General features: G+C 65.4%; 47 protein-coding genes (2 of these 47 only partly in view). 27 read left to right on the top strand and 20 right to left on the bottom strand.

All coding sequences use genetic code 11. The features are described from left to right. Positions 1–973: the 5' portion of a carbohydrate ABC transporter substrate-binding protein gene (locus tag J0H39_15695; GenBank protein MBN9498198.1), read on the bottom strand. It extends 398 nt beyond the left edge of the window; only the first 973 of its 1371 coding nucleotides appear in the window; it begins with the start codon at positions 971–973; its stop codon lies off the left edge, out of view. A 236-nt stretch (positions 974–1209) separates the two neighbouring features. On the opposite strand from J0H39_15695, the gene J0H39_15690 reads away from it, so the two are divergent. Next, a complete protein-coding gene (locus J0H39_15690) occupies positions 1210–1854 on the top strand; it encodes an RraA family protein (GenBank protein MBN9498197.1) in 645 nt (214 codons plus the stop codon). A 60-nt stretch (positions 1855–1914) separates the two neighbouring features. On the opposite strand, the gene J0H39_15685 is transcribed toward J0H39_15690, so the two are convergent. Then, positions 1915–2709 carry an alpha/beta hydrolase gene (locus J0H39_15685; GenBank protein ID MBN9498196.1) on the bottom strand — a complete coding sequence of 265 codons (795 nt, stop codon included), beginning with the start codon at positions 2707–2709 and terminating at the stop codon, positions 1915–1917. 169 nt (positions 2710–2878) lie between these two features. Between J0H39_15685 and J0H39_15680 the strand changes: the two genes are divergently transcribed. Next, the gene (locus J0H39_15680; GenBank protein MBN9498195.1) at positions 2879–3343 is read left to right on the top strand and encodes a MarR family transcriptional regulator; all 465 of its coding nucleotides are present in this window, start codon (positions 2879–2881) and stop codon (positions 3341–3343) included. Positions 3344–3402: 59 nt separating this feature from the next. Here J0H39_15680 and J0H39_15675 read toward each other — a convergent pair whose 3' ends face one another. Both J0H39_15675 and J0H39_15670 read right to left on the bottom strand, forming a co-directional pair. After that, positions 3403–4848 (bottom strand): aldehyde dehydrogenase family protein, encoded by a 1446-nt coding sequence (locus J0H39_15675; GenBank protein MBN9498194.1) that lies wholly within the window; start codon positions 4846–4848, stop codon positions 3403–3405. A 16-nt stretch (positions 4849–4864) separates the two neighbouring features. Beyond that, on the bottom strand, positions 4865–6043 hold the full coding sequence (locus J0H39_15670; protein MBN9498193.1) for a fumarylacetoacetate hydrolase family protein: 1179 nt from the start codon (positions 6041–6043) through the stop codon (positions 4865–4867). A gap of 178 nt (positions 6044–6221) precedes the next feature. Between J0H39_15670 and J0H39_15665 the strand changes: the two genes are divergently transcribed. Continuing rightward, the gene (locus J0H39_15665) at positions 6222–6905 is read left to right on the top strand and encodes a DUF1194 domain-containing protein (GenBank protein MBN9498192.1); all 684 of its coding nucleotides are present in this window, start codon (positions 6222–6224) and stop codon (positions 6903–6905) included. Here the strand turns inward: J0H39_15665 and J0H39_15660 are convergent. Together J0H39_15660 and J0H39_15655 are read right to left on the bottom strand one after the other, a co-directional pair. Continuing rightward, a complete protein-coding gene (locus J0H39_15660; GenBank protein MBN9498191.1) occupies positions 6902–8359 on the bottom strand; it encodes a multicopper oxidase domain-containing protein in 1458 nt (485 codons plus the stop codon). The genes J0H39_15665 and J0H39_15660 overlap by 4 nt on opposite strands. 59 nt (positions 8360–8418) lie before the next feature. Next, complete coding sequence (locus J0H39_15655) at positions 8419–9234, bottom strand: NAD(P)-dependent oxidoreductase (GenBank protein ID MBN9498190.1); 816 nt, start codon at positions 9232–9234, stop codon at positions 8419–8421. Positions 9235–9339: 105 nt separating this feature from the next. Here J0H39_15655 and J0H39_15650 point away from each other — a divergent pair, with 105 nt between their 5' ends. The 8 genes from J0H39_15650 to J0H39_15615 all read left to right on the top strand — a co-directional run bounded on the left by J0H39_15650 (position 9340) and on the right by J0H39_15615 (position 22180). Beyond that, the gene (locus tag J0H39_15650; GenBank protein ID MBN9498189.1) at positions 9340–12522 is read left to right on the top strand and encodes a CHAT domain-containing protein; all 3183 of its coding nucleotides are present in this window, start codon (positions 9340–9342) and stop codon (positions 12520–12522) included. A gap of 82 nt (positions 12523–12604) precedes the next feature. Continuing rightward, complete coding sequence (locus tag J0H39_15645; protein ID MBN9498188.1) at positions 12605–13894, top strand: caspase family protein; 1290 nt, start codon at positions 12605–12607, stop codon at positions 13892–13894. Then, complete coding sequence (locus J0H39_15640; protein ID MBN9498187.1) at positions 13891–14553, top strand: hypothetical protein; 663 nt, start codon at positions 13891–13893, stop codon at positions 14551–14553. Before J0H39_15645 ends, J0H39_15640 begins: the two co-directional genes overlap by 4 nt. A gap of 3 nt (positions 14554–14556) precedes the next feature. Next, a complete protein-coding gene (locus J0H39_15635) occupies positions 14557–16641 on the top strand; it encodes an adenylate/guanylate cyclase domain-containing protein (GenBank protein ID MBN9498186.1) in 2085 nt (694 codons plus the stop codon). A 63-nt stretch (positions 16642–16704) separates the two neighbouring features. Then, positions 16705–18027 carry a TAXI family TRAP transporter solute-binding subunit gene (locus tag J0H39_15630; protein MBN9498185.1) on the top strand — a complete coding sequence of 441 codons (1323 nt, stop codon included), beginning with the start codon at positions 16705–16707 and terminating at the stop codon, positions 18025–18027. Between the two features lie 156 nt (positions 18028–18183). After that, positions 18184–20910 (top strand): hybrid sensor histidine kinase/response regulator, encoded by a 2727-nt coding sequence (locus J0H39_15625; protein ID MBN9498184.1) that lies wholly within the window; start codon positions 18184–18186, stop codon positions 20908–20910. Positions 20911–20927: 17 nt separating this feature from the next. Beyond that, on the top strand, positions 20928–21440 hold the full coding sequence (locus J0H39_15620) for a chemotaxis protein CheW (protein ID MBN9498183.1): 513 nt from the start codon (positions 20928–20930) through the stop codon (positions 21438–21440). 47 nt (positions 21441–21487) lie between these two features. Further along, a complete protein-coding gene (locus J0H39_15615; protein MBN9498182.1) occupies positions 21488–22180 on the top strand; it encodes a hypothetical protein in 693 nt (230 codons plus the stop codon). Here the strand turns inward: J0H39_15615 and J0H39_15610 are convergent. Then, the gene (locus tag J0H39_15610; GenBank protein MBN9498181.1) at positions 22177–23301 is read right to left on the bottom strand and encodes a hypothetical protein; all 1125 of its coding nucleotides are present in this window, start codon (positions 23299–23301) and stop codon (positions 22177–22179) included. The two genes, J0H39_15615 and J0H39_15610, sit on opposite strands and share 4 nt — an antisense overlap. An 82-nt stretch (positions 23302–23383) precedes the next feature. Further along, positions 23384–24265: a protein phosphatase CheZ gene (locus J0H39_15605; protein MBN9498180.1), complete on the bottom strand. Its 882-nt coding sequence runs from the start codon at positions 24263–24265 to the stop codon at positions 23384–23386. Between the two features lie 320 nt (positions 24266–24585). Between J0H39_15605 and J0H39_15600 the strand changes: the two genes are divergently transcribed. Further along, positions 24586–25614 carry an ABC transporter substrate-binding protein gene (locus tag J0H39_15600; GenBank protein ID MBN9498179.1) on the top strand — a complete coding sequence of 343 codons (1029 nt, stop codon included), beginning with the start codon at positions 24586–24588 and terminating at the stop codon, positions 25612–25614. Between the two features lie 25 nt (positions 25615–25639). On the opposite strand, the gene iolE is transcribed toward J0H39_15600, so the two are convergent. Together iolE and iolD are read right to left on the bottom strand one after the other, a co-directional pair. Next, positions 25640–26527: a myo-inosose-2 dehydratase gene (gene iolE / locus J0H39_15595; protein MBN9498178.1), complete on the bottom strand. Its 888-nt coding sequence runs from the start codon at positions 26525–26527 to the stop codon at positions 25640–25642. 5 nt (positions 26528–26532) lie between these two features. Then, positions 26533–28368, bottom strand: a complete 1836-nt coding sequence (gene iolD / locus J0H39_15590) for a 3D-(3,5/4)-trihydroxycyclohexane-1,2-dione acylhydrolase (decyclizing) (GenBank protein MBN9498177.1) — start codon at positions 28366–28368, stop codon at positions 26533–26535. Positions 28369–28455: 87 nt separating this feature from the next. Here iolD and iolG point away from each other — a divergent pair, with 87 nt between their 5' ends. The 4 genes from iolG to iolC are packed head-to-tail and all read left to right on the top strand — an operon-like array spanning position 28456 to position 32937. Then, complete coding sequence (gene iolG, locus J0H39_15585) at positions 28456–29448, top strand: inositol 2-dehydrogenase (protein ID MBN9498176.1); 993 nt, start codon at positions 28456–28458, stop codon at positions 29446–29448. Next, complete coding sequence (locus tag J0H39_15580; protein MBN9498175.1) at positions 29445–30224, top strand: SDR family oxidoreductase; 780 nt, start codon at positions 29445–29447, stop codon at positions 30222–30224. The genes iolG and J0H39_15580 overlap by 4 nt, the downstream gene beginning before the upstream one ends. Next, positions 30224–31030 (top strand): 5-deoxy-glucuronate isomerase, encoded by an 807-nt coding sequence (locus tag J0H39_15575; protein ID MBN9498174.1) that lies wholly within the window; start codon positions 30224–30226, stop codon positions 31028–31030. Before J0H39_15580 ends, J0H39_15575 begins: the two co-directional genes overlap by 1 nt. Beyond that, entirely contained in the window at positions 31027–32937 is a 1911-nt protein-coding gene (gene iolC / locus J0H39_15570) for a 5-dehydro-2-deoxygluconokinase (GenBank protein ID MBN9498173.1), read from the top strand. The genes J0H39_15575 and iolC overlap by 4 nt, the downstream gene beginning before the upstream one ends. Here iolC and J0H39_15565 read toward each other — a convergent pair. The 5 genes from J0H39_15565 to J0H39_15545 form a co-directional block, all read right to left on the bottom strand. Further along, a complete protein-coding gene (locus tag J0H39_15565; GenBank protein MBN9498172.1) occupies positions 32934–34079 on the bottom strand; it encodes an iron-containing alcohol dehydrogenase in 1146 nt (381 codons plus the stop codon). The genes iolC and J0H39_15565 overlap by 4 nt on opposite strands. Before the next feature lie 8 nt (positions 34080–34087). Next, a complete protein-coding gene (locus J0H39_15560; GenBank protein MBN9498171.1) occupies positions 34088–35479 on the bottom strand; it encodes an aldehyde dehydrogenase family protein in 1392 nt (463 codons plus the stop codon). A gap of 1 nt (position 35480) precedes the next feature. Continuing rightward, entirely contained in the window at positions 35481–36848 is a 1368-nt protein-coding gene (locus J0H39_15555; protein ID MBN9498170.1) for a glutamine synthetase, read from the bottom strand. 107 nt (positions 36849–36955) lie between these two features. Beyond that, positions 36956–38191 carry a 5-aminolevulinate synthase gene (hemA, locus tag J0H39_15550; GenBank protein MBN9498169.1) on the bottom strand — a complete coding sequence of 412 codons (1236 nt, stop codon included), beginning with the start codon at positions 38189–38191 and terminating at the stop codon, positions 36956–36958. A gap of 85 nt (positions 38192–38276) precedes the next feature. After that, positions 38277–39674: an aspartate aminotransferase family protein gene (locus J0H39_15545; protein ID MBN9498168.1), complete on the bottom strand. Its 1398-nt coding sequence runs from the start codon at positions 39672–39674 to the stop codon at positions 38277–38279. Between the two features lie 325 nt (positions 39675–39999). Here J0H39_15545 and J0H39_15540 point away from each other — a divergent pair, with 325 nt between their 5' ends. The 6 genes from J0H39_15540 (at position 40000) to J0H39_15515 (ending at position 45953) form a co-directional block, all read left to right on the top strand. Next, positions 40000–41583, top strand: a complete 1584-nt coding sequence (locus J0H39_15540) for an ABC transporter substrate-binding protein (protein ID MBN9498167.1) — start codon at positions 40000–40002, stop codon at positions 41581–41583. A 64-nt stretch (positions 41584–41647) separates the two neighbouring features. Next, on the top strand, positions 41648–42643 hold the full coding sequence (locus J0H39_15535) for an ABC transporter permease (GenBank protein MBN9498166.1): 996 nt from the start codon (positions 41648–41650) through the stop codon (positions 42641–42643). Between the two features lie 7 nt (positions 42644–42650). After that, positions 42651–43562 carry an ABC transporter permease gene (locus J0H39_15530; protein MBN9498165.1) on the top strand — a complete coding sequence of 304 codons (912 nt, stop codon included), beginning with the start codon at positions 42651–42653 and terminating at the stop codon, positions 43560–43562. Between the two features lie 4 nt (positions 43563–43566). Further along, positions 43567–44553 carry an ABC transporter ATP-binding protein gene (locus J0H39_15525; GenBank protein MBN9498164.1) on the top strand — a complete coding sequence of 329 codons (987 nt, stop codon included), beginning with the start codon at positions 43567–43569 and terminating at the stop codon, positions 44551–44553. After that, entirely contained in the window at positions 44550–45599 is a 1050-nt protein-coding gene (locus J0H39_15520; protein MBN9498163.1) for an ATP-binding cassette domain-containing protein, read from the top strand. Before J0H39_15525 ends, J0H39_15520 begins: the two co-directional genes overlap by 4 nt. Before the next feature lie 102 nt (positions 45600–45701). Continuing rightward, positions 45702–45953, top strand: coding sequence for a DUF2312 domain-containing protein (locus tag J0H39_15515; GenBank protein MBN9498162.1), 252 nt, complete (start codon positions 45702–45704; stop codon positions 45951–45953). Positions 45954–45963: 10 nt separating this feature from the next. Here the strand turns inward: J0H39_15515 and J0H39_15510 are convergent, their stop codons facing one another. The 4 genes from J0H39_15510 to J0H39_15495 form a co-directional block, all read right to left on the bottom strand. Further along, positions 45964–46668, bottom strand: a complete 705-nt coding sequence (locus tag J0H39_15510; GenBank protein MBN9498161.1) for a DUF429 domain-containing protein — start codon at positions 46666–46668, stop codon at positions 45964–45966. A 2-nt stretch (positions 46669–46670) separates the two neighbouring features. Then, positions 46671–50153, bottom strand: a complete 3483-nt coding sequence (locus J0H39_15505; GenBank protein ID MBN9498160.1) for an indolepyruvate ferredoxin oxidoreductase family protein — start codon at positions 50151–50153, stop codon at positions 46671–46673. A gap of 179 nt (positions 50154–50332) precedes the next feature. After that, positions 50333–52528: an anthranilate synthase component I gene (locus tag J0H39_15500; protein MBN9498159.1), complete on the bottom strand. Its 2196-nt coding sequence runs from the start codon at positions 52526–52528 to the stop codon at positions 50333–50335. A gap of 191 nt (positions 52529–52719) precedes the next feature. After that, positions 52720–53652, bottom strand: a complete 933-nt coding sequence (locus J0H39_15495; GenBank protein ID MBN9498158.1) for a LysR family transcriptional regulator — start codon at positions 53650–53652, stop codon at positions 52720–52722. Between the two features lie 109 nt (positions 53653–53761). Here J0H39_15495 and J0H39_15490 point away from each other — a divergent pair, with 109 nt between their 5' ends. Genes J0H39_15490 through J0H39_15475 form a run of 4 tightly spaced genes read left to right on the top strand, consistent with a single transcriptional unit; the run spans position 53762 to position 56628 of the window. Then, the gene (locus J0H39_15490) at positions 53762–54370 is read left to right on the top strand and encodes a pyridoxamine 5'-phosphate oxidase family protein (protein ID MBN9498157.1); all 609 of its coding nucleotides are present in this window, start codon (positions 53762–53764) and stop codon (positions 54368–54370) included. A gap of 10 nt (positions 54371–54380) precedes the next feature. Further along, positions 54381–55193: a sulfoxide reductase heme-binding subunit YedZ gene (locus tag J0H39_15485; protein ID MBN9498156.1), complete on the top strand. Its 813-nt coding sequence runs from the start codon at positions 54381–54383 to the stop codon at positions 55191–55193. Positions 55194–55204: 11 nt separating this feature from the next. Next, positions 55205–56182, top strand: coding sequence for an NAD-dependent epimerase/dehydratase family protein (locus J0H39_15480; GenBank protein ID MBN9498155.1), 978 nt, complete (start codon positions 55205–55207; stop codon positions 56180–56182). An 8-nt stretch (positions 56183–56190) separates the two neighbouring features. Beyond that, on the top strand, positions 56191–56628 hold the full coding sequence (locus J0H39_15475; protein ID MBN9498154.1) for a carboxymuconolactone decarboxylase family protein: 438 nt from the start codon (positions 56191–56193) through the stop codon (positions 56626–56628). 4 nt (positions 56629–56632) lie between these two features. On the opposite strand, the gene J0H39_15470 is transcribed toward J0H39_15475, so the two are convergent. Then, complete coding sequence (locus tag J0H39_15470; GenBank protein MBN9498153.1) at positions 56633–57151, bottom strand: class I SAM-dependent methyltransferase; 519 nt, start codon at positions 57149–57151, stop codon at positions 56633–56635. Positions 57152–57196: 45 nt separating this feature from the next. Here J0H39_15470 and J0H39_15465 point away from each other — a divergent pair, with 45 nt between their 5' ends. Further along, positions 57197–57671, top strand: partial view of a DUF1178 family protein gene (locus tag J0H39_15465; protein ID MBN9498152.1) — the 5' portion only. It continues 5 nt past the right edge of the window; 475 of the gene's 480 nt are visible here — the first part of the coding sequence; the start codon lies at positions 57197–57199; its stop codon lies off the right edge, out of view.

The raw sequence follows: 57671 nt of genomic DNA, 5'->3' as shown, positions 1-57671 counted from the left end.
GGTTCGGGAATCCGGCCGTGGCGATGTTTTCTTCGTAGTGCTTCTTGGCTTCGGCGCGCTGCTCGGCCGTGAGCGACGCGTTGTTCATGTCGTCGAGCCACTTGGCGGCGATCGAGATGGTCGCGTTATGCGTCATCACGTTCGTGCGGTTGTGGAAGGCGACGTTGTTGTCGGGATCCTTCCAGCTGGTCGCCGACGGCGGCACGCAGCCCTTGGCGTAGGGCGCCGTGTAGTCGGTCAGCGCGCTGATCAGGCCCTGGCGGACATTGGGTTGATCGACCAGCAGCTTCCCGTCGTCGTCGACCAGCTTGACGCCATAAGCGTCCATGAAGGTCAGGAACGAATAGAAGCTGTCGGACGAGTCCACGCCCATCGGCTGGCCGATGGCGAAGCCGCGCGTGCCCGTGGCACGGCGATAGCCGGGCTGCACCTTGTCGCACCAGAACGACCAGTACTCGGCCCAGTTCTTCGGAATGTCGCTTTCCTTGAAGCCGGACTGGGTCAGCAGATCGCGCCAGTATTGGACATGCATCGTCTGCTGCTTCAGCGGGAAGGCGTAATAGGCGCGCTTCTTCGCCGCGTCGTTCCACAGCAAGGTCGTTTCGACCGTGTTGGGCGCGAAGGTGTTCAGCATCGGCGTGATGACGCTGCTGATATCCTCCAGGCGGCCTTCGAAGGCCCATTTGCTGGTGACTTGGAAATCGTAGACGTCCGCATAGGCCACGTCCGGCACCGTGCGCGCATCGAGTGCGGCGACGGTCTTCGGAATCATGTCCTGAATGGCGTATTGCGAAAGCTCGACCTTGACGCCGGTCTTGCCTTCGAATTTGCGGATCGCTTCGAACAACGCGTCGTCTTCGGCCTTGTAGAAGCCCTTCACCCACCAAACTTCGAGTTTTTCCTGCGCCGTCGCCGGCATGGCGGCCGCGGCCAAAATACCCGCCGCAGCGGCGTATGCGAGAATACGCTTCATTCCATTTCCTCCCTGTCGTCCGCGCAAGTCGCGGTCCGGATGCTTGTCCGATACCGTCGATGGATGCGCGACCGCGACGTTATACATTCCGGCGCATCGGCATGTCGATCCAAAGTTTTTGGAATTGCGATCGTCGCGGCGCGGCCTTTAAGCTCGGCTTAAGTAAGCGATAGGGGGAACCGGCCAATGCGGGTGAACGCTCAAAATTCCATCAATTTTATCGCGGGCCTGCCGCGATGAACTTGGCCGATCGACTCCACGCCTGCTTCGCGTCGGTCGTGCACGACGTGATGAAGGATATGGGCCTGCCGATTCGCGTTCTGCCGCGCGGTATCCTCGGTTTGGAGCCCTGGATGAAATGCGCGGGGCCCGTGTTTACGGTGCGCGGCCGGCCCGATCCCACGCTCGACAAGCATACGTCGTTGTACGAATGGGCGGGCGTGTTGTCGAAATCGCCGTCGGGCCATGTCGTCGTCGTTCAACCGCAAGACGATTTGCGCGCTCTGTTTGGTGGATTGTCCGCCGAGGCGCTGAAGAAGAAGGGCGTACGCGGGTATATCGTCGACGGCGGCTGTCGCGACATCCAGGCGATCTGCGACGAACGTTTTCCGGTCTTCGCGCGCTACGCCACGCCGATCGATATCGTCTGCGCGTGGCGGGCCGAGGCGTTCGGCGAACCGATCTCGATCGGTTCGCATCAGGTGCTGCCCGACGACTACATCCTCGCCGATCGCGACGGGATCATTCTGGTGCCGCGCGCGCAGCTGGAGGAAGTCATCGCCGCGTCGGAAAAGAAAATGTCGACCGAGGGCGAGATGGTGAAGGCGATCCGCGCGGGCGAAGATCCGCAAGCGGCCTATCTGCGCTATCGGGTGTTCTGAAAAGAAAAGGCCGGGTCCCTTCACGGAACCCGGCCCGTACTTTTCGCGACCGTCGCCGCCTTAGCGCGCGGGACGGCTCAGCTCGCGCGCCGCATTGTCGATCGCGTTGGCGACCTCGTCGGGCCGCGACAGGAACGGCACGTGCGAGGCTTCGACGTCGACCGTCCGTGCCCCGATGCGCTGGGCCGTCTGGCGTTGCAGGCGCGGATCGATCGCGTTGTCCTTCGTCGCGACGATGAACCAGCTCGGCTTCGCGCGCCACGCAGCCAGCGTGATCTTCGCATCGAACGCGGCCATGGCGATCGGCACCTGGGAGTCGCGCAGGAAGGCGGCGTCGGCGTCGGTCGTGTCGCCGGCGAAGCCGATCTTGAACTTCTCCAGATTCACGAAGCCGAAGCCGTCGGCTTGGGGTTCGATCACGAATTCCGCCGGCGGCGGGATTTCCTTGAACTGACCGCCGGTCGTCTCGCCGGTGTCGGGCGCCAAAGCGGCGACATAGACGAGCCCCGCGACATTCGCGTCGGTGCCGACTTCGGTGATCACCGTGCCGCCATAGGAATGGCCGACCAGCAGGCTGGGGCCTTGCTGGCGCGCCAGCACGCGGCGCGTGGCGGCCACGTCGTCGGCGAGCGAGGTCAGCGGGTTCTGCACGATCGTCACGCGATAGCCGCGCGCGGTCAGGCGATCATAGACGCCGCGCCAGCCCGAACCGTCGGCGAACGCGCCATGGACGAGCACGACATTCTTCACGGCCTGGGTATTCGCGGCCGGTTGGGGCGATTGCGCGCCGGCCGAAGCGGCAACGCCGATCGCGGTGGCGGCGGCGAGCAGGGTGGTGCGGATGTTGGTGGTCATATCGGATCTCCTCTGGCTTGATCGTCGGGTTCGAGTAATTTTGTTGTTGCGATATCAGTTATCGCGATAATCATTATCTCGCATATCGCCTGAACTCTTGTCAATCACTTATTTATCGCGATATATTTTATTGCGGATTAAGCAAGCATTGAACCGCTAGGAGATTGAAATGGCATCGGAAAAAGGCCCGGTCCCGCTCGACGACCAGCTTTGCTTCACCATCTACTCGGCGGAAATCGCGATCCAGCGGGCCTATCGCCCGCTCTTGGAAGGCCTTGGCCTGACCTACCCGCAATACCTCGTGCTCAATGTGCTGTGGGAAGCCGACAAGCAAACCGTCGGCGCGATCGCTGCGCGTTTGACGCTGGAATCGAGCACGCTGACGCCGTTGTTGAAGCGTTTGGAATCGGCCGGGTTCGTGCGGCGGACGCGCAATCCCGCGAACGAGCGTCAGGTCTTCATCGAATTGACGCCGGCAGGGCGCGAACTCAAAGCGCGCGCGGGTTGCTTGGGCGATGCGCTGCTGGCGGCGTCGGGCGAAACGCCGGCCTATTTGGGCGAGCTGAACGGTCTGGTCAAAAAACTGCGCGATGCGGTCCAACGCAGCATGCCCGCGCGCGGGCACGACGCATAAACGAAAAAGGCCGGGTCCCTCGCGGAACCCGGCCCCGTCTTCGCGGAATTCGCGGGCGGTTAGGCCAGCGTGTAGGCGGTCTTCACCGTGGTGAAGAATTCGCGCGCGTAGCTGCCCTGTTCGCGCGAGCCGTAGCTCGAGCCCTTCCGGCCACCGAACGGCACGTGATAGTCGACACCCGCCGTCGGCAGATTGACCATCACCATGCCCGCTTCGCTGTTGCGCTTGAAATGCGTCGCGTGCTTCAGGCTGGTCGTGCAGATGCCGGCCGACAGGCCGAACTCGGTGTCGTTCGCCACCGCCAAAGCTTCGTCGTAGCTCTTGACGCGGATGACGTTGGCGACCGGCCCGAACACTTCCTCGCGCGAAATGCGCATCGCGTTGGTCGTTTCGGTGAACAACGCCGGCTGCAGATAGAAGCCGGGCGTTTCGCGGTTGAGGAGTTCACCGCCCCAAGCCAACTTCGCGCCTTCCTTCTTGGCGATGTCGATGTAATCGAGATCGGTCTTGAGCTGCGAAGCATCGACGACCGGGCCGATATCGGTCCCCGCCTTCAGCGCGTCGTCGACCTTCAACGCTTTCAGGCGTTCGACCACAGCGGCCACGAACTTGTCGTGAATGCCTTCCTGAACGATCAAGCGCGACGAGGCCGTGCAACGCTGACCGGTCGAGAAGAACGCGCCGTTGACCGCGCATTCGACCGCGATGGCCAGATCCGCGTCGTCGAGCACGACCATCGGATTCTTGCCGCCCATTTCGAGCTGCACCTTCTTCATCGGGCGCGAGGCGATGGCCGCCGCCGCGACGTTGCGGCCCGTGCCGACCGAGCCCGTGAAGGTGATCGCCGAGATGCCGGGATGTTCGAGGATGCGCTGACCCACGACCGAGCCGCGGCCCATGACGAGGTTCAGCACGCCGTTGGGCAGGCCCGCGCGTTGCAGAATATCGACCAGCGCCCAGGCGCTGCCGGGCGTGAGGTCGGCGGGCTTGATGACCACGCAATTGCCGTAGGCCAGCGCCGGGGCCATCTTCCACGCCGGAATGGCGATGGGGAAGTTCCACGGCGTGATCATGCCGACGACGCCGACGGGCTCGCGCGTCATTTCCACGCCGATATTCGGGCGGATCGACGGCACGCTCTCGCCGCCGAAGCGCACGGTTTCGCCCGCGAAGAACGCCAGGATTTGGCCCGCGCGCGTCGCTTCGCCGATGCCCTCGGCCTTGGTCTTGCCTTCTTCGCGCGACAGCAGCGTGCCCAGTTCCTCGCGGCGCGCCAACACCTCGTCCGACGCTTTCTTCAGAATCTCGTAGCGAACCTGCGGGTTCGAGCGGCTCCACGCCGGGAACGCGGCCTTGGCGGCGTCGACCGCCGCGTCCACGTCGGCGGCGGCCCCTTGCGCGTAGGTGCCGACGACTTCGTTGGTGTTGGACGGGTTGACGTCCTTGCCTTCGTTCGCGCCGGCTTTCCACTCGCCGCCGATCAGATTCTTGCCGATGAAAGTCATGTCGATATTCTCCTGATTAACCCTTGAACAATCCGCGCGCGGCGAGATTGCGATAAAGGTGACTGATGCCGAAAATCCAAGGCGGCGCCTCGTTCGTCAGCGTCATGCGGTTGATGAGCGAGCCCAGCTTCGGCGTGGCGATCGTGGTCACGTCGCCGACCTTATGGGTGAAGCCCTGGCCCGGCGCGCCGCGATCCTGCGTGGGCGCGAACATCGTGCCCAGGAACAGGACCAAGCCGTCCGGATATTGATGATTGGCGCTGATCGTCTGGCCCGCGATATCGGCGGGGTCGCGGCTGATCAGCTTGATCGACGAATTGCCTTCCATGCGGAAATTGTCCTGGCCCTGCACGACCAGCGACACGTCGCATTGGCGCACGTCGTCGAGCGTGTAATTGGCGTCGAACAACCGCAGGAACGGCCCGATCGAGCAGCTCGCGTTGTTGTCCTTGGCCTTGCCCAGCAGCAGCGCCGAGCGGCCTTCGACATCGCGAAGGTTGACGTCGTTGCCAAGCGTGGCGCCGATGATCTTGCCCGAGGACGCGATCGCCAGCACGATTTCGGGCTCCGGGTTGTTCCAGCGCGACATCGGGTGCAGGCCGGCATAGGCGCCGATCCCGACCGCCGACATCGGCTGCGATTTGGTGAAGACCTCGGCGTCCGGCCCGATGCCGACTTCGAGATACTGGCTCCATGCGTTCTTGGCGACGAGCCAGTCCTTGAGCTTCGCGGCCTCTTCCGAGCCCGGCTTCAAGCGCGCGAGATCGCCGCCGACGAGGGCAAGCACTTCCGCGCGCGCGGCCGCCGCGAGTTCGGGCACGCCGCGCGTGCGTTCTTCGATGACGCGTTCCAGCATCGACGCGACGAAGGTCACGCCGGCCGCCTTGATCGACTGCACGTCGATGGGGGCGAGAAGCCAGGGCTTCTTGGGATCGCGGAAGGCTTCGTCGGAATTCGCCAGCAGATCGGCGACGCTGCCGACCGAACTGCCCTTGGCGGCGCGCAAAGCGGCGGCGGGGTCGGGCGTTTCGCACAAATCGCGCACGGTCGGGTAGGTCGCGGTGATGTCGATCGCCTCGCCGTTTCGAATGGCGACGACGCTGGGCCCGTTTACGGATGGCAGCCAAACGCGGCCGACCAGACTCGCGGTATCGGCGTCGACCGGCAGCGCGGCGCTGAAATTCAATCGATTCATAGCGTTCCCCCAACTCGGCGCGGCGGTTTTACGGCTCCGCCCTCGGCGCCGGGGGCACAAATTGGGTCCCTGAAGCCTGATATGTCAAGCGCCCGGCACGCGATATGAATATCTCGTCTGCTATGCTCGATTTTCCTTGGGAGGCGGGTCGATGGCGTTGACGCGACGGGCTTTCGGAATGGGTGTTTTGGGCGCGGTTTCGGCGCCCGCTTTGGCGCAATCGGCCCGCGCACAATCGAACGACGTCGAATTGCTGCTGGTACTGCTCAATGACGGCTCGGGCTCGATCGATCCGGAGGAATACAAGCTCCAGCGCGAGGGCACCGCCGCCGCCATCGAACATCCGCGTGTCGTGCAATCGATCCTGGGCATGCGGCTGGGCGCGATCGCGGTTGCCTATGGCGAATGGGGATCGCCGGGTGCCCCGAAGCTGATATTGCCGTGGACGCGTATTGCGTCGGCGGCGGACGCCGAGGAATTCGCCGACCGGCTGGTTGCGGCCCCGCGCGAATTCCAATCCTACAACGCGATCGGCGACGCGCTGACGATGGCAACCGATCTGATCCGCGTCGCCCCGTTCCGCGCGCAACGCGCGACGATCGACCTCGCGGGCGACGGGCCCGATATGCGCAGCCACACGCCCGCTTCCGTCGCGCGCGACCGCGCGGTGGCGTTGGGCATCACCATCAACGCGCTGGCGATCCAGGCCGAAGGCTCGGGCCAGGCGATGCGCACCGGGCCATTGCGCGATTTCTACGAAGCCAACGTGATCGGCGGGCCCGGCGCGTTCGTCGCGACGGCGAAAGACCGCCAGGATTTCGCCTACGCGATCTTCAACAAATTGATCCGCGAGATTTCCTAGGATACGGCCACGGCCGTCATCATGCCCGTCGCCATATGATAAAGGTGATGGCAGTGCATGTACCAATCGCCTTGCTTGTCGAATTCGACGGCAACGGCGACGGACACATGCGGCGGCACGATCACCGTATCGCGCATCGGCCCCGATAGGCGCTTGCCCGCGATTTCGACGATTTGGAAATGATGCCCATGCAGATGCATGGGGTGCATCATCGTCGTCGGATTCATGAAGCGGAATTCGATCCGCTCGCCGCGCTTGACCGGAATGGGTGCGGCTTCGCCATGGATGCGGTCGTTGATCGTCCAGCGGTAATTCGCGCCTTCGCCCAGCACCATCGGCAGCACGCGATCGGCCTTCCTGTCGGACAACGGATCTCGCGCGCGCAAGGCCGCGTCGAGCGAAAGATCGGTATGTGCGGCGGCTGTTGCCGCTTCGCCGTCGAGCTTCGCGATCACCGCGCCCGATGTCGCCAACACGATGCCGGTGCGCATCTTCGCGGCCTCGACCTGGGCGAAGATCGGGAAGGCGCCGCCGCCCGCCGGGATTTCGACCAGCAGATCCAAACGCTGACCCTGCGCGATCGGAAAGCGCGTGCCCGCATAAGGCAGACACGGCGTGCCGTCGACGGCGATGCAGCTCGCTTGCAGCGCGCCGGTATCGACGAAGAACGCCGTCGCCGTGCCGCCGTTGATAACGCGCAAGCGCGCGCGGCCCTTTCGTTCGACGCGCACGATCTCCGGATCGTCCAACGTGCGGTCGTTGGCGAGGAACGCGTCGTAGGCGACGTCGTTGGCGTGCGGCGCCATCGACATGCCGCCGCTACCGTGACCCGCATGGCCGCCGCCTATCATACCGCCCATCATGCCGCGCAGCCGCGCCATCATGCCCGGCGCGTTGCCGCCCGTGGCGCCATGCGCGCCGTGACCGCCATGCGCGCCGCCGGTCCCGCCGGTCAGGCCCATCAGGATTTCGTCGGGCGATTTGAAGCTGAAATCGTGCAGCATCACGACCACGTCTTGCACGTCGCCCGCATCCTTCTCGCGCGCGATCATCGGGGCGGCGAGCAGCAATTGCTCGTGCAGCGTGTGCGCGTGCATCCAATGCGAGCCGGGTGTGAGTTCGAAATCGTGACGGTCGATGCCGCCGGGCTGAAGCGCGCCGCCGTCGGGCCGCGCGCGATCTTGCGTCGCGTCCGCCTTGGTCTGGCCGTGCCAATGCAGGATCAAGCCGTCGTCGATGCGGTTCTCGACCGCGACCGTGAAGCGCTCGCCTTCATTGGCGAAGATGCCGGGCTTGCCGTTCGCGTCGGTCAGGCCATAGACGCTGGCCGCGCGCCCGCGCACGTCGATCTGCCGTTTGGCGGCGATCAGGCGGCGCGGGGCTTGCGCGAAAACCGGAAGCGTCGGCAGGGCACCCGCCGCGGCGGTGGCGATCAGGAATTCGCGTCGTTTCATCTTTTCCTCCAGCGACAGGAGGTAGGGTTGCCCGTCGCTGGAAGGTCAAGAGGCCGGCGTTACGGCAGCTCCGCCGGACCCGGCGCTTTGCGCGTGTAGCCTTCCGAGCAGAACGTGCCGCCCTGGAAACGTTCGGCGACCGGGCCGGTATCCGCCATGTCGACATCCTTGGCGTAGATCTCGGAATTGTCCTGCGGCTTGTAGCCGATCGCGTCCCAGTGCTTGGATTTCCACCACGCTTGGGTATTGGCCGAAATGCCCCACACCGCGCGGAACCCCAGATTCTTGGTTTCCAGGCACGCGACGGTCAGGCGCAGCAGATCGGGATAGGACAGCCACAGCGGCAGGTTCCGCTTGTTGAGGGGCTTTGGCAGGCACGAACCGATGCGCAAATGCGCGCTTTCGACGCCGTGCTTGTCGAACATCATGCGGCCCAGCATTTCGCCGTAGCATTTCGACACGCCGTAATAGCCGTCGGGGCGGTGGGGCGCGTCTTCGTCGATGCGCTTGGTGCGTTCGGTGAAGCCCACGGTGTGATTCGAACTCGCGACCACGACGCGCGCGCCCTCGGCCTTCGCGGCTTCGAAGATGTGGTTCGTGCCGCGCAGATTGGCGTGCGCGATATCGTCGAAGCCCTGCTCGGTCGGGATCGCGCCGAAATGCACGATCGCCTTCACGCCCTTGGCGAGGGTCTTGACCTTGTCGAAATCGGCGACGTCGAGCAAATCGAACGACACGCCCTTCGGCAACGCGCCTTTGTAAGCCAGCTTGTCGCTCGCGCGGACTTTATAACCGCGCTCGGTCAGGCCCTGGGTCAGCACTTGGCCCAGAGCGCCGGCCGCACCGGTGATCAAAATAGGACGTTCGTCGGACATATTCGGCACTTCCTCCCCTATGTGACGGCGAACATACACTGACGCGCATTGAATGGGCCATATCTGACGTGTAGATTCTTGGCCAAGCAAACATGGGAGATTCCGATGAAGCGCGTCGCCGCGATCGCCGTCACTTGCGCCGCTTTGCTGGGTTGCCAGCAAGATGGTCAGCGCCCGGTGGTCAGCCTCGATCAGGCGCGCCAGATCACGGCGAATTTCCAGGGCCAAGGTTTCCAGCCGCCGCCGCGCACGATTTCGGATATCGCGGCGGTTCTCGATCAGCAGCGGCCCGATCCCGCGAAGGTCGCGACCTTGGTGGCGCAGGCCGACGCGCAACCGCCATCCGGGGCCAGCGGTTTGGCGCTGGCGGAATTCCTGATGGTTCGCGGCATGGCGGCGGGCGAGTTGGGCCGCAACGCCCAGCGCCTGGCCGATCTGCGCGAGGCGGTTGGCTTGGCCACGCAAAACGGGATGCCGAGCGGGCGCCTGACCCAAATCCAGCAGCAAATGACCTTCGCCGAGATTTTCGGCGGTAACCCGCGTGCCGCGCTGGAGACCGCGCGCCAGCGCATCGCGGGCGCGCCCAATCCGGGCAACCGGATGAGCGCGCTGATGAACGTCGTCAACTGGGCGCCGATGCTGGGCGATCTGGCGGAGGCGCGCACGGCGTTGACGCGGATGGAATCGACTCTCGCAGAGATCCGCGCCAATCCGCGCTCGCCGATCTTCGTGGTGGAGAACAGCCAAGTGCTGCTTGCCCGCGCGCGCGCGTCGCTGGCGATGGAGGAGGGCCGCTTCGCCGACGCGGAGACGCAATTGCGCTTCGCCTTGACCGGTAATGAAAGATTGATCGCGGACGAGCCGCGCATCGCCGCCCAAGGCGGGCCGCCCGCCGGCACCTTCGCCAATCTGCAACAGAATATGCGCGGCGAGTTGGCGCGCGCGTTGATGCGCCAAGGCAGGTTGATGGAGGCCGAGGTCGAAATCCGCCGCGCGCTGCTGTCGCGGCTGGAGCGTTTCGGCCGCTATTCGCCCGAAACGCTGTCCACGCTCGCGGCCTTCGCCGACATTCTGCTGGAACAAGGTCGCGCCGCCGAGGCCGAGCGTTTGGGCCGCGTGGCGCTCGAAAGTTTCGACACGATGAAATTCGATCCGGCTTCGCCGGGGCCGGTGCGCGCCTTGCGCGTCGTTGCGCGCGCGCAAAGCCAGCGCGAGGATTGGCAAGGGGCGGCGCGCAGCTACGCCGAAATCCGCCAGCGTGCAGCGAACAACTCCGATCTGATGCGCGGGACCTTCGATGCCAATCCGAACTGGGCGATGGTCGCGTTGCGCAACGGCGATTCGGCCGAAGCGCGCCGCGTGCTGACCGCAGTGGTCGAACGCCATGCGAGCGTGCTGGGCCCGCGTCATTGGGACACGGGCATGGCGCGCGGCATGCTGGGCGCGGCGATTTTGGCGCAGGGCGACGCGAATGCGGCATTGGCCGAGTTCGACGCGGCGCTGCCGATCCTGCTGCAATCCTCCCGCCAATCCGACGACGAGGAGACCGGCTCCGTCGCGCGCGAAACGCAGATGAAGATGGTGTTCGAAGCGGCGATGGGCGCGCTCGCGCGGTCGGGCCGTGCGGGCGCCGCGGAGGAATCGTTCCGCTTGGCCGACGCGGTGCGCGGGGCGGGCGTGCAGCGCGCCTTGGCGCAATCCTCGGCGCGTGCGGCCGCCGCCGATCCGGCTTTGGCCGATCTGGCGCGCCGCGAACAGGACACGCAAAAGCAGATCGGCGCGCTGCAAGGCTTGCTGACCAACGTGCTGGCCGCCGCCGAGCGCGACGAGAATGCGCTGCGCGCTTTGCGCACGCAGATCGATACGCTGCGTTCCGCGCGCGCGGCGATCCGCCAGGAGATCGAGCGCCGCTTCCCCAGCTACGCGCAATTGATCGATCCGCGCCCCGCGACGATCGAAGATACGCGCAAGGCGTTGCGGCCGGGCGAAGCCCTGATCGCGACCTATGTCGGGCGCCAGCAAAGCTTCGTTTGGGCCGTGCCGGTTTCGGGCGCTCCGGCTTTCGCCGCCGTGGGCAAGGGCCGCGCGCAAATCGCCGAAGCGGTTACGAATCTGCGCAAGGCGCTGGACCCCAACGCCGCGACCTTGGGCGATATTCCGGCCTTCGACGTGGGACTGGCCGCGTCGCTCTATAACGATCTTCTCAAGCCCGTCGAAGCGGGCTTCGCGAACGCCAATTCGCTGCTGGTTGTGCCGCACGACGCGCTGGGGCAATTGCCGTTCGGCGTGCTGGTCACGCAAGCGACGACGCTGGCGCCCGAGCGCGCCAACGACGCGCTGTTCGCCAATTATAGACAAGTGCCGTTCCTGATCCGCAAGGCGGCGATCACGCAATTGCCGTCGGTCGCGTCGCTGGCCACGTTGCGCGGGCTGCCGGTGCCGCCCGCGAACCGCAAGGCGTTCGTCGGGTTCGGCGATCCGTGGTTCAACGCCGACCAGGCGGCGGAAGCCAAGGCCGAACAGGTGACGCAAACCGCACAACTCACGACGCGCGGGCTTCAAACGCGCGGGCTGAAGCTCGTGCGCCGCAACGCGCCCGCCACGCAAGGGGTGGACAGCGCCGAGCTTGGCTTGCTGCCGCGTCTGCCCGACACGGCCGACGAAGTGCGCGGCATCGCGATGGCGCTCAACGCCGACGCGTCCGACGTGATCCTGGGCGCCGCCGCTAACGAAAAGACGGTCAAGGCGATGGATCTATCCGATCGTCGCGTCGTGATGTTCGCGACGCATGGCTTGATCCCCGGCGATTTGAACGGCCTGACGCAGCCCGCCTTGGCGCTGTCCGCGCCCAATGTCGCCGATGCCGACGGCGACGGGCTGCTGACGCTGGACGAAGTGCTCGCCTTGCGTCTCAACGCCGATTGGGTCGTCCTCTCCGCGTGCAACACCGCGACGGGCGACGGGGCGGGGGCGGAAGCCGTGTCGGGCCTGGGCCGCGCCTTTTTCTATGCCGGCACGCGCGCCTTGCTGGTGTCGAACTGGCCGGTCGAAACGACATCGGCGCGGGCCCTGACGACCGATTTGTTCGCCCGCCAGGCGCGCGACGCGAACCTCGCCCGCGCCGAAGCCCTGCGTCAGGCGATGGCCGGATTGATCGACGGGAGGGGGCTGGTCGATCCGGCGTCCAATGCGACCGTTTTCGCCTATGCCCATCCCATTTTTTGGGCGCCCTTCACCCTGGTGGGCGATGGCGGCGGCACGGCGCGCCAGCAAGCGGCGGTCCCGTAACCTGTGACGGCGGTCACTGACTTGTGCGGCCGCCGGACTATGCTACCCTCGACAGCGTAAATTTCTCTTTTGGACGCGAGCCATGAACCGTTTGGCGGGCATCGTTTTGGCGGCGGCTTTGGGCGCCTTGCTGGCGGCGGCCCCGGCATTCGCGTCGAAAAAAGTGGCGCTGGTGATCGGCAATTCGAACTATGCCGACGCGCCGCTGCGCAACCCGGCCAACGACGCGCGGGAAATGGCGAAATCGTTGCGCGCGCGCGGCTTTGACGTTCTGCTGAAGGAGAACGTGACGAAGGCCCAGTTCAGCGACGCGGTCGCCGATTTCGGCGAGAAACTGGCCGAGGGCGATACGGCGCTGTTCTTCTATGCCGGTCACGGGATGCAGGTGCAGGGCCGCAACTATCTGGTTCCCGTCGATGCGCGTATCACGTCCGAGCAGCGCGTGCGCTTGGAAACGCTGGACGTCGAAGCCGTGCTCGATCAGATGGCGGCGGCCAAGGCGCGCGTGTCGATGGTGATTCTGGACGCCTGCCGCAACAATCCGTTCGAGCGGCGCTTCCGGTCGACCGGCGGGGGACTTGCCCAAATCAACGCGCCTGAAGGCACGCTGATCGCCTATGCGACGGCACCGGGCAAAGTGGCGGCGGATGGCGAGGGCAGCAACGGGCTTTATACCCAAGCGCTGCTGCGCGCGTTGAACGAACCCGGCTTGAAGGTCGAGGAAGTCTTCAAGCAGGTGCGTATCGACGTCGCCCGCGCGTCCGGCGGCGCCCAGGTGCCATGGGAAGCATCGTCGTTGACCGGCGATTTCTTCTTCCAGCCGCCGCAGGCCGGTGCGGCGCCGGCGGCCCCGGTGGATCGCGAAACGCTGTTCTGGGACTCGATCAGAACATCGAACAACCCGGCCGAGATGCGCGCCTATCTCGACGCCTATCCGGCCGGCACTTTCGCGTCGATCGCGCGCGAGCGTATGGCGGCGTTGAGCGCCGCGAACGACAGCGCGCCGCGCGGACAGGTCGCGGCCGTGCCGCGGATCGCGCGCTCGATCACGACCACGTTGATGGCGAATGTCGATGCCGGTGTCGTGATTCTGACCGCGGGTACGTCGCATATCACGATCGAGAACAACGTGGTTCGATTGACGCTGTCGAACCATCAAAGCAATTCGATCACGGGGGTGTTCCGCTGTCTCGGCGTCGGCAAGGTCGATGCCGATTTGCGGGTCCCGCCGCTGGCGCTCGACTGCGAAAGCTATTTCGGCCGGGAGACGCACAGCGTCACCGGCCATCTGGAGGAATCGAACGGGCGGTTTACCGCTCATATAACATTCAATAGTATTCGCGGCCGGACCACCGAGGTCGTATACAAATGATCGTACGTGCCGTTTGCCTTGCCGTTCTCGTTTGCGCCGCGCCCGCCATCGCACAGCAGGCGGCGCTGGTCGAGGATGCGAAGGGCAAGAATCTCGACGTCGATTTCATGGATTACGTCGATGCCGGACGCGTCATCAAATTGGCGCCGGGCGACGAGCTGGTGCTCGGCTATCTGCGCTCCTGCTGGCGCGAGACGATCAAGGGCGGCACCGTGACGGTGGGCGCCGAGCAATCGACCGTCGCGGGCGGAACCGTGCGCCGCGAAAAGGTCGAATGCGACGGCGGCAAGATGCGCTTGACCCAGGCGCAATCGGGCCAAGCCGGCGTGATGGTCTTCCGCGCCCCGCCGCGTCCCGCGCAAGGCGCCGCGGCACCGCAAGCCACGCTCTACGGTTTGTCGCCCGTCCTCGACGTGAAGGGCGGGGGCACCGTCACGATCGAGCGCATCGATGCGCCGGGCGAGAAACTCACCGTCCAAGTCGCCGCCCAGCAATTGCAGCGCGGCGCGTTCCACGATCTCGCCAAGGCGGGCCAAACGCTGGTTGCGGGCGGCGTCTATCGCGCCTCGGCCGGGCCGGGGCGCGAAATCGTGTTCAAGGTCGATCCCGAGGCCAAGCCCGGCCAAGCGCCGGTCATCTCGCGCCTCTTGCGTCTTTAGGAAATGAAACGCCGCGATCTGGCCGCCGCCGCGCTTCTGGTCGCGGCCGTTTCGTTTTTCCCGCTGACACCGTGGGGCGAACGCGTCGCGGGCCTGTCGCTCGATGCCGCATTCGCGCTGCGCCACGCCGTCTTCGGGGCCGCGCGCGGGCCCGAGGATTCGCGAGTCGCGGTGATCGCGATCGACGAGGAAACGCATCGCACACCGCCTTTCGCCGATCTGCCGCAGGCGATGTGGACGCCGGAATTGGCGCCGGTGTTGAACGCCGTGCTCGACGCCAACGCGAAGATCGTCGGCTTCGACGTGATCTTTCCGACCTCCGTCGAACGTCTCGTGCCCGGCTTCGAGCGCGAATTCCTGCGCGCCTTGCGCGCGGGCTCGCGCGAGGGCCGCGTGCTGCTCGGCAAGGTGCAGCATCAAACCCAGCCGATCCGCCCCTTTCCGGGCCAGAGCTTCGCGGTCGGCAATGCCGCGAATATCCGCGCGGTCAATCTGATCGCCGATGCCGACGATTCGATCCGCCGCGTGCCCTTGCACTTGGAGGCGGAAGAAGCGAGCGGCGGCACGCGTCGCGAGACGAGCTTCGCGTTCGAAATCGCGTCGCGCCTCGCCGGGAAAACGCCGGATGTCGCGGGCGTGCGCGACGGCGCGATGACGATCGACTTCACCGGCGGCGGGCGCGACGTACCGATCTTCTCGCTCGCCGATTTGCGCGCCTGCGCGGCGAAGGGCGACGCGGAATTCTTCGCACGGCATTTCAAGGACAAGGCCGTGTTGATCGGCGCGGTGTTGGATGTCGAGGATCGCAAGATCACGTCCAAACGCTTTATCGCGGGGCCCGAGGGTGCAGGTGCGGGCCCACGCTGTGCGCTGGCGCCACGCGCCGATTTGGTGAAGGCGGATTTCACGCGCGAAGCGATCCCCGGCGTGTTGATCCACGCCGCCGCGATCGAGAATTTTTTGCGCGGGCGCGGGCTTGCCGATTTGTCGCCGCCAAAGCGCGCGCTGGCCGTCGTGCCCGGCGTAATGCTCGCGGCTTTCGCGGCGCTGGCATTGCCGGCATCGCTGGCGGGTCTCGCCTTGTTGGGTATCGCGGCGACCTGGACGGCACTGGCGACGGTCGCACTGCAAGGCGGCTTCGTGCTGCCCTGGCTCGATGGCTTGGCGGCCGCGTTCGCGGCGGCGGCGCTGCTCGCGGGCTATCGCTTCGCCGTCGCCGATAAGGATAAGCGCTTTCTGCGCCGCAGCTTCGCGCTTTATCTCGCGCCGGCCGTGATCGACAAGCTGGTCGCGGGCGACACGCCGCCGCAATTGGGCGGCGAGGAGCGCGAAGTGAGCGTGCTCTTTTCCGACGTCGCGGGCTTCACCGCGCTGTCGGAAGGCCTGACGCCCGCCGAACTCGTCGCGACGATGAATGTCTATTTGTCGGCGATGACGGAGATCGTCGAAGCCAATGGCGGCTTCGTCGACAAATATATCGGCGACGCCATCGTCGCGGTGTTCGGCGCGCCGCTCGACGATCCGCAGCATGCGCGTAATGCCGTGACGGCCGCCCTGCAATGCCAGGCGAGGCTCGCCGCGTTGAACGCCGATCCGGCCCAGCCCTTCAAGGGCAAGCGCCTGGGGGCGCGCATCGGCGTCAATACCGGCACGGCGCTGGTCGGCAATATCGGTTCGACACGGCGCTTCAACTACACCGTGATGGGCGACACGGTGAATCTTGCCTCGCGCTTGGAAGGGGCGAACAAGTATTTCGGCTCCGCGATCATGGTGTCGGATGCCACGCGCGCCGCGTGCGGCGACGCCGGTATCGTCTGGCGCGAACTCGATCGCGTTCGCGTGAAGGGGCGCGCCGCTCCCGTCGCGATCCACGAGCCCTTGGCGCCAACGCAAAGCGAATTCGCCGCACCCTACGCGCGCGCTTTGGCGCTTTATCGCGCGCGCGATTTCACCGGCGCCAAGTCGGTTTTGTCGCCGCTCGCGACGCGCGACAAGGCGGCCGCATCGTTCCTGACGCGCATCGACGAAACGTTAGCCGATCCGCCGGGCGCCGATTGGGATGCGGTCACGACCCTCGACGGGAAGTGAGTCGCCAAGCGGCCAACATGCCGCTTAGACTGGCCCCTCGTTCGGCGAGGATCGAGGGCGCAAATGAATTGGAAGTGGCGCGCGCGGCTGCGCGATTGGGGCACGCTGGCGGCGGCGGTGGCGAAGGTCTACGGACCGATCGCGCTGCTGATCGCGGCGGGGTTCTATGTCGCGTTCCGGTTCGTGGCGCCGCCGCCGCCCGACACGTTGCGCTTCGCCGCCGGGGCGGAAGGCGGGTCCTATGCCGCCTTCGCCGAACGCTACGCGCAGATTTTGGCGCGCGACGGGGTGAAGCTCGAGATCCTGCGCACCGCCGGCGCGCTTGAAAATCTGCATATGTTGAGCGGCGGGGAGAACCGCGCTGATGCCGGCTTCGTGCAAGGCGGCGTGGGCTCTGAGGAAGGCTCGCCGGGCGTGGCCGTGCTCGCGACCGTCTTTCACGAGCCCGTTTGGCTAATGGTGCGCGCCGATTTGCGCGTGACCAAGCTCGCCGATATGCGCGGCCGGCGCATCGCGATCGGCCCGGAAGGCTCGGGCACGCAAATCCTCGCGCGACAATTGCTGCGCGCCAACGGCTTCGATATGGCGAGCGACGTGCAAGCCGTCGCGATGGGCACGGGCGATGCGCTGGTGGCGCTGCGCGAGCGGCGGATCGACGCGGCCTTCGCCGTGTCGGCGCGCCCGCCCGAAGGCCTCGCCGATATGCTGGCAAGCGGGCGCGCGCGCCTGATCGGCTTCCCGCGCCACGAAGCCTATAAGCACAATTTCCCGTTCCTCGCTTCGGTCGTGCTGCCGGGCGGCTCGCTCGATCTCGCGCGCGACGTACCGAACGAAGACCTCGTGCTGCTCGCCCCGGTGGCGCAGCTCGCGGTGCGCGAAGATCTGCATCCCGCCCTTGTGCAATTGCTGTTCAAGGCGGCGAAGGAAGTGCATAGCCCGCGGCAGTTGTTCGCGCCGCCGGGCATGTTCCCCTCGCTCGACTATCTCGATTTCCCCGAACACGAGGATAGCGAGCGCCTGGTGCGGCGCGGACCCGGCGTGCTCGTCGCCTATCTGCCGTTCTGGCTCGCCGTGCTGATCGAGCGCACGCTGGTCATGCTGATCCCGCTGATCACGCTGATGATCCCGCTGATGCGCTTGGCGCCGCCGATCTATCGCTGGCAGATCCGCGGCAAGATCAATCGCTGGTACAAGCGCTTGCGGACGATCGAGGTACGACTGCTGAACGAATCCGATCCGACGGCCAGGGAATCCTGCCGTGCCGAGTTGTCGTCCATCGAAAAAGCGGTCGAATCGTTGAAGTTGCCGCATTCCTACGACGACGCGTTGTATCAATTGCGCATGCATGTGCGCTTCGTGCGCGAAAAAGTCGCGGGCGACCAGTAAGTCTATTCCTTCAGAATCAAAGACTTGATGGAGAACGGCGGGATTCGTCCGATAAAGCGTTCGGCATTAAGCTCCAGGTAAGCGTCTCGCCCTTAAATACGCGAAGAAAACGCATGGCCGGGCCCGTTTATGGCCCTCGCGACCACGGAGTCGAAGATGGACGATCTGCTGCGGGACTTCCTGACCGAGACCAACGAAAATCTCGGCATGCTCGATACCGAGCTCGTGAAGCTCGAGCAGAACCCGAACGATCCGGGTCTGGTTTCCAGCATTTTCCGCATGATGCACACGATCAAGGGCACGTGCGGTTTCTTGGGCCTGCCGCGCCTGGAAAAGGTCGCGCATGCCGGCGAGAACCTGCTCGACAAGATCCGCGACAAGGAACTGGTCGCCGACACCACGGCGGTCTCGCTGATCTTGGAATCGATCGATCGCATTAAAAGCCTGTTGTCGGTGCTCGAGCAGACGGAAGCCGAGCCCGAGGGCGAAGATTCCGATCTGATCCAACGCCTGAACGATTTCGCCGCCGGCAAGGGGGCGGCCGCGCCCGCCGCCGCCGCACCGGCTTCGCCCGTGCCGTTGCAAGCGCTCGCCTCGACGCCGGCCGAACCCGAACCCGACGAGCATGGTTTCGTGCCGGTGCCTGCGCACAAAACCGCCGCCGTCGCCGACGCCATCGCCGCCGAGAAGGGCGGTGCGACGCCCGCAGCGCCGCCGCCGGTTCCCGTCGCCGCCGCGCCGGCCCCGGCACCCGTCGCCGCGGCCGCCAAGCCGCCGGTCGCGGCTTCCGCCGCACCCCCGCCCGCCAAGGCGGAAACGGCCGAATCCGCCATCGCCGCCTCGTCGATCCGCGTCAATGTCGACGTGCTCGAAAACCTGATGACGATGGTTTCCGAGCTCGTGCTGACCCGCAACCAGCTGCTCCAAATTCTGCGCTCGCAGAAGGACAGCGAGTTCGCCGCGCCCTTGCAGCGCCTCAACCACGTGACGTCGGAGTTGCAGGAAGGCGTCATGAAGACGCGCATGCAGCCGATCGGCAACGCCTGGTCGAAGCTGCCGCGCTTGATCCGCGATCTCAGCCACGAACTCGGCAAGAAGATCGACCTGCTGATGCACGGTCAGGAGACCGAGCTTGATCGCCAGGTTCTGGAGCTCATCAAGGATCCGCTGACCCATCTCGTGCGCAACTGCGCCGATCACGGGCTGGAACCGCCGGACGAGCGCCGCGCCGCCGGCAAGCCCGAAACGGGCAAGGTGATTTTGAACGCCTTCCACGAAGGCGGCCATATCATCATCGAGATCAAGGACGACGGCCGCGGTCTCAACATCGACCGCATCAAGCAGAAGGCCGTGCAGAACGGCGTGGCGAGCGAAGCCGAAATCGCCGCCATGTCCGATCAGCAGGCCGCGCAATTCATCTTCGCCGCCGGCTTCTCGACGGCCGCCCAGGTCACCTCGGTCTCGGGCCGCGGCGTGGGCATGGACGTCGTGCGCACCAACATCGAAAAGATCGGCGGCACGGTCGAGCTCAAATTCCAGCGCGGCAAGGGTACCGCCTTCGTCATCAAGATTCCGCTGACCCTCGCCATCGTGTCGGCGCTGATCGTCGAATGCTCGGGCGAGCGTTTCGCGATCCCGCAGATCAGCGTGCTCGAACTCGTGCGCGCGCACGGCAATTCGGAAACGACGGTCGAGCGCGTCAACGACGCGCCTTTCCTGCGCTTGCGCAACCGCCTGCTGCCGCTGGTGTCGCTGCACGACACGCTGCGCCTGGGCGAAACGCGCGCCATGGACGACGACAAGAGCTTCATCGTCGTCACGCAAGTCGGCAACTACACCTTCGGCATTATGGTCGACCGCGTGTTCGACACCGAAGAAATCGTGGTCAAGCCGGTGGCGCCGATCCTGCGCGACATTCCGATGTTCTCGGGCAACACGATCCTGGGCGACGGCTCGGTCATCATGATCCTCGATCCCAACGGGATCGCAGCGGGCACGGGCGCTTCGGCGGCGACGATGTCGGAAGCCCAGGCCGACCAAGCCGTGACCGAAGTCGCGCGCAGCGAAGGCGAGCGTGTGGCGCTTCTCGTCTTCCGCGCGGGCGGTCAAGCGCCCAAGGCGGTGCCGCTGTCGCTGATCGCGCGTTTGGAGGAAACCGACGCCGCGCAGATCGAGTATTCCGACGGCAAGCCGGTGCTGCAGTATCGCGGCAAGCTGATGCCGCTGGTGACGATCGATCCGAACTACGGCATCCGTTCGGAAGGCCGTCAGCCGATCCTGGTCTTCGCCGATCGCAACCGGAATATGGGTCTGCTGGTCGACGAGATCGTCGATATCGTCGAGGAACGCCTGTCGATCGAGATGAACAACGCGCGCCCCGGCATGGTCGGGTCGGCGATCATCTCGGGCAAGGCGACCGACGTGATCGACACCGCGCATTATCTGGCGCAGGCCTTCGGCGATTGGTTCGGCAAGTCGGATCAGCCGTTCGGCGCCCAGACGCAGGCGCGCCGCCTGCTGCTGGTCGACGACAGCCCGTTCTTCCGCAACCTGCTCCAGCCGATCCTGCAAGTCGCCGGCTACGACGTGACGACGGCCGATACGGCCGCCCAGGCGTTGACGCTGTGCGAAAGCGGGCGCGAGTTCGACGTCATCGTTTCCGACATCGAAATGCCCGGCATGTCCGGCTTCGATTTCGCCGAGACGCTGCGCCGGTCCGAGAAGTTCCGAGAAACGCCGATCCTGGCCTTGTCCTCGCACACGCATCCGGCCGATATCGACCGCGCGCGCCGCGTGGGCTTCACCGATTTCATTCCCAAGCTGGATCGCGAAGGCCTGCTCGCCTCGCTGTCCGAATTGGGCGGCCGTTCGGCGGCCGAGTGATCGAAGGATAGACATCCATGTCCAATCTTCCCGCCATCGCCAATAAGCCCGGCGCCGTCGAAACCGCCGCGTTCGGCGCCACCGCCGGCAGCGATTTCGTCACCATGACGGTCGCCGACCAGCTGTTTGGCATTCCCGTTTTGACCGTGCAGGACGTGCTGGGCCCCCAGCGCATCACGCGCGTTCCCATGGCGCCGCCGGAAGTCGCGGGCGCCTTGAACTTGCGCGGGCGCATCGTGACCGCGATCGACGTGCGCCGCCGCCTGGGGCTGCCCAAGCGCGAGGGCAATGCCGCGGGCATGAACGTCGTCGTCGATTTCAAGGGCGAGCTTTACGCCCTGATGGTCGACAATGTGGGCGAGGTTCTGTCGCTGTCGGCCGATTCCTACGAACGCAATCCCGCCACGCTCGACCCGCGCTGGCGCGACGTCTCGGCCGGCATCTATCGCCTCAAAGGCAAGCTTCTGGTCGTGCTGGAAGTGGCCCGCCTGCTCGATCTTAAAGTGAAGCGCGGCGCGGAAGCGGCTTGAGCCCCACTTGATCTAATGCCTATTCTCCCCCGACGGGGAGAACGGGCATGGCCAGCGTCGAGAATTTCGAGACCAACGGCGGGATCGCGATCGTCGAATTGCCGGGCGGCGACGCCGGCAAGGCGCGCCTCGTGTGGGGCGACGCGCTGTTCCACGCCGAATTTCCCGAAGCGCAAGGGGCGACCGGCGGCGGCTTGGGCGACGACGAAATCGCCCGCGCCAAATTCGCCGCCGCTTTGAACCCGTTGGCGTTGGGTGCCACGGCCGCCATCGCTTGCGAAGGCGATTGGCTGTTCGGGCGCGATGTCGTGGGCATCCTGCGCGCGGTGCGCACCGGGCCGTCGACCTTCTTGCTGAGCTTTCCTTTCGCCAGCAACGCGCTGGCCGATGCGATCGAAGCGCAGATCGCCGAAGCGCTGGACGGGCTGCCGATCGCGCTTTCGATCTGTGCGGCCGACGGCGAAACGCCGGGCGAAATTCTGTGGATGAACGAAACCTTCCGCCAATTGATGGCGGGATCGGATTTCGACTTGATCGGCACGGCATTGGGCGCACATTTCGCGCTGCCGGGCACGTTCACGATATTGATGGCTGCGACCGGGCCGCTGGTTCCTTGCGCGCCGTTCCCGACCGCGCTCAAAACGCTGGAAGGGATGGTGACGCCGGTGATGGTGTCGGCCAAACGCGTCGCGTTCCGCCGCCGTGCGGCCGCGATGATCTGCCTCGCCCGCGCGATTTAGATATTCATTTTCCGCGCGGCGGCTTCCAGCTCGTCGATCAGCTGCATGCCGGGCACGATTTCCGAGCGCACGAATTCCAGGCGCTTGTTGGGCCCGCCGCCCGCGGTGGGGAAGCGTTCGCGCCACAGCTGCATCTTGACCGCGAGGCCGCACAACACGCCGCCCATCGAGCGGTGGTTGGAGAACACCAGATCCTTCATCTGCGCGAAGGAATTGGCGTTGATGTCCTTCCAGAAATCGCTGCTCTTGCGATTGAAGGATTCGAAACGGCCGGTCAGCGAGATGATCACGCCCGACAGCGAATCCTTCACCTTGTCGAGCATCTGCTTCGACAGGCGGTCGTGCTTGATCATCTGGTTTTCTTCGAGCGGCTTGATCCAGTCGAGGAAGCCCTGGACCTGCGGCACGACCGTGTCGAGGCAGGATTTGAAATAGGCGAGCGACAAATACGTGTCGCCGTAATCCTCCAGGAAGCGCGGAATCTCGGTCAGCGGCACGTTCAGCTTCTGCGACATCGCGCGCAGATTCTTGAGCGCGTCTTCCCGGTTGGGATTGGCGATCAGGCGCAGAATGTCGGAAACGTCGTTCACCTCGATCTCGGTCCCGCCATAGATCTGCTGGATCAGCGGGTGGGTGAACGCCTTCATATGCTCGGTCAGTTCGCGGCGCTTGCCCTCGGAAAGCTGCAGGTCCTTTTTCTCGTCGACCGGCAGTTTCAATTGCCGCATGGCGAGGCGCAGCGTGTACACGTCGAACGACGGCACGGTCGCCAGGTTCTGCAGGATCGGCATGTCCTTGCGCAGCTGTTCGCCGTAGCTTTGGAAGACCGAGTGCAGCGTCTCCAGCGGGACCTGGGCCGATTTGTGGCTTTGGTCCTTGTAGAGCTCGATCACCGTATCGAGACGCACGTTCTTGATCAGGCGCAGGCGGCGCAGGCCGGGCGTTTCCAGCGGGATGATGCGCAGCGGCAGGATATGGAGCGCGTCCTGACTTTCGGCGTCGAATTCCTCCTCGCCGCCCGCCGCGCCGGCGGCGGCCGGTTCGGCCGGCGTCGAAGCGCCCGCGGGGGGCGCTTTGGGCGCTTCGGCGGCGCTGGGGTGGGCTGGGTCAGACGGTGTCATATAAGAATGTTTAACGGTCCGGCGGCGAAGTTTCCACAGACACTTGACCGCACCCGGTAGCGCTCCGGATCGGACATCAAGCTCATCCGAACAATTTGTCGATATCGGCTTGCGAAGACGTCGCACCGGCCGCGGCGGGTTCGGGCGCCGGGGCCTTCGCGGCCGGCGGGGCGGCATTGGGGGCCGGGGGCGGCGATACGGGGGCGGGTTCCGGCATCGGTTCGGCGTCGGGCGTATCGGCCATGGCACCGTTCAGCAGCGCGTCGATCTCGTCCTGGGTGCGGCCTTGGCCGGGCAGCGACGGGCCGTTTAGCAGATGGCTGTCGGCGCGGCTGTCGGCGGCCGGGGCGGCGGCGGGTTTGACGCCCGATAGCGCGTCGGCCCCCCAAATCTCGACCATCGCGGCGACGCGCTGGTCGATATAGCGCAGCGTGTTGACGACCTTCGAGATGCGCTGGCCGGTGATGTCCTGGAACGAGCAGGCGGTGAAGATCTCGGTCGCCTGATCGGTCAGGATCTGGCCTTGCTCGGCAAGGTCGGCGGGCAGGGCACCGGCGATTTCCATCACGCGCTCGGCGGCGTTCAGGATGTCCGACGTCGCGCGCTCGGTCGCCTGGACGATCTGGTCGAGCTCGCTGGTCGCGGTAACGATCCGGTTCGCCGAGGATTCGATCTTGTGATCTTTCTCGTGCAGGGCGGCGATTTCCTGTTTCGCGGTCTGGATATGGGCGGCCATGCTTTGCAGCTCGGCGCGCAGCACTTCCAGGCTGGTCGCTTCCTTCTGCACCTCGAACTGGCGCAAGGTCCATTCGCGCAACGACGACGCGATGCGCCGGGCCTCGTCCACCGCCACCAAGCGCTGGCGCTGGTCGCGCATACGCAGGAAGGCGCGGCCGCGCGCGCTGTTTTGCAGCGCGTCCTCGATCGCGAAATAGTCGTCGTCGGAAAGCTGGTTTTTCGGCATGGCGGATGGCCTGGCAGGAGGTTCGGTGCGGCCGAATTATAGCGAAATCCGGTCGCGCCGGATGCGCCGTCCGGGGCTTGGACGGCGCTTCCAGTCCCCTATTAAACGCATGGCCCGGTTAAGAGAATCTTCAGGTCGATGAAGAAGCCTCGCAGCCGTTTTCGGATCGTGCGAGGCCCAGCGCCGGTCACATTTCGCACCGCGATATGCGGGCCTTCAGCCTGCGCCTTGCACTTGCGCGCGCGGCCGGAATGTCATCAAATCGTAACCATAAGTCGCGATATGGGGGATCCGCCCCCGCGTCCTTCAGGGAGAGAGAGATGAACGCCCTTCGTTACGCCGCTTCAGCGGCAATCGTCGCCGCATTTCCGCTATTCGCCGGTGCCGCCCAAGCCCAAGGCTCGCTGACGCTTTATTGCTCGGTGCAAGAAGAATGGTGCCGCCCGATGGCGGCCAATTTCGAGCGCGAGACCGGCATTAAGGTCAATATGACCCGCAAATCCTCGGGCGAAACCTACGCCCAGGTGAAGGCCGAATCGCGCAACCCGCGCGGCGACGTGTGGTGGGGCGGCACGGGCGACCCGCATCTTCAGGCGGCCGAAGAAGGCCTGCTGGCCGAATACCGCTCGCCGGTCTTGAAGGACCTGCATGATTGGGCGGTGCGCCAGGCCGAGATTTCGAAGTACCGCACGGTCGGTATCTATTCGGGCGCGCTGGGTTATTCCTTCAACACCCGCACGCTCGCCCAGAAGAACCTGCCCGAACCCAAGTGCTGGCGCGATCTCGCCCGCCCCGAATACAAGGGCGAAATCCAGGTCGCGGACCCGAACTCGTCGGGCACGGCCTATACGATGCTGGCGTCGCTCGTGCAGTTGTTCGGCGAAGAACCCGCGTTCGACGTGATGCGCCGCATGCACGCGAACGTGAACCAGTACACGCGTTCGGGTGCCGCTCCCGCGCGCGCCGCCGCGACCGGCGAATCGCTGATCGGCATCACCTTCCTGCACGACGCGGTGACGCAGGTCGTCGCGGGCGCCCCGGTGAAGATCGTGGCGCCGTGCGAGGGCACGGGCTTCGAGATCGGCTCGATGTCGATCATCAAGGGCACGCGCAACATGGCGAACGCCAAAAAGTTCTACGACTGGGCGCTGTCGCCCGCGGCCCAGGCGCTGGGTGCGGCGGCGAACTCGTTCCAGCTGCCGTCGAACAAGAACTCGGTCATCCCGCCGCAGGCCCCGCGCATGTCGGACATCCTGTTGATCGAGTACGACTTCGTGCGCTACGGCTCGGCCGCGGAACGCGACCGCCTGCTGCAGCGTTGGACGAAGGAAATCCGCTCGGGCTCCTAAGCCCGGCGGTGGGCGGCGCGGCCGGTCAGAGACCGGCCGCCCGCGCCGTTTCGCTCAAATACCGGCGGCCCATCCGCGCATATGTCAGCGGGTGGGCCTTCGCCGGATCCTGCTCCGCCTCGACGACCAGCCAGCCCGCATAGCCCGCGCGCTTCAGCTCGGCGAAAATCGGCGGATAATCGACCGACCCATCGCCCGGCACGGTGAACACGCCGTCCAGCACGCTGTCGAGGAACGAGCGCTTGTTGCGCTTGGCTTCCGCTAGCACGGCCGCGCGGATGTCCTTGCAATGGACGTGCGCGACGCGCTTGGCGTATTTGCGCGCCAGCTTCAACGGATCGCCGCCGGCATAGGTGAAATGGCCGGTGTCGAGCAGCAGTTCCACCTCCGGGCCCGCCTTGGCCATCAGCGCGTCGATCTCGCTTTCCGTTTCGATCACCGTGCCCATGTGGTGGTGATAGGCAAGGCGGATGCCCTGCGCGCGCAGGCGCTTGCCCACTTCGGTCATGCGGCTTGCCAGCAAATCCATTTCCGAATCGGTCAAGCGGCGGCGGCTGTCGAGCGACGCGGTCTTGTCGCCATGCACGCAGCCGGTGACTTCGGCATAGACCATCACGGGGCTGCCCATGGCTTTGAGCAGCGTCAGATGATCGTCCATCGCCGCCATTTCGGCGTCGACGTCGCGTTCCAGCAGGCGCGAGGAATACCAGCCCGAGACGATCTTGAGCTTGTGCTTGGCCATGATGGGGGCGAGCTTCGCCGCCTGGCGCGGGAATTTGTTCCCCAGCTCGACGCCGTCATAGCCGGCTTCCTTGGCTTCCGTCAGGCAGGTTTCCAACGGCGTATCGCCGCCCAGCGACGGCATGTCGTCGTTGGTCCAGGTCAGCGGGTTGATTCCGATCGGGCACGACATGGGGTTTAGGCTCCCCGGCGCTGGGCGCGCCGCTTGTTGAGATAGGTTTGACGGTGGCGGCGCGTGCGCGGCGCATCGGGGACGGCCACGTCCCACCATGCCCCGCCTTCGCCCGTGCTGTGCTTGGCGTCGGTGTCGATGACGATCACCTGCGTCGTCTTGGCGCGCTTGGCGGCGCGCAAGGCGTCTTCCAGACCCGCAAGATCGTCGACCTTGGTGGCTTCCGCACCCAGCGCCAGCGCATGGACGGCGAAATCGACCGGCGGATGGTCGTCCGACAGGCGGTTGTTGAACGGCGCGCCGCCGGTCGCGGCCTGAAGGCGCGCGATACAGCCGAAGCCGCGATTGTCGAGCACGACGATGGTGAGCTTCGCCCCCAACGCCACCGATGTCGCGATTTCGGAATTCATCATCAGATACGAGCCATCGCCCACGAGCACATAGACCTCGCGCTCGGGCGCCGCCAGCTTGGCGCCCAGACCGCCCGCGATCTCGTAGCCCATGCACGAGAAGCCGTATTCGAGGTGGTAGCTGGCCGAATCCTTGGCGCGCCACAGCTTGTGGAGTTCGCCCGGCAAGCCGCCCGCCGCGCAGATCATCACATGCGGATGATCCATCGCGACGCGATTGACGACGCCGAGCACGGCGGCATCGCTGGGAAGGCCCGGCTGCGGCGCGATCGCCTTGGCGGCGACGCGGTTCCAAGCGCGCACCGACCGCGCGGCTTTCGCCGTCCAGGCATCGGGCGCCTTCCAGCGGCCGAGCTTGGCGTCGAGCGCCTTCACGCCTTCGCGCGCATCGGCGACGAAGGGCATCGCGCCGTGCTTGGCGGCGTCAAACGCGCCGACATTCAACTGGATCAGCTTCAGCTTCGGATTGCGGAACACGGTGCGCGACGCGGTCGGGAAATCGGCCAGGCGCGTGCCCACCGCCAGCACCACATCGGCTTCCGCCGCCAGCGCATTGGCCGCCCCCGTGCCCGTCACGCCCAGCGCCCCGGCATTGGCCGGATGGTCCCAGGCGAGGGCACCTTTGCCGGCCTGCGTGTCGGCCGTGGGGATGCCGTGCTTGACCGCGAAATCGCCCAGCACGCGTTCGGCACCGGAGAATTTCACGCCGCCGCCGACCAGGATCATCGGCTTCTTGGCAGCCTTCAACGCGGCCGCCGTTTGGGCCAATTCGTCGATATCCGGTTGCGGGCGGCGAATGCGATGAACCCGCTCGGCGAAGAATTCGGGCGGGCAGTCGAACGCCTCGGCCTGCACATCTTGCGGCAGGCAGATCACGGCGGGCCCGCAATCGGCCGGGTCGAGCAGCACGCGCAACGCGGCGGGGGCGGAGACCAGAATTTGTTCGGGTCGCGTGATGCGATCCCAATACCGCGAGACGGGGCGGAACGCGTCGTTGGCCGAAACGGCCGCGTCGCCGAAATTCTCGATCTGTTGGAGTACGGGGTCCGGGCGGCGGTCGGCGAACACGTCGCCGGGCAGCAGCAGAACCGGCAGGCGGTTCACATGCGCGACGGCGGCGGCCGTCACCATATTCGTGGCCCCCGGCCCGATCGAGGTCGTGCAGGCCATCATCCGGTTGCGCGCATGGGTCTTGGCATAGGCGACCGCCGCCAGGGCCATCGCCTGTTCGTTATGGGCGCGCAAAGTCGGCAAAACATTGCGATGGGCGTGCAAAGCCGGCCCCAGCCCGGCGACATTGCCGTGGCCGAAAATCGCGAACACCCCGCCGAAAAGCGGGACGGTCTTGCCCTTCGTGTCGACGATTTTTTGCGCGGCCAGGAAGCGCACAAGCGCCTCGGCCGTGGTAAGACGCACACCCATCCGGTTCATCCCCAGCGACGATTGTTACAGACGATTGTTGTTGCGGTTTTGTGACATTGCGCGCTTATTTCCGGCCAAAGATCAAGAGGGAGAAACATGATCGAGTTCGCTCAGTTCGGTGCCGGTCGCATCGGCCGTATCCATGCCGCCGCCATCGCCGCTTCGGGCAAAGCGCGGTTGCGCTATGTCGTCGACGTCAACGCGAAGGCGGCCGCCGAGTTGGCCGCATCCTACGGCGCAAAGGCCGTCGATACCAAGACCGCGATGGCCGACCCGAAGGTCGGCGCGGTGCTGATCGCGTCGTCGACCGACACGCATGCCGATTTGACGATCGCCGCCGCCAAGGCCGGCAAGGCGATTTTCTGCGAAAAGCCGATCGATCTGTCGCTGGCGCGCGTCGACGCGTGCTTGAAGGTCGTCAAGGCCGCCAAAGTGCCGATGCTGGTGGGTTTCAACCGCCGCTTCGACCCGAGCTTCGCGTCGCTGCACGCGCGCCTGCGCGCCGGCGAAATCGGCGACGTGGAACAAGTCATCGTGTCGAGCCGCGATCCCGGCCTGCCGCCCTTCGAATACCTGAAGGTCTCGGGCGGGCAGTTCCGCGACATGACGATCCACGATTTCGATATGGCGCGCTGGCTGCTGGGCGAAGAACCCAACGAAGTCTTCGCCTTCGGCTCGGCGCTGGTCGATCCGCGCGTGGCGAAGGCCGGCGATATCGACAGCGCGATGGTGCTGCTGCGCACGAAGAGCGGCAAAATGGCGCATATCAACAATTCGCGCCGGGCGAGCTACGGCTACGATCAACGTATCGAAGTGCACGGCTCCAAGGGCCGATTGATGGCGGGCAACCACACGCCGACGACGGTCGAGAAGGCCGATGCGTTGTCCGTGTCGACCGACAAGCCGCTCTATTTCTTCCTGGAGCGTTACGCCGCCGCCTATCGCGCCGAGATGGACGCGTTCCTGACGGCGCTGACGACCAAGAAGAAGATGCCGGTCGGGGCCGATGACGGCCGCAAGGCGCTGGTTCTGGCGGAAGCGGCGCTCAAATCGTCGAAGACCGGCAAGCCGGTGAAGGTGAGCCTGTGAGGAGCCAGCGTCTGGACAGCAAGATCGTCGTCGTCACCGGTTCCACGCAAGGCCTGGGCGAGCGTATCGCGCGCGATGCCGCCGCGGTGGGTGCGGCCGGCATCGTCGTGACGGGGCGCAACGCCAAGCGCGGCGAAGCGGTCGCGGCCGATATTTCCAAAACCGCGCCCTGTCTTTTCGTCCAAGCGGAACTCGCCGACGAAAAACAGGTCCGCGCGGTGATGGAAAAAGCCGAAGCGAAGTTCGGCCGGATCGACGGGCTGGTGAATTCCGGCGCGCTGACCGATCGCGGCACGATCGAGAACACGACGGTCGAATTGTGGGACCGTCTCTACGCCGTGAACGTGCGCGCGCCCTTCATCCTGACGCAGGAATTCGTGCGCCGGGCGAAAGCGCGCAAGGCCGGCGGCTCGATCGTCAACATCATCACGCGCTCGGCGCATGGCGGGCAGCCCTTCCTGACGGCGTATTCGTCGTCCAAGGGCGCCCTCGCCACGCTGACCAAGAACGTCGCCAACGCGGTGCGATTCGACAAGATCCGCGTCAACGGCGTCAATATCGGCTGGATGGAAACGCCGGGCGAGCACGCGATCCAGGCGCGCGACGGCAATCCGCCCGATTGGCTGGAGAAGGCGTCGCCCAACCAGCCCTTCGGGCGCATCCTGTCGGTCGACGACGTGTCGACGTTGGCGCTCTATCTGCTGTCGGACGCCAGCGACATGATGACCGGCTCCGTGATCGATTTCGACCAGAACGTGATGGGAGGCTACGACTGATGACCGCGCATTCGAAAGCGCCCAAAGGCGGGTTTCCCGCCGGGCTCACATCGGTCGCCACGAAGGAAACCAATGACGGGTTCGGCATCGATTTCGCGGTGCTGAAGCTCAAGGCCGGCGAGACGTTCGAAGAAACCGCCGCGTGCGAAAGCGCCTATCTGCTGATGGCGGGCGAGGCGGAATTCCGCTTCGCCAATCGCGCCGAGCCCGCGTCGCGCGCGTCGTTGTTCGATGTCGGCCCCACTTGCCTGCATGTCGGCAAGGGCGAGCGCGTGGCGCTTGTCGCCAAAACCGACGCGGAATTCACGCTCTATCGCTGCGCCAACGCCAAGTCGCTGCAAGCGCGTTATTTCCGCCCGTCGGACGTGCCCGACGAATATCGCGGCAAGGGCCAGGTCGGCGATCAATGCCTGCGCAATGTGCGCACGATCTTCGACGCGGCGAATTCGCCGAAGGACGCCGAACTGGTGCTGGGCGAAGTCGTCACGCTGCCCGGCCGCTGGTCGTCCTACCCGCCGCATCACCATCCGCAGCCGGAGATCTATCACTATCGCTTCACCGAGAAGCAGGGCTACGGCCATGCCGAACTCGGCGAGACGGTGCTGAAGGTGCGCGACGGCGACACGGTGAAAATCGCCGACGGCCAGGACCACGCCCAAGCGGCCGCACCCGGCTACGGCATGTATTACGCCTGGGTCATCCGGCATCTGCCGAACAATCCCTACGGCGTGCCGGAATTCACCGAGGAGCATCGCTGGACGATGGCGAAGGACGCCAAGTTCTGGCGGCCCGAATGGTCGCGATGAAGAACGTCCCGCCGGCGGGACGCCGCTTCGATCTGATCGCGATGGGCCGCGCGGCCGTGGATTTCTACGGCGCGCAAATCGGCGGGCGGCTCGAGGATATGTCGAGCTTCGCCAAATATCTCGGCGGCTCGGCGGCGAACACCGCCTATGGCCTCGCACGCCTCGGCCATAAACCGTCGATGCTCGTGCGCGTGGGCGACGAGCATATGGGCCGCTTCGTGCGCGAGACGCTGGCCGATGCGGGCGTCGATGTTTCGCATGTGCGCACCGACAAGGACCGGCTGACCGGCCTCGTCATCCTGGGCGTGAAGGATCGCGAGACGTTCCCGCTGATCTTCTATCGCGAGAACTGCGCCGACATGGCCGTGTCGGCCGACGATTTCGACGCCGACTATATCGCGTCGGCGCGCGTGTTCCTGACCAACGGCACGCATTTCTCGGCCCCGTCCACGGCCGAAGCGGTCAAAACCGCGATCGCCTATGCGCGCAAAGCCGGCACCAAAACCGTGTTCGACGTCGATTACCGGCCGGTGCTGTGGGGCCTCGCGGGCAAGGGGCGCGGCGAAGATCGCTTCGTGCGCTCCGACGCCGTCTCCGCGCATTTAAAGGCGCTGGTGCCGCTGTTCGACGTGATCGTCGGTACCGAGGAGGAAATCCATATCTGCGGCGGCGCGACCGACACGCTGGCGGCGTTGCGCGCGATCCGCGCGCTGAACCCGACGGCCACGCTGGTGCTGAAGCTCGGCCCCAAGGGCGCGATGATTTTCGAAGGCGATATCCCTTCGAAACTCGACGACGGCGATTTCGCCCAAGGCGTGCCGGTCGAAACCTTCAACACGCTGGGGGCGGGCGACGCGTTCATGGCCGGGCTGATGTCCGGCTGGCTCGATGGGTTGTCGTGGGTCGATGCCGCCAAGCGCGGCAATGCGTGCGGCGCCATTGTCGTGTCGCGCCACGGCTGCGCGCCCGCCTGCCCGACGCGCGCCGAGCTCGAGATTTATTTCGCCGAGAAGACGGGCGTGTTCCGCCTGCATTCGGACGCGGACTTCGAAACGCGCCATCGCAAGATGACGCGCCGCCGCCATTGGCCGGAAGTGATGGCGCTCGCCTTCGACCATCGCATCCAGTTGGAAACGATGGCCGACGCCGCGAAGGCGCCGCGCGATCGTTTGTTCAAGCTCAAGGAACTGCTCGCCGACGCGGCCCTTGCCGTGGCGAAGGAAACGCCCGGGGCGGGCGTGCTCTGCGACGATCGCTGGGGCGAATCCGCCTTGTGGCGCATGACCGGCAAGGGTCTATGGATCGGCCGTCCGGTCGAGATGCCCGGCACGTTCCCGCTCGATCTGCAGCACGGGCCCGATCCGGCCTTGGCGCTGAAATCGTGGCCCGAGGAACATATCGTCAAATGCCTGATCTTCTGGCATCCCGACGATCCGGCCGAGGAACGCGACGCGCAGGAAAAGACGCTCGCCCGCGTGGTGCGCGCGGCGCACGCTTATGGCCTCGACATGCTGATCGAGGTGATCGCCTCGCGCGGCCGGAAGTCGTATCCCGAAGCCGTGCCCGTGGCGATGGAACGCTTCTACGATCTGGGGCTCGACCCCGATTGGTGGAAGCTGCCGCCGCCGCCGACCGACGCGGATTGGGATCGGGTCGAAGCGATCATCGACCGGCGCGATCCGCTGTGCCGGGGCATCGTGCTGCTCGGCCTCGATGCGCCGGAGGCGGAAGTCGCCGCCGGGTTCAAGACCGCGCGCGGGCGCAAATGGGCGAAGGGTTTCGCGGTGGGCCGCACGGCCTTCGCCAAGTCGGCGCAAGCCTGGCTTGAAGGCAAACTCGACGATTCGGCGCTGATCCGCGATGTCGAAGGCGCCTATCGCCGCCTGATCGCCGCCTGGAAGAGTTAAATCTTCCCGGCCACGGCGGCGCGGAACACGGCTTCGAGATCCTTGGCGGTGACGGGGCAGGGATTGCCGCCGGCCGAGGGATCTTTCTCCGCCATTGTACCGATCTCGGCGGCACGCGCATCGTCCACGCCGATTTCCTTCAGCGTGTGCGGAATTTTGAGCGCCGCGCGGAAATCGAGCGTCCATTTCAGCACGGCGTCGAAGCCGCCGCCGGGCAAGTCGAGCACGCGGGCGAGCAGGTTCATGCGGTCCGCGATCGCCGCCTTGTTGTGGACCATCACGTAAGGCAGCAGCACGGCGTTGGTCAGCCCGTGATGCGTGTCGTAGACGGCGCCGATCGGATGGGCGAGCGCATGCACGCCGCCCAGCCCCTTTTGGAACGCGGCCGCGCCCATCGACGCGGCGGCGAGCATTTGCCCGCGCGCTTCGATGTCCTTCCCGTCCTTGAAGGCGCGCGGCAGATATTCCTTCACCAGCCGCATGCCTTCCAGCGCGATGCCTTCGGCCATCGGATGGAAGCCGGGCGCGCAATAGGCTTCGAAGCTGTGCACATAGGCGTCGATGCCGGTCGCGGCGGTCACATGCGGCGGCAAGCCGACCGTCAATTCGGGATCGGAGATCACGATCCCCGGCATCATCTTCGGATGGAAGATGATCTTCTTCACATGCGTGGCCTCGTCGGTGATGACCGAGGCGCGGCCCACTTCCGATCCCGTGCCCGACGTCGTCGGCACGGCCACGACCGGCAGCATGCCGTCGGGATCGACGCGCTTGAACCAATCGCCGATATCCTCGAAATCCCACAAGGGACGCGTCTGCTTCCACATCAGCGCGATCGCCTTGGCGGCGTCCAGCGCCGATCCGCCGCCGAAGGCGATGACGCCGTCATGGCCGCCGGCCTTCAGCGCCGCGAGCCCGTCCTCGACATTGCGGCCGGTCGGGTTGCCCTTGACCTTGGCGAAGAGCGCAGCGCCCGAGATCGCCAACGCGTTCTTCACCATCGGCGCATTCGCCAAGCCTTCGTCGGTGACGAGCAGCGGCTTCTTGATGCCCAGGCGCGCCAATGCGGCGGGCAATTCGGCGATGCGGCCCGGCCCCGCCCAAACGGTGGTCGGATAGTTCCAATTGCCTTTGACGGTCATGTTCGAGCCTAGATTTTGGTGCGGAGATGGAAGGATTTCGCGCGGGTCAGGTGATCGTAGCCGAGCGTGGAGAGCGTCACGCCGCGTCCGGTGTTCTTGACGCCGGTCCAGGCGAGGGCCGGGTCGAGATAGTCGCAGCGATTCATGAACACCGTGCCGGTTTCGATTTGGCGGCCGATGCGCGCGGCGGCGGATTCGTCCGACGTCCAGATCGCGGCGGTGAGGCCGAGATCGCTGTCGTTCATCAGCGTCACGGCTTCGTCGTCCGACTTCACCTTCATGATGCCGATGACGGGGCCGAAGCTTTCCTCGTTCATCACGCGCATCTTGTGCGTCACATCGACCAGCACATGCGGGGCGAGATAGGGCGTGCCCGGTTTGTCGGCGGCGAAGTGCTTGGGATCGACCAGCGATTTGGCACCCTGCTTCACGGCTTCCGCGATCTGGCCGCGCACGAATTCGGCGGCCGAGGTGCGGACCATCGGGCCTAGATTCGTCGCCTTGTCGGTCGGGTTGCCGAGCTTGTAGGCCTTGGTCAGGTCGACGAAGCCATCGACGAATTTGTCGTAGAGGCTTTCGTGCACATAGATGCGCTCGATCCCGCAGCAGGACTGGCCCGAATTGAAGAACGCGCCGTCGACGAGATTCTCGACCGCATGGGCGAGATTGGCGTCGGCGCGGACATAAGCGGGGTCCTTGCCGCCGAGTTCCAGCCCCGCCCCGATAAAGCGCTCGCCGATCGCGCGCTGCACCGCCTTGCCGCCATCGACCGAGCCGGTGAAGCACACATGATCGACGCGCGCATCGCCGATGATCTTGGCGGAATCGGCATGGTCAGTGTGCAGGATCTGGAACACGCCGGCCGGCAACCCCGCCGCCTTCGCCGCCGCCGCGTAGCGTTCGGCGACCAGCGGCGTCTGGTGCGAATGCTTGAGCAGCACGACGTTGCCCGCGACCAAAGCGGGGACGATCGCGTTGACCGAGGTGAGCCACGGATAATTCCACGGGGCGATCACGAACACGAGGCCGAGCGGATCGCGGCTGATGAAGCGCGTGAAGCCGTCCTTCGCCTCGGGCTTCACATCGGCCAGCGCTTGCGGCGCGATCGCCAGCATATGGCGCGCGCGATCTTCGAAGCCGCGCATTTCGCCCGGCGTCTGGCCGATCGGGCGGCCCATCTGGCGGGTGATTTCCTCGGCGTTCGCGTCCTTGGTCGCCAGCACCGCCTCGACCAGCTTGGTCACGGCGGCGATGCGCTGCGCCAGTGGCGTTTGGGCCCAGGCTTTCTTGGCGGCTTGTGCGGCCGCAAGTGCGGCTTCGATCGCCGTGCCGTCGGCCAAAGCGAGCGTGCGATAGGGCTTCCCGTCGACCGGGCTGACGATCGTGAATTCTTTGGTCATGTCAGATGATCTCGAAATAACGGGCGTGCTGCCAGTCGGTGATCGCCTTGTTGTATTCGCGCTGCTCCCAATCGCGGGTCGCGGCGTAATGCTCGACGAATTCGTCGCCGAACAGATCGCGCGCGACCTTGCTGGCGGCGAGGCGCGCTGCCGCATCGCCCAGGCTGCGCGGAAGGTTATCCTTGGGGTTGGGCTCGACCGCGTAGGCGTTGCCTTCGACCGGCGGCGGCGGTTCGATCTTGTTCTCGATGCCCCATAGCCCCGAGCCGATCGCCGCAGCGAAGGCGATATAGGGATTGATGTCGGCGGCGGCCACGCGATATTCGACGCGCTGCGATTTCGGGCTGCCCGGGATCACGCGCAGCGCCGTGGTGCGGTTCTCGACCCCCCACATCGACGCGGTCGGCGCCCAGAAGCCGGGAATCAGGCGCGTATAGCTGTTCACCGTGCACGCGACCATCGCCAGCAATTCGGGCATCAAACGCTGCTGCCCGCCGACGAACCAGCGCATCGTGTCGGACATCGAATGCGGCTTCTTGGCGTCGTGGAACACCGGGTCGCCGTTCTTGTCCTTCAGCGACACGTGCAAATGGCCCGACTGGCCGGGCCAGTCATGCGACCATTTCGCCATGAACGTCACCATCTTGTTCTGACGTTCGGCGTAGATCTTGGTGAAGGTCTTGAACAACGCCGCCTTGTCGGCCGAGGCGAGCGCCTCGTCGACCGTGATCGCGGCTTCCAATACGCCCGCACCGGTTTCGGTGTGCAGGCCTTCGAGCGCCACGTCCATCTTGCGCATCGTGTCGAGCAGGCCGTGATAGAACTCGGCGTGCACGGAGCTGCGCAAAACGGAGTAGCCGTAGAAGCCCGGCGTGATGGTGCGCAGATTCTTGTAGTGCTTCTCGCGCACCGAGAACGGCGTTTCGTCGAACACGAAAAATTCGAATTCCGCCGCCGACATGACCGAATAGCCCATGTCGGACGCGCGCTTCAGCACGCGGCGCAAGGCGCCACGCGGGCATACGCCTTCGGCCTTCTGCGCGAATTCGCCCAGGAACAGCACGGTCGACGGTTCCAGCGGCAATTCGCGACAGGTGTCGGGTACCAAGCGCACGGGCGCATCGGGATAGGCCGTGTGCCAGCCCGTGTATTTGACGTTGTCGTAAAGCTGGTCGTTCGAATCCCAGCCCAGCACCACGTCGCAGAACCCGAACCCGGATTTGAGCGCCGAGAGGAATTTCTCGCGCGACATGTACTTGCCGCGCATGATCCCGTCGACGTCGAAAACGCCGACCTTCACGTTGTCGATCGCGCGTTCGGCGATCAGTTCGGCCGCGTCTTCGGCGGTTTTGACGGTGCGTGTTTGCATGGAACGGAAGACTCCCCGGCGCCTGTTTCGATCGGCGCCCTGGGACGGGAGAATGCCCGACCGGCCGCCGCCGGTCGAGGGGTGCCGTCACGAAACGGTAACGATTCCTACTCCGCCGCCAGCGGGCGGTATTGGCGGCGCAGCTGGAGGCGTGTCCAAACCTCGTCCACCGCCACGACCAGCGCGTCCATCAGGCCGTCGTCGTGAAACGGCGTCGCCGTAAAGCGCAGACGCTCCGTGCCGCGCGGCACGGTCGGGAAATTGATCGGCTGGACATAGATGCCGTGGCGGGTGAGCAATTCGTCGGACGCTTGTTTGCAGGCGCGCGCGTCGCCCACCATCAGCGGCACGATATGCGTGGCCGACGGCATGACCGGCAGATTGGCTTCGGCGAATTTCGCTTTGAGCCGCGCGGCGCGCTCGGCGAGTTGTTCGCGCTCGACGGTCGAGGTTTTGAGATGCGCGATCGCGGCGCGCGCCCCCGCGGCGATCACCGGCGGCATCGAGCTCGAGAAGATGAAGCCGGGCGCGTGGCTGCGCACGGCGTCGCACAGCGCCACACTCGCGGCGATATAGCCACCGACCACGCCGAAACCCTTGGCGAGCGTGCCTTGGATCACGTCCAGGCGCTGCATGGCGTTTTCGCGTTCGGCAACACCCGCCCCGCGCGGTCCGTAAAGTCCGACCGCGTGGACCTCGTCGAGATAGGTCATCGCGTCGTATTGCTCGGCCAGATCGCAGAAGCGGTGGATCGGCGCTACGTCGCCATCCATCGAATAGACGCTTTCGAAGGCGATCAGCTTGGGACGCGAAGGCTCGATTGCCGCCAGCTGGCGTTCCAGATCGTCCGCGTCGTTGTGCTTGAAGATGCGCTTCTCCGCACCGGAATGCTTGATGCCCTCGATCATCGAGGCGTGGTTGAGCTCGTCCGACAGGATGACGAGGCCGGGCAGCAGCTTGCCGAAGGACGACAGCGTCGCTTCGTTGGCGTTGTAGCCCGAGGTGAAGATGAGGGCGGCGGGCTTGGCGTGCAGATCGGCGAGCTCGCGTTCCAGCAGGATATGCTGGTGATTGGTGCCGGAGATGTTGCGCGTCCCGCCCGCACCGGCGCCGTTCGCCTCGACCGTCGCCTTCATCGCGGCGATCACTTTGGGGTGCTGGCCCATGCCGAGATAATCGTTGGAGCACCACACGATGACTTCGCGCATGCCTTCGGGCGAGTGCCACGAGGCGCGCGGAAATTCGCCGCAAATACGCTCCAGATCCGCGAAGACGCGATAGCGCCCTTCGGCCTTCAGCTTGTCGATCGATTGGGCGAACGCCCCGTCATAGTCGCGACGCATCTTGCTGCTTGCTCCCGCCGGCCTTCCCAGGTTCACACCGGAATGGGCCGGATAATCCCTTAATATCCGTGCCGCCCGCTTTGATTCACGTCAACAGGCCCTTGGCTTCGATCGCGGCCAAACCGTCGTCCAGTCCGCGCTTGAAGCGGGCGAGCAATTCGTCGATTTCCGCTTCGGTGATGATCAACGGCGGGCACACGGCCACGCGATTGTCGAACAGCGGCCGGACGATCAGCCCGGCGTTTTCGCACGCCTTGCCGACCAAGGCGGCGGCCGGCTGGCCGGGTTCGAAGAAGGTCTTCGACGCCTTGTCCTTCACCAATTGCAGCCCGCCGATCAGGCCCATGCCCTGCACCTCGCCGACGAGCTTATGCGCCCCGAGCGCTTGGAGGCCCTTTTGCAGCCGGGGCCCCACTTCACGGACATGGCCGACGATGTCGCGCTCGGCATAGATCTTCAGCGTTTCGATGGCGACGGCGGCGGGGACGGGATGCGCCGTATAGGTGTAGCCATGGCCGAACGTGCCGATCTTGTCGGATTGTTTGACCATCAGATCCCAGATCGGCTCGGAGATCATCACCGCCGAAATCGGCAGATAGGCCGACGACAGCGCTTTTGCACATGTGATGATGTCCGGACGAATATCGAACGATTGCGTGCCCCACATATTGCCCGTGCGGCCGAAGCCGCAGATCACTTCGTCGGCGACCAGCAGAATGTCGTATTTCTTCAGCACCGCCTGGATCTTGGGGAAGTAACCCTTGGGCGGCACGATCACGCCGCCGGCCCCCATGATCGGCTCGGCGAACATCGCGGCGATCGTTTCGGGATCTTCGGCCAGGATCAGCTTTTCCAGATCGTCGGCGAGGCGCGTGGCGAACGCCTCTTCGCTTTCGCCGGGCAGCGCATGCTTATAGTGATGCGGCGTTTGCGCGTAGGCGACCGGGAAGATCGGCAAATCGAAATCGCGCTGATTGGCGGGCAGGCGCGTGAGCGAGGCCGACGCGATGGTCACGCCATGATAGGCCTTGTCGCGCGACAGGATTTTTTTCTTCTTCGGCTTGCCCCGCGCGTTCGACACGTACCAGACGAGCTTGATCGCCGTGTCGTTGGCTTCGGAGCCGGAGCCCGCGAACAGCACTTTCGACATCGGGACCGGGCTGATCTCCTTCAGCATCTCGGCCAGCACGATGCCCGGCTCGTGCGATTTACCGGCAAAAATATGGTAATAAGGCAGCTCGCGCATCTGCTTGGCGGCGGCGTCGGCCAAGCGCTTCTCGTCGAAGCCCAGCGACGCGCACCACAGACCCGCCATTCCTTCCAGATATTCCTTGCCGGTGTCGTCGGCGACGAACACGCCGCGCCCCTTCGCCATCACCAGCGGGCCATCCGTCTGGAAGGCGCGCAGATTGGTGTAGGGGTGGACGAGGGCGGCAATATCGCGCGCAGCCAGCGAGTTGCCGCGCGGGCGTTGGTCGTTCATCGAACAAGGCTCCCGAGTAAGGGGGAAAGCTTAGCGCAGGACACCGGGCTTTGTCGCGCGTTCCGGGGACGTTCGCAGCCGCTTAAGGTTAACGCCATGCGGCACGTCGCCGCGCGCCAAGATCGGTTTCATTTCCCTGACGGACGCGCTAACAAATGTGCATTCGGGCTGCGGCCCGGTTGTGGCACAAAAATCTGGCAAGGAAGTTGCCAGCCACGCCGGGTTCGCGATCCGGACGCTTCCGGGAGCCCCCGATCCTGGACGCCGGCTGAACAGGACGGCGTCCACAACTGAGGAGACAGAAATGGCCACCAAATTGGGCCGTATGGCCCGTCTCGCGTTCGCCGCGGGCGCCGTCGCGCTGCTGAGTGCCGCCGCCATCCCCGCCGATGCGCGCCCCTTCCGCATGTCCGTGTCGGGCGATGCGAACACGATGGACCCGCATTCGCAGAACGCCGGCAACGTGACGCTGCTGCTGCGCCAGATCTACGAGCCGCTGGTGTTCCGCGGCAAGAAACTGGAAATCGAACCCGGCCTCGCCGTGTCGTGGCAGCAAATGGAGCCGACGCGCTGGCGCTTCACGCTGCGCCCGAACGTGAAGTTCTCGAACGGCAATGCGTTCAACGCCGACGACGTCGTCTATTCGATCCAGCGTTCGCTGCACGAATTTTCGCAATACGGCATCTTCACCGACACGATCGGCGAAGCGGTCAAGGTCAACGATCTGACCGTCGACATCATCACCAAGATTCCCGATCCCGTGCTGATCGACAAGCTGACCCAGGTCTACATGATGGATCTGGAATGGTCGCAGGCGAACAACGCCACGCGCCCGCAGAACGTGCGCGGCCGCGAGGAATCGTTCACCGGCCGCAACGCGATGGGGACGGGCCCGTTCGTCGTGCGCAGCCGCGAGCCGGACGTGCGCACGGTGCTGGCCCAGAACCCGAATTGGTGGAACAACGCCGCGCGCGAATCGAACGTGACGGAAATCGTGTTCCAGCCGATCGCTTCGGCCGCGACGCGCACCGCCGCTTTGCGCTCGGGCGAGATCGACTTCATCCTCGATCCGCCGGTGCAGGACGTGCCGCAATTGCAGAACGCCCAAGGCCTCAAGGTCGTGATCGGGCCCGAAGTGCGCACGATCTTCATGGCGTTCGACACCAGCCGCGACGAATTGCTCTATTCGTCGGTGAAGGGGCGCAACCCCTTCAAGGACATCCGCGTGCGCACGGCGATGTATCAGGCGATCAACATCGACGCGATCCACACCCGCGTGATGCGCGGCCAGTCGGTCAACACCGGCTCGCTCTATCCCGACGCGGTCAACGGCTATTCGAAGGCCGACGACAAGCGCTATCCCTTCGACCTTAACGCCGCGCGCCGCTTGATGCGCGAAGCGGGCTACGCCGACGGGTTCGAAGTCACGCTCGACTGCCCGAACAACCGCTACATCAACGACGAAGCGATCTGCCAGGCGCTGGTCGCGATGTGGTCGCAGATCGGCATCAAGGCGAATCTCCTCGCCCAGCCGCTCGCGACCTACTTCCCCAAGGTGCAGCGCGACGACACGTCGCTCTATCTGCTGGGCTGGGGCGTGCCGACCTACGATGCGCTCTATTCCTTGCAGGCGCTGCTGCGCACCAAGGACGGCCAGCCGGGCAACGGCACGTGGAACCACGGCCGCTTCTCGGATCCCGATTTCGACGCGCTGATCGATAAGGTCAAGCTCGAGGTCAACGCGGATGCGCGCCGGGCGTTGATCGCGCAGGTCAACAAGCTCTATCACGATCGCATTCCGCATATTCCGCTGCACCATCAGGTGATCCCCTGGGCGATGCGTTCCAACATCGACGTCGTGCATCGCGCGGACAATCAGCTCGAAGTGAAGTGGGTGAAGGTCAACTGAGCCTTCGCCGGAAGCCCCGGCGGCGATCCCGCCGCCGGGGAATTCGGGCACCAGCACAAACATCATGATCGCTTTCGTCATCCGCCGACTGCTCCAGGCCGTGCTCGTCATGCTGGCCGTCGGCTTCGTGGGTTTCTCTCTGTTCGCCTATGTCGGCGATCCCGTCTCCATCATGCTGGGGCAGGATTACACGCAGGAAGCCCGTCAGCGTTTGATCCAGGATCTCGGCCTCGATCAGCCCTTCTTCGTCCAATACGCGCGTTTCATCGCGGGTGCGGCGCAGGGCGAGTTCGGCATTTCCTACCGCCTCGCGCGGCCCGTCTCGGAATTGCTGCTCGAACGCCTGCCCGCGACGCTGGAACTGTCGTTCTGCGCGGCGGTGCTGGCGCTGGCCGCCGGCGTGCCGCTCGGCGTCTATTGCGGCCTCCACCGCGACGGCTGGCTCGCGCGATTGCTGCTCAGCGTGTCGCTGATCGGCGTGTCGCTGCCGACCTTCCTGATCGGCATTCTGCTGATTCTGTTCTTCTCGGTCATCCTGGGCTGGCTGCCGTCCTTCGGGCGCGGCGACGTCGTGCAGCTCGGCGGCTGGTCGACGGGCTTCCTGACGCCGACGGGTTTGCGCGCGTTGATCCTGCCGTCGATCACGCTCGCCTTGTTCCAGCTCACCCTCATCATGCGCCTCGTGCGCTCGGAAATGCTGGAAGTCTTGCGCACCGATTACATCAAATTCGCGCGCGCGCGGGGCTTGCGCAACCGCGCGATCAATTTCGGCCACGCGCTCAAGAACACGCTCGTCCCCGTCATCACGATCACCGGCTTGCAGCTGGGCGGCATCATCGCCTTCGCGATCGTGACCGAAACGGTGTTCCAATGGCCCGGCATGGGCTTCCTGTTCATCCAATCGGTCCAGGCCGCCGACGTGCCGGTGATGGCCGCCTATCTGATGCTGATCGCGTTCTTCTTCGTGCTGATCAATCTGGTCGTCGACCTGCTGTACTACCTTGTCGATCCGCGCTTGCGCATCGACAAGGGTGCTGCCGGCGGTCATGGCGGGCATTGAGGCAAACATGGATATCGTCCGCCGCGCCCTCGACTCCGATATTTTCTACAGCTTCCGCCGCTCGCCCGTGGTGGTTGTCGCCGCGATCGTGACCGTCGCGTTTTTCGCCGGTGCGGTGTTCGCGCCCTGGATCGCGCCGCAGAACCCGTTCGATCTGCGCCAGCTCAATCTGATGGACGCCTCGCTGCCGCCGATGTGGCTGCCCGACGGCATGCCCGAATATCCGCTGGGTACGGATACGCAAGGCCGCGATGTGTTCTCGACCATTTTGTTCGGGTCGCGCGTGTCGCTGCTCGTCGGCTTCCTGTCGGTCGTGTTCGCGATGGTGTTGGGCGTGGGCCTGGGCCTCGTCGCCGGATACATGGGCGGCACGGTCGACGCGATCATCATGCGCGTCGCCGACGTGCAGCTTTCCTTCCCGGCGATCCTGATCGCACTGCTGATCGACGGTGTCGCGCGCATCGTCATCCCGCGCGAACTGCACCACGAAATCGCGATCTACGTGCTGATCCTGGCGATCGGCTTCTCGGGCTGGGTGCAATACGCGCGCACGGTGCGCGGCTCGTGCCTCGTGGAGAAAAGCAAGGAATACGTCCAGGCCGCGCGGGTCATCGGCCGCCATCCCGCCGCGATCATGTTCCAGCACGTGCTGCCCAACGTGATGGGCCCGGTGCTGGTGATCGCGACGATCCATCTCGCTCTGGCGATCATCACCGAGGCGACGCTCTCGTTCCTGGGCGTGGGCGTGCCGCCGACAGAGCCGTCGCTCGGCACGCTGATCCGCATCGGCAACAATTTCCTGTTCTCGGGCGAATGGTGGATCACCGTCTTCCCCGGGGCGGCCCTCGTGATCATGGTGCTCGCCGTCAATCTGCTGGGCGATTGGCTGCGCGACGCCCTTAACCCGAAGCTGCGTTGACGCCATGACCCAGAATTTGCTCGAAGTCGAAAATCTGCGGGTCGAGTTTCCGACGCGGCGCGGCACGCTGGTCGCGGTGGACGACGTGTCGTTCGCCATCGCGCCCGGCGAAGTGCTGGGCGTGGTGGGCGAATCCGGGGCCGGCAAATCGCTGACGGGTGCGGCGATCATCGGCCTGTTGGAACCGCCGGGCCGCGTGGCAGGCGGCGAGATTCGCCTCGGCGGCCAGCGCATCGACAATCTGCCCTACGAGAAGATGCGCCGCATCCGGGGTAAGGAAATCGGCGCGATCTTCCAGGACCCGCTGACCTCGCTCAACCCGCTCTACACGATCGGCCGCCAGCTTACCGAAACGATCCTGACGCATCTGGACGTATCCGAGAGCGAAGCCCGCGATCGCGCGATCAAGCTGTTGCAGGAAGTCGGCATTCCGGCGGCGGAGCGGCGCATCGACCATTATCCGCATCAATTCTCCGGCGGCATGCGCCAGCGCGTGGTGATCGCGTTGGCCCTGTGCGCCAATCCGCGTTTGATCGTGGCGGACGAGCCGACGACGGCGTTGGACGTGTCGATCCAGGCGCAGATCATCACGCTGCTGAAGCGCCTGTGCCGCGATCATGGTGCGGCCGTCATGCTGGTCACGCACGATATGGGCGTGATTGCCGAAACCGCCGATCGCGTCGCGGTCATGTATGCGGGCCGCGTGGCGGAGATCGGGCCGGTGCGCGACGTCATCAAGCGCGCCAAACATCCCTACACCGAAGGGCTGATGGGCTCGATCCCCAAGCTCGGCGGCGACGAACGCAGCCTCGCCCAGATCGACGGATCGATGCCGCGTTTGACCGCGATCCCCAAGGGCTGCGCCTTCAATCCGCGCTGCCCCAAAGTGTTCGGCCGTTGCCGCGAGGAACGCCCCGAACCCATCGCGGTGGGCGACACCAAAGTCGCCTGCTGGCTTTACGACGATGCGCACAAGGCGGCCGCCGAATGAACGCCGAATCGCCCAAGCCCCTGGTCGTTGCGAAAAATCTCGCGCGCCATTTCGATGTCTCCAAACCGCTGCTGAACCGTTTGATCGAACGTTCGGGCCGCCAGATCCTGCGCGCCGTCGACGGGCTCGATTTCGATATCGCGCGCGGCGAAACGCTCAGCTTCGTCGGCGAATCCGGCTGCGGCAAATCGACGGTCGCGCGCCTCGTCGTCGGGCTCTACGGGCCCAGTGCGGGTTCGATCGAATTCGACGGCCAGAACATGGCGACGATTCCGTCGGCCGCCGAGGGGGCGCGTATCCGCAAGCGCTTCCAGATGATCTTCCAGGACCCTTACGCCAGCCTCAATCCGCGCTGGCGCGTGGGCAAGATCATCGCCGAGCCGATCACCGTGCACGGGCTGATGTCCGACCCCGTGCAGATCAAAACCCGCGTGGGCGAGTTGCTGCGCCAAGTGGGCTTGTCGCCGGCCGATGCGGAAAAATTCCCGCATGAATTTTCAGGCGGCCAGCGCCAGCGCATTTCCATCGCGCGCGCCTTGTCGTCGAATCCGGAATTTTTGGTGTGCGACGAGCCCACGTCGGCGCTCGACGTGTCGGTGCAGGCGCAGATTCTGAATCTGATGAAGCAGCTCCAGCGCGATCTGGGGCTCACTTATCTGTTCATCAGCCACAATCTCGCGGTTGTCTATTACATCTCCGACCGCGTGGGCGTGATGTATCTCGGCCGCTTGGTCGAGATCGGCGACAAGAAGGCGATCTTCAACCGCCCGCAGCATCCCTATACGCGCATGCTGCTCGACGCGATCCCCGATCTCGACATGTCGGGCCGCCCGCGCACGCCGGTGGCGGGCGAGGTGCCCAACCCGATCAACCCGCCCACGGGCTGCGCCTTCCATCCGCGCTGCCCCTTCGCGAACGAGCGTTGCGCCGCCGAACGGCCGGTCTCGAAGCCGTCGCCGACCGGCACGATGGTCGCCTGCCACGGGATCGAAGAAGGCCGGATTCCGCCGATCGTGCGCGATTACACGCCCCCGCCGGTCGCATAAGCTACCGCTATCCCCGTTATCCACAGGTTCAAGCCTCTGGCGCCGAGGGGGCGGGTTCCGCTACATCCTCGCGACTGACTTTCCGGATTCGGAGCGAAGCACATGGCGGACGGTGGCGATACGGGCGGCATTGCGGCGGCGAAACTGCGTTCTTTCGTCGAGCGCATCGAGCGGCTGGAAACCGAAAAGGCCGATCTCGGCGCCGATATCCGCGAGGTCTATGCCGAAGCCAAGGGCAACGGCTTCGACACCAAGATCATGCGCCAGGTGATCAAGCTGCGCAAAATGGAAGAGCCCGACCGCAAGGAGCAGGACGAGCTGCTCGACCTCTACCGCCGCGCGCTGGAAGTCTGATCGTCGCGCGTCAGCGCCAGATCGCCATTTCGATTCCGTAACGATCCTTCGGCGCCTGCACGGGCAGGCGTTCGGCCATGCCTTTCGCGCGGCGTAAGGCGGTCAGGCACACGACCGCCGCGTCGATCACATCGTCCGGCGCGACGTGCTTGCGCGGGAACAGGTCGAGCCACGCGGGCAATTCGCCGAAGCCTTCCTTCGCCAAAAGGGCGAGGCGTTGCGCCCGGCCTTCCGCCGTTTTCTTCGCCGCGCGCAAGGGTGCGCCCGCCAAGCGGCCGAAGCAGAGTTCCGGGTGCGATTCGAAAATCGGCGCATCGGGCCTCGCGCGCAGCAGCGCGTCAAGTTCGCGCATCTTGGGAAACAAATTCCAAGCCTGTTTCGACAGGCCCACGCCATGGGCCTTGCGGTTGCGCGCGTTGGCGGCGGGATAGTCTTTGGCGGCGAGGGCACCTCGGCACGGGGCCGAGAACACGCAAGATGCGCGGCCCGCCGGACCCAATATCGCGCGCGTGGCCTTCTCGCAATCGCGCCCGCCTTTCGGCGCGTCGTCGGCGAAGCCCATCGGCATATCGATCGCGACCCAGGCGGGGCGCTCGGGCGCATCGACGATTTCGGCGATTGTTTCGGCGAAGCGCGCGAAGCCGCGCCCCGTCTTCGCGTGACGGAACACGGCGACCCAGCCGCCTTTGCAGCCATCGACCCCGGCGACGAACAAATCTATTCCGCCGCGACGAGGGCCGACGCCGGATCGCGCAGGCGGGCGAGCAGCGCCGCCTTATGCGCTTCGGCCTTGGCGATATGCGCGTCTTTCACGGGGCCGTAGCCGCGAATTTCTTCGGGGATCGAAGCGAGGCCCACGGCGGCTTCGTGTGTGGCGGGCGTGAGACGCTCGAGGATTTCCGCGATCGTCGCTTCGTAGTCGGCGATCAGGCGGCGCTCGGTTTTGCGCTCAATCGTGCGGCCGAACGGGTCGAACGCCGTGCCGCGCAGGAATTTGAATTTCGCCAGCACGCCCAGCGCCGACAGCATCCACGGGCCGAAGGTCTTCTTGCGCGGGCGGCCGGTCGTCGCGTCGATCTCGCTCAACATCGGCGGGGCGAGATTGAGTTCGATCTTGTAATCGCCCTCGAATTGCCGCGCCAAGGCCTTGCGGAACGTCCCGTCGCTGTAGAGGCGCGCGACTTCGTACTCGTCCTTATAGGCGAGCAGCTTGGCGTAATAGCGCGCGACGGCCAGCGCGAGACCCTCGCGGCCGGGCGTTTTCGCGACTTCGGCGGCGGCGACGTCGCGGACGAGCTTCTCGTATTTGCGCGCGAGCGTCTCGTCCTGATAGGCGGCGAGATAGGGCAGGCGCGCGGCGATCACCTCGTCCAGCGTGCGCGCGAGTTTGCGTTCCGGCGGCAGCGTGGGCTTGGCGGCGTCGCGCACCTTGTCGATTTCGACGGCGGCGAGGCGGCCCCAATTGAAGGCGCGCTTGTTGGCGTCGACCGCGACTTGGTTGAGCTCGATCGCGCGCATCAGCGAGTCGAGGCCGAGCGGGATCGCGCCCTTCTGCCACGCATAGCCCAGCATGAACGGGTTGGTCGCGATCGAATCGCCCATCAGCGCGGTCGCCAACTCGCTCGCCTCGATGAATTCGGCGGCCCCCTGGCCCAGCGCATGGGAAATCGCTGCCTTCATGCCGTCGGCGGGGAAGGCGAGGTCGGGATTGCGGGTGAAATCGCCGGTCGGCGATTCGTGCGTGTTGATCACCGCGCGGGTCTCGCCCACGCGCACGCGATCCAGCGTTTCGGCGCCGGCCGCGACGACCATATCGCAGCCGAGCAGCAGCTTCGCCTCGCCCGCCGCGATGCGCACGGCGTGCAGATCGTTCGGATCGTCGGCGATCCGGATATGCGACAGCACCGCACCGCCCTTCTGGGCAAGGCCCGCCATGTCGAGCACCGACACGCCTTTGCCTTCCAGATGCGCCGCCATGCCGATCAACGCGCCAATAGTGACGACACCGGTTCCGCCGACACCGGTCACGAGAATGCCGTAAGGCGACGCACTGCTCGGCAAAGCGGGGGCGGGCAACGCCGCGAACGGGTCGGCGCCGGATTCAAGCGCCTTGCTGCGCGGCTTGCGCACTTTGCCACCCAGCAAGTTGACGAAGGACGGGCAGAAGCCTTTGACGCAGGAGAAATCCTTGTTGCAGCTCGATTGGTCGATCGCGCGCTTGCGGCCGAACTCGGTTTCGACCGGCACGACCGACAGGCAGTTCGACTGCACCGAGCAATCGCCGCAGCCTTCGCACACCGCGTCGTTGATGAAGATGCGCTTGGCCGGATCGGGATAGGTGCCGCGCTTGCGCCGGCGGCGTTTCTCGGCGGCACAAGTCTGGTCGTGGACCAGCACGGTCACGCCCGGCGTATCGCGCAATTCCTTCTGCACGGCATCGAGCTCGTCGCGATGGCGAATCTCCACGCCGGGCGCGAAATCGGCGGACCCGTATTTGTCGGGATCGTCGCTGGTCACGACGATGCGCTTCACGCCCTCGGCCGCGACCATCTGGGTGATGCGCGGCACGGTCAACTGGCCGTCATGCGGCTGGCCGCCGGTCATCGCGACCGCGTCGTTGAACAGCAGCTTATAGGTGACGTTCACCTTGGCGGCCAAGGCGGCGCGGATCGCCAGCGAGCCCGAATGGAAATACGTGCCGTCGCCCAGGTTCTGGAACACGTGTTTCGTGTCGGTGAAGGGCGACTGGCCGATCCAGGGCGCACCCTCGCAGCCCATATTGGTGAAGGTCGTCGTCTCGCGATCCATCCACAGCGCCATGAAATGGCAGCCGATGCCGGCCATCGCGCGGCTGCCCTCGGGCACTTTGGTCGACGTGTTATGCGGGCAGCCGGAGCAGAAATAGGGCACGCGCTTGAACGCATGCCCTTCGGGCACTTGTTCCTGGCGTTCGAGGAAGGCGACGCGCTCGCGCATGCGCGGCGAATCGTAGAAGGGCTTCAGGCGCTCCGCGATCACTTTGGCGACCATCGCCGGCGTCAATTCGCCGGCCGAGGGCAGGATCCATTTGCCCTTTTCGTCGAATTTGCCGACGACGCGCGGGCGCACATCGGCGCGCCAATTGTAAAGCTGTTCTTTGAGCTGGTTCTCGATCAGCGCGCGCTTCTCCTCGACGACCAGAACTTCGTCGAGGCCCTCGGCGAAATGTCGCGCTCCCTCGCGCTCCAACGGCCAGGGCATCGCGACCTTGTAAAGCCGCAAGCCGATATGGGCGGCGAGGGCGTCGTCGATACCCAAATCGTCGAGTGCTTGGCGCACGTCGAGATAGCTCTTGCCCGTCGTCACGATGCCGAAACGGGGCTTCGGACTGTCGATGACGATCTTGTCGAGCTTGTTGGCGCGCGCGAAAGCGAGTGCGGCGTAGACTTTGTATTTCTGCAGGCGGTGTTCCTGCTCGATCCAATGATCGGGCCAGCGGATATGCAGGCCGCCCGGCGGCATTTCGAAATCCGTCGGCGTCACCATGTTCAGGCGATGCGGATCGATCAGCACGGAGGCGGAGGAATCCGTCGTCTCGCCCGTGCATTTGAACGCGACCCAGCAGCCCGAATAGCGGCTCATCGCCCAGCCATAAAGGCCGAGATCGAGGAATTCCTGCACACCCGAGGGGTTCAGCACGGGCATCATCGCGGAGACGAATTCGTGTTCGGATTGATGCGCCAGCGTCGAGGATTTCGCCGCGTGGTCGTCGCCCGCCAAGACGAGCACGCCGCCATTGGGCGAGGTGCCGGCGGCGTTGGCGTGTTTGAATACGTCGCCGCAGCGATCCACGCCCGGGCCCTTGCCGTACCACATGCCGAACACGCCGTCGTATTTGGCGCCGTCGTACATGTTGACCTGCTGCGTGCCCCACACGGCGGCGGCGGCCAATTCCTCGTTCACACCGGGCGTGAAATGGATGTGGTGATCCTTCATGTGGCGGCGCGCCTGCCACATCGCTTGGTCGAGCCCGCCCAGCGGCGAGCCGCGATAGCCCGAGACGAATCCCGCGGTGTTGAGCCCGGCGGCCAAATCGCGGCGGCGCTGCATGAAGGCGAGGCGCACCAGCGCTTGCGTGCCCGTGAGATAGACGCGCCCCGATTGGGCGACGTATTTGTCGTCGAGTGTGACGTCGAGCAGCGGGCGCGCGGGGAGAGCCATCGCCATTCCATCCCTGGATCGCGCGGGGTAGTTCCCCCGCGTCGGAGGAAAGCGTAGCGGGTCGCGCACGCCGTCTCAACGTCCGCCCGTGTCGCCGCACCAGAAAGCAAGAAGCTTCCTGGTGCAACTGCGAAGAGGTTCCGGTTGTTGCCGCCCCGCACGGGGGCGGCGCAACCTTCTTACGCCGCCTTCGCCGCGCGTTTGGCGATCAACTCCGCGATCACGTTGGCGATCAGCAAATGGCCGATCTCGCCCGCTTCGGTGCGGCCCATCGACAGGATCGATTCGGGATGGAATTGCACCGCGGCGATCGGCAAGCGCTTGTGGCGCACGGCCATGATCAGCCCAGCTTGCGTGCGCGCGACGATATCGAGTTCCCCGTGCGGGAACGAAGACGCGCGCGCATGCAGCGAGTGATAGGCGCCGACGGCACACGGGCTGGGAAGCCCTGCGAACAAGCCCGCGCCGTCATGCTCGATATCCCAGCGCTTGCCATGGCGCGGCTCGGGCAGCACGTCCAGCGCGCCGCCGAAGGCTTCGACCGTGCCTTGCAGGCCCAAGCACACGCCGAATTGCGCGAGGCCGCGTTCGGCCAGCGCACGCACGAGAGCCGGCACGCCGAACTGCGCGGGCGTGCCCGGCCCCGGCGAATGCACGACCAGATCGGGTTTCAACGCCACGATCGCGTCGGGCGTCAAGCCGTGGCGATAGGTCGACACGTCGGCGCCGGTCTGGCGGAAATAATCCGCCAGGGTGTGGACGAAGCTGTCTTCGTTGTCGATCAGCACGATCCGCTTGCCCTTGCCGGGCAGCGGTTTCGCAGCTTCGCCGGCATTCGCGGCCGGCGGGGCGAGCACGCGGAACAAGGCGCTCGCCTTGACGAAGGTTTCCTCGTTTTCCTCCATCCCGATCGAATCCCACACCAACGTGGCGCCGACGCGATAGCGCGCGACCTGCTTCTTCTTTTCGTCTTCGGTCAGATGGACGGTGCGAATGGTGATGCCGGTGTTGACGTCGCCGTTGAACTGCAAGGCACCGACGGCGCCGCCATACCAGCCGCGCGGGCTCGTCTCCATCGCCTCGACGATTTCGACCGCCCATTTCTTCGGGGCACCGGTCAGCGTCACCGCCCACATATGCGAGATGAACGCGTCCAGGCCCGTGACGTCGGGTCGCAACCGGCCTTCGACATGGTCGACCGTGTGGAACAGGCCCTGATAGGCCTCGATCTGACGCCGCCCGAGCAGCTTGACCGTGCCCGGCACGCAAATGCGCGATTTGTCGTTGCGGTCGACATCGGTGCACATCGTCAACTCGACTTCGTCTTTCTCCGAGTTGATCAGCGCCTTCAAGCGCTCGGCATCCTCCATCGCGTTGCGCCCGCGCCTTGCGGTGCCGGAGATCGGGCAGCTTTCCACCCGGTCGCCTTCGACGCGCACATACATTTCGGGGCTGGTGCCGACCAGGCGATCGGGCCCGAGTTGGAGATAGAACTCGAACGGGCTCGGGTTGACCTTCTTCAACTTGGCGAACAGCGACGAAGGGGAGGCTTGGTAAAGCGCTTCGAAGCGGCGCGACAGCACGACTTCGAAGATGTCGCCCACGCGCATGCGCTCGCGCGCCACATCGACCATCGCGGCGTATTGCTCGGCCGTCAGATCCGACGTGATCTCCGGCTTCGCTTTCGGCTCGGCGTAGCGCCGGCGCGCGACGGGCGCCATGCAAACGCGCGATTTTCCCTCGGTCGATACGCGCGCGCGCGCGAAATCGTAATCGTAGCGGAAGGCGGTTTCCTTGCGCCGGTCGACGATCAGCATCCGGTCGGGAATGAACAGATGCAAATCGCGCGTTTCGGCCGGGCGATTTTGGGAAAGCTTGATCGGCTCGAACTGGAACAGCAGATCGTAGCCGAACGCGCCGTAGAGCCCGATGAACCCGTCGGCGATGCCCTTGAACTCGGCGACCAAGCGGCGCAGCGGCGAGAACAGCGACGGTTGCTGACTGCGCTTTTCTTCCGGGAACGGGCCGGCGGCGGCGATGGTCTCGATCCGGCGATAGCCGGGATCGCGCGCGACGATGCGCGCTTCGGCCATGTCCTCGAAGATCGGATCGAGCAGATCGATCAGCACGATCCCGCGCTCGTTCAGCGCTTTCAGTTCCAGCTTGTTGCCGCCGCCGACGATCTCGACCGGCGGATCGGCGAAGCCGAACTCCCAGCGCGAATAGCGGCCGGGATAATCGACGCCGGAGGAGAACAAGCCGCCGCGCGTGCGGTCGAGTTTTTCGGCGAAACCGTCGAGGGCGGTGTCGTAGGCCAGCGTGCGGCGCTGTCGGGTCAGCGTCAGGCCGGTGGGCGTGGTGAAATCGTAACGCATCGCGGGAGTTCCTTGGAAACGGGGCGACCGGACGGAATCCCGCTAACGGGGATGCGCAAAACGGCCAATACGGGCGGAGAAAAGGGGAAAGGGTTGGCTGGCGCTCAGCGCCACCAACGGGACCAGCGGACGATACGGATCGCGCGCGGTTGCATGACCTTTCGGGAACTCCCCTTATGAAGGAAGCTACGCTAGCGGTCCTTGGCGCGCCTGTCCAGCGCGGGTTTTGGCGCGGCGAAATGCGCGGTCGCGAGATCGATGAAAACACGCAGCTTGGCGGGGATTTGCAAACCCGCACCCGGCGGCGGGTACAACACGCTGATCGGGGCGGGCGGTGGCGCGTATTCGGCCAAGATCTCGACGAGCATTCCCGCCGCCAATGCGGCCCGCGCTTGATATTCCGGCAAGCGCGCGATGCCGGCACCCGCAATCGCCGCCGAGAGGATCGCGGCGGGCGAGTCCGCGACGAAGCGCCCCGTCACCACGCGCTCGCGTACTTTGCCGTTCCGGCGAAAGCGCCAGGCGACCGCGCGGCCCGATCCGCGCCAGATCAAACATTCGTGGCCGTCGAGATCTTCGGGAACGCGCGGCGGTTTCGTGCGCGCGAGATAGTCGGGTGCCGCGACGGTGACGATCCGCGTTTCGCCGATACGCCGCGCGATCAGCGTGCCGGGCGGCGGCGTGCCGATGCGCAAGCTCGCATCGAACCCGCCGGCGATCGGATCGACGGCATGATCGTCCAGCGTCAAATCGACCGACAAGGCGGGGTATGCCGCGATCAATTCGGCGGCGAGCGGCGCCACATGGACCGCGCCGAATTGCGTGGGGGCGGTCAAACGCAGCGTACCGGCGGGCCCCGCTTGCGTGCCCTTCAACGCCGCGCGCGCTTGCGCCAACTGGCCCAAAGCGCGTTGCGCGTGCGGAAGATAACGCTGCCCCGCCTCGGTCAGCGACAAGGCGCGCGTGGTCCGTCGCGCGAGCCGCGTGCCCAGACGCGCTTCCAACGTCGCCAGCAAGCGGCTGGCGCGCGCGGGCCCCAGGCCCAATTCGCGGGCGGCTTGGGCCAGCGCGCCGCGCGCGGCGAGGGCGACGAAGAGTTCGAGTTCGGCGAGGCGGTCGGACATTCGTGTCCAAATCGAAAGAATGAAACACGATATTATCGATTTTGGATTAGCCGCGACAGGCCCATGTTTGCGGTGCGGCGGCATTCGGCCGCCGAGGATGGAGACGGCAATGGGACGGCATTACGGCGAACTCGCGTTCACGGACTCGGTCCGGCGCTTCCAGGCGGAAGACGGGTCGGCCGAATCCTACGCCCGTCAGCAGGCGAAGGGCGGGCGCGACACGGTGACGCCCGATCTGGCGGCGTACCTGGCGCAGACGCGGTCGTTCTACCTCGCCTCGGCTTCCGCCGACGGGCGGCCCTATATGCAGCATCGCGGCGGCCCGGCGGGGTTCCTGAAGCCGCTCGACGAAAAGCACCTTGGCTTCGCCGAGTTCTCGGGCAATCGGCAATTCATCTCGCAAGGGAACTTCGCCGAGAACGACCGCGTGCTGATTTTCGTGCCCGATTACGCCCATCGCCGCCGGGTGAAAATCTGGGGCCGGGCGCGGATCGTGTCGGACGACCCAGCGCTGCTGGATCGGCTGACGGACCCGAATTATCCGGCCGCCCCGCAGCGCGCGATCGTGATCGAGATCGAGGCGTGGGACACGAACTGCCCGCAGCATATCCCCCAATTGCTGCCGGCGGAGGACGTGGCCGAGCTGGTGACGGGCCTGCGCGCGCGCGTCGCCGATCTCGAAACGCGGTTGCGGCAAGCGGGCGTCGATCCGGGCTAAGCTTGCCTTCGTGCGATTCCCTTGGGCCGACCGGACGGAAAGAACCGTCCCGCTGAAACTGATCGTTTTCCTGGCGCTATTTGTGCCGGGTTTGTGGGTCGCCTATGCGCTGGCGACCGGCCAACTCGGCGCGCAGCCCTTGAAGGCGGCGACGCGCGAGCTGGGGTCCTGGGGCTTGCGCATCTTTATGCTGTCGCTGGCCGTGTCGCCGTTGCGCTCGCTGTGGCATTGGCCGACGGCGATGCTGGTGCGCCGCATGCTGGGCGTGGGCGCCTTCGCTTATCTCGCTTCGCATTTCACGATGTATGTCGCGAGCCAGGGCTTCGTCCTTTCGACCGTCGCGTCGGAAATCGCGCTGCGCATTTACCTTACGATCGGTTTCGTGGCTTTGCTGGGCTTCGCGGCGCTGGCGGCGACCTCGACCGACGGGATGATCAAGCGCCTGGGCGGCAAGAATTGGCGCCGCTTGCACAAGCTCGCCTATCCGCTGGGCGTGCTGGCGATCGTGCATTTCTTTCTGCAAGCGCGCCTTGACGCGATCGAGACGCAGGTCACGGCGGGATTGTTCGTGTGGGCGATGGCGTGGCGCGCCGCGAAAGCCCGGGGCCAAGCGGGCTGGGCGGTCACGCTGGCGCTGGGACTCGCCGCCACGTTGCTGGTCCCGGCGGCCGAGGCGGGGTTCATCGCCGTCAAGCTCGGCGCGCCGTTCTGGATGGTGTTCGCGGCCAATTTCGACCCCGAATTGGCGCCGCGCCCGGCCCATGTGATTTTGGGCTTCGTGGGTGCGGTTTGCGCCGTTGCTTTCGCGCGCGCGAGGCCATAGAAAACGGGCCCATGACCGTTCTCGTGACCGGAGCCGCCGGGTTCATCGGCTTCCACCTGTCCAAAGCGCTGATGGCGCGCGGCGAAGACGTGGTGGGCTTCGACAATTTCGATCCTTATTACGACGTGCGCCTGAAAGAGGCGCGCGCGGCCGAGCTTGGGAAGAATAAGAACTTCCGCATGGTGCGCGGCGAATTGGCCGCCGACGGCGCCTTCGCTGCGGCGCTCGCCGACAAATCGATCGACCGCGTCGTGCATTTGGCCGCCCAGGCGGGTGTGCGCTACTCGCTGTCGCATCCGGAGGTCTATATCCGGACCAACATCATCGGTCATTTCAACGTGATCGAGGCGTGCCGCCAGCGCGGCGACATCAAGCATCTCGTCTACGCCTCGTCCTCGTCGGTTTATGGCGGGAACGAAAAGCTGCCGTTCTCGGTCGACGACAAGATCGACAAGCCCGTGTCGCTCTATGCCGCCACCAAGGCCGCGAACGAACTGGTCAGCCATGCCTATTCGCATCTCTTCGCCGTGCCGGCGACGGGCTTGCGCTTCTTCACCGTCTACGGCCCCTGGGGCCGGCCGGACATGTCGCTATGGATTTTCACCAAGGCGATTTTGGAAGGCAAACCCATCCCGCTGTTCAACGGCGGCGAGATGCGGCGCGATTTCACCTATGTCGACGACATCGTCGCGGGCGTGATTGCGGCCCTGGATCGCCCGCCGGTCGCGGGCGACAGACAGGCGGCGCATCGCGTCTATAATCTCGGCAATCACCGCTCCGAACCGCTGATGCGTTTCGTCGAATTGATCGAGCGCGCGACCAATCACAAGGCGATCCTCGACAAGCAGCCGATGCAGCCCGGCGACGTTCGCGAAAGTTTCGCGGATATCGAAGCCTCGCGCCGCGATCTGGGCTTCGATCCGAAGACGACCATCGACGTGGGCGTGCCGCGCTTCGTCGATTGGTTCCGCGCCTATAACGGCATTTGAGGGCGATCATGGAAAAGCGCTTCGACCCCAAAACGCTCGCGCCCGCGATCTACGACGCGCAAATCAAGCTCGGCATGGCGGTCAAGACAAGCGGTCTCGATCTCGCGCTGATCGAGCTCGCGCAAGTGCGCGCGTCGCAGATCAACGGCTGCGCCTATTGCCTCATCCTGCATCTCGCCAACGCGCGTAAAGCCGGGGTTTCGCAGCGCAAGCTCGACCTGATCGCCGCTTGGCGCGACACGCCCGAATTCGACGCGCGCGAACGCGCGGCGATCGCGTGGTCGGAAACGCTGACGCATATCTCGCATGGCGGCGTGCCGGACGAGGCCTATAAGGCCGTGCGCGAAGCGTTCAACGAGACGGAGATCGCGCAGCTCAGCTTCGCGATCGGCCTGATCAACGCCTGGAACCGCGTGATGGTCGCGGCCGGCGCTCCGCCCCCGTAAGACTCTAAATCTTCATCGCCGCGATGCGCTGAACGATCGCCGGCTTCGGCGCGTCGATATAGCGATCCTCGAACGCGACGATCACGAATTGGTTCAGCGTGCGCGCGACCAATTCGTTAGGGTCGAGCAGAAAATCCGGATTGTCGGGCTTGCCATAGGCTTCGTTGCCGCGCGCGAAGGTCTCGTAGATCAGAATGCCGCCGCTGCGGATCGCGGCAAACAGATCCGGGAAGAGCGGCCGGTGGAGATAATTGGTCACCACCGCCGCGTCGAAGACCTGCCCCTGGAGCGGCCAGGGCGAACCGTCCTCGAGATCGGCCTGGATCGCCGTCACGCCGGGCAGATGGGCGAGTGCCGAGACGTCCTTGTCGACCGCCACGACCTTGCGCCCGTGCCAGGCGAAATAGCGCGAGTGCCGCCCGCCGCCGGCGGCGAGGTCGAGGACCGTGCCGCTTGGGGCGACGAGCCCGGCATGGGCCTCCACCCAGGGCGAAACCTGCTGCAAAGCGTGGTGGGGGTTCATTTTCCCTCTCTTGCATTTCCGGCGTGCGGGCGCCAAATAGCGATCATGATCGTGTTCGACTTGCAGTGCCGCAAGAAACACCGGTTTCAAAGCTGGTTCAAGGACGGCGCGTCGTTCGACCGCCAGGCCAAGCGCGGCCTGGTCGAATGCCCCGTTTGCGGCGACGTGAAAATCGAAAAGGCGCTGATGGCGCCGCGTTTGGCCGGGACCAAGAAGTCCCGCAAGCGCTTGCCCCTGCCCGCCGAGGCGGTCGCGAACGAAGCCTCCACGCAAGTTGCCGCCGGCCCCGATCCGGCGACGGCGAAGGCGGCGGAACTGCACAAGGAACTCGCCAAATTGCGCGAGCATGTCGAGAAGAACTTCGAAAATGTCGGCGCGGATTTCGCCGAACAGGCGCGCGCGATGCACTATGGCGAGCGCGCGCATAAGAACATCTACGGCGAGACAAGCGACGAACAGGCGCAGGAACTCGCCGAAGAAGGCGTGCCGGTCGCGCGTATTCCTTGGGTTCGCCGCAACG

The organism is Alphaproteobacteria bacterium (genome assembly GCA_017308135.1).
Taxonomy (GTDB): domain Bacteria; phylum Pseudomonadota; class Alphaproteobacteria; order CACIAM-22H2; family CACIAM-22H2; genus Tagaea.
The sequence above is the reverse complement of the archived record's forward strand: the minus strand, read 5'-3'. Positions and strand labels throughout refer to the sequence as shown.

Coding starts and splice junctions, on each gene's coding strand:
- iolG (MBN9498176.1), top strand. CDS start 28,456: ATGATCGAGTTCGCTCAGTTCGGTGCCGGTCGCATCGGCCGTATCCAT.
- J0H39_15605 (MBN9498180.1), bottom strand. CDS start 24,265: ATGCCGAAAAACCAGCTTTCCGACGACGACTATTTCGCGATCGAGGAC.
- hemA (MBN9498169.1), bottom strand. CDS start 38,191: ATGCGTCGCGACTATGACGGGGCGTTCGCCCAATCGATCGACAAGCTG.
- J0H39_15535 (MBN9498166.1), top strand. CDS start 41,648: ATGATCGCTTTCGTCATCCGCCGACTGCTCCAGGCCGTGCTCGTCATG.
- iolC (MBN9498173.1), top strand. CDS start 31,027: ATGAAGAACGTCCCGCCGGCGGGACGCCGCTTCGATCTGATCGCGATG.
- J0H39_15530 (MBN9498165.1), top strand. CDS start 42,651: ATGGATATCGTCCGCCGCGCCCTCGACTCCGATATTTTCTACAGCTTC.
- J0H39_15575 (MBN9498174.1), top strand. CDS start 30,224: ATGACCGCGCATTCGAAAGCGCCCAAAGGCGGGTTTCCCGCCGGGCTC.
- J0H39_15500 (MBN9498159.1), bottom strand. CDS start 52,528: ATGCGTTACGATTTCACCACGCCCACCGGCCTGACGCTGACCCGACAG.
- J0H39_15660 (MBN9498191.1), bottom strand. CDS start 8,359: ATGAAACGACGCGAATTCCTGATCGCCACCGCCGCGGCGGGTGCCCTG.
- J0H39_15650 (MBN9498189.1), top strand. CDS start 9,340: ATGAAGCGCGTCGCCGCGATCGCCGTCACTTGCGCCGCTTTGCTGGGT.
- iolE (MBN9498178.1), bottom strand. CDS start 26,527: ATGTCGTGCCCGATCGGAATCAACCCGCTGACCTGGACCAACGACGAC.
- J0H39_15525 (MBN9498164.1), top strand. CDS start 43,567: ATGACCCAGAATTTGCTCGAAGTCGAAAATCTGCGGGTCGAGTTTCCG.
- J0H39_15600 (MBN9498179.1), top strand. CDS start 24,586: ATGAACGCCCTTCGTTACGCCGCTTCAGCGGCAATCGTCGCCGCATTT.
- J0H39_15555 (MBN9498170.1), bottom strand. CDS start 36,848: ATGCAAACACGCACCGTCAAAACCGCCGAAGACGCGGCCGAACTGATC.
- J0H39_15515 (MBN9498162.1), top strand. CDS start 45,702: ATGGCGGACGGTGGCGATACGGGCGGCATTGCGGCGGCGAAACTGCGT.
- J0H39_15560 (MBN9498171.1), bottom strand. CDS start 35,479: ATGACCAAAGAATTCACGATCGTCAGCCCGGTCGACGGGAAGCCCTAT.
- J0H39_15615 (MBN9498182.1), top strand. CDS start 21,488: ATGGCCAGCGTCGAGAATTTCGAGACCAACGGCGGGATCGCGATCGTC.
- J0H39_15475 (MBN9498154.1), top strand. CDS start 56,191: ATGGAAAAGCGCTTCGACCCCAAAACGCTCGCGCCCGCGATCTACGAC.
- J0H39_15520 (MBN9498163.1), top strand. CDS start 44,550: ATGAACGCCGAATCGCCCAAGCCCCTGGTCGTTGCGAAAAATCTCGCG.
- J0H39_15680 (MBN9498195.1), top strand. CDS start 2,879: ATGGCATCGGAAAAAGGCCCGGTCCCGCTCGACGACCAGCTTTGCTTC.
- J0H39_15505 (MBN9498160.1), bottom strand. CDS start 50,153: ATGGCTCTCCCCGCGCGCCCGCTGCTCGACGTCACACTCGACGACAAA.
- J0H39_15495 (MBN9498158.1), bottom strand. CDS start 53,652: ATGTCCGACCGCCTCGCCGAACTCGAACTCTTCGTCGCCCTCGCCGCG.
- J0H39_15620 (MBN9498183.1), top strand. CDS start 20,928: ATGTCCAATCTTCCCGCCATCGCCAATAAGCCCGGCGCCGTCGAAACC.
- J0H39_15625 (MBN9498184.1), top strand. CDS start 18,184: ATGGACGATCTGCTGCGGGACTTCCTGACCGAGACCAACGAAAATCTC.
- J0H39_15665 (MBN9498192.1), top strand. CDS start 6,222: ATGGGTGTTTTGGGCGCGGTTTCGGCGCCCGCTTTGGCGCAATCGGCC.
- J0H39_15610 (MBN9498181.1), bottom strand. CDS start 23,301: ATGACACCGTCTGACCCAGCCCACCCCAGCGCCGCCGAAGCGCCCAAA.
- J0H39_15565 (MBN9498172.1), bottom strand. CDS start 34,079: ATGACCGTCAAAGGCAATTGGAACTATCCGACCACCGTTTGGGCGGGG.
- J0H39_15685 (MBN9498196.1), bottom strand. CDS start 2,709: ATGACCACCAACATCCGCACCACCCTGCTCGCCGCCGCCACCGCGATC.
- J0H39_15640 (MBN9498187.1), top strand. CDS start 13,891: ATGATCGTACGTGCCGTTTGCCTTGCCGTTCTCGTTTGCGCCGCGCCC.
- J0H39_15470 (MBN9498153.1), bottom strand. CDS start 57,151: ATGAACCCCCACCACGCTTTGCAGCAGGTTTCGCCCTGGGTGGAGGCC.
- J0H39_15635 (MBN9498186.1), top strand. CDS start 14,557: ATGAAACGCCGCGATCTGGCCGCCGCCGCGCTTCTGGTCGCGGCCGTT.
- J0H39_15645 (MBN9498188.1), top strand. CDS start 12,605: ATGAACCGTTTGGCGGGCATCGTTTTGGCGGCGGCTTTGGGCGCCTTG.
- J0H39_15480 (MBN9498155.1), top strand. CDS start 55,205: ATGACCGTTCTCGTGACCGGAGCCGCCGGGTTCATCGGCTTCCACCTG.
- J0H39_15655 (MBN9498190.1), bottom strand. CDS start 9,234: ATGTCCGACGAACGTCCTATTTTGATCACCGGTGCGGCCGGCGCTCTG.
- iolD (MBN9498177.1), bottom strand. CDS start 28,368: ATGAACCGGATGGGTGTGCGTCTTACCACGGCCGAGGCGCTTGTGCGC.
- J0H39_15630 (MBN9498185.1), top strand. CDS start 16,705: ATGAATTGGAAGTGGCGCGCGCGGCTGCGCGATTGGGGCACGCTGGCG.
- J0H39_15675 (MBN9498194.1), bottom strand. CDS start 4,848: ATGACTTTCATCGGCAAGAATCTGATCGGCGGCGAGTGGAAAGCCGGC.
- J0H39_15540 (MBN9498167.1), top strand. CDS start 40,000: ATGGCCCGTCTCGCGTTCGCCGCGGGCGCCGTCGCGCTGCTGAGTGCC.
- J0H39_15690 (MBN9498197.1), top strand. CDS start 1,210: ATGAACTTGGCCGATCGACTCCACGCCTGCTTCGCGTCGGTCGTGCAC.
- J0H39_15670 (MBN9498193.1), bottom strand. CDS start 6,043: ATGAATCGATTGAATTTCAGCGCCGCGCTGCCGGTCGACGCCGATACC.
- J0H39_15545 (MBN9498168.1), bottom strand. CDS start 39,674: ATGAACGACCAACGCCCGCGCGGCAACTCGCTGGCTGCGCGCGATATT.
- J0H39_15490 (MBN9498157.1), top strand. CDS start 53,762: ATGGGACGGCATTACGGCGAACTCGCGTTCACGGACTCGGTCCGGCGC.